The following is a 57,671-nucleotide window of genomic DNA, read 5'->3' on the forward strand; positions in this document are numbered from 1 at the left end:
TGGCCTTCCAATTTAAAATAAAGGGTTACATTGGGATTTTGGTTTAACACCCTTGATTCCACCAATGGGGTATTACCAATTAAATCCAGAATATTATGAGACATGTGGTTGGGTTTTTATTTTGATCTCAGGGGTATGAAAAACTTTTGAGTTTGCAGGCACAGAACTGGTTATCCATGCATTTCCACCAATAATGGAGTTTTCACCAACAACAGTTTCTCCTCCCAAGATAGTGGCATTTGCATATATGGTTACATTTGACTCAATAGTGGGATGTCGCTTAGTTTTTTGAAGATTTTTTGCAACATACAGCCCTCCTAAAGTAACCCCTTGGTATATTTTCACATGATCTTTTATAATGGCTGTTTCACCAATAACCACACCCGTTCCATGGTCTATATGGAAAGATTCACCTATGGTAGCGCCTGGATTTATATCCACTCCTGTTTGTCTATGGGCATATTCCGTCATTAAACGTGGCACCAAAGGAAATCCATCTATATAAAGTTCATGTGCCAACCTATAAATGGCAATGGCATAAAAACCGGGATAGGCCATATACACTTCTTCAACTGATAAGGAAGCTGGGTCACAATTAACTGTGGCTTCTGCATCCAAATTTAATTTCTCCAAAATGTTCGGTAGTTTAGAAACATATTTTTTCCATAGTTCCGAACACGGTTTTTCAACTTCCCAACAGGCCAAGTTGGTTAATTCATCAAAAAGAATTTCCAGCTTTTTCAAATTTTCCTCAACTGGGGTGTCAATATCAAATAGGGTGTAAAAAAGGGTGTTGGCAAATACCTCTGTTTTTTCTTTAAGACAATACCTTAGGTTAGGCTGCTTCTTGTGAAGAATTATTTTGTCAATTATAGATTTTATATCCATCCTAGAATTCGTTGTAGTTCAAAATTAACCAATATTTCAAAAGCAGGTCTGTCAAAATGGTTAACTTTAGCTTAAAATATCTATTGCTAAGTCGAATGAACAATCCTGTAATTACCAAGAGCACCCTCAATTTTTTAAATGAATTAAGTAAAAACAATACCAGAGAGTGGTTTACTGAGCATAAAACCGAGTTTAAAGCTCATGAAGCCGATATAAAAGGATTCTATAAAGTTTTAATGGACAAACTAAACGTCCATGATGAGATTGAGAAAATTAAAATGTTTCGAATCTATAGAGATGTTCGTTTTTCAAAGGATAAAACTCCGTACAAAACACATTTTGGAGGTTCATTCTCTAGGTCTGGCGCTAGATTAAGGGGAGGTTACTACTTGCAGGTTGCCAACAATGAAACTTTTATTGCCACGGGCTTTTGGGAACCCAACAAAGACGATTTGTTCCGAATACGAAAGGAATTTGAAATGGACAGCACGGAGATTCGAAAAGTAATTAATGACAAGACCCTCAAAAATGTATGGGGAGAAATAAAAGGGGAGGGGTTAAAAACGGCCCCTAAAGGTTTTGATAAAGAAGACCCAAATATTGATTTAATTAGAATGAAACAATTTATTTTTGTTCGCAATTTCACAAATAAGGAAGTTCTTTCCAACAACTTTATTGATGTTGTGGACGATTCCTTTAAGTCCATTAGACCCTATTTTGACTTAATGAGTGATATCCTTACCACTAATTTGAATGGGGAGTCACTACTAGACTAAAACAGGTTTATCAAAAAATTGAACTTGGTCCTTTAAGCGTTCTATAACCATATTCATCATTCTCTTGTTAAGTGCTGACGAATCCTTTATATATAGATTGTATTCTTCCACTGTAAATTGACCAATGACCATTCCTTTTAAGGAGTTTCTAAACTTAATGTCCTTTTGAATTGCATTTTCTATATAGACCAACTTCTTTTCAAGGGAAAGTTCCAAAAAATAATTTTTGTGCTTCTTAATATAGTTTTTAAAAACAGCCAATAAAAGATTGTTCTGAAGTTTAATAATGGGCCTAAGGGTTTCATTTTGAAATCGCTCATTATCACTCATGTTTTCTGTTAAACTGCTACTGGAAATCTGTGGGCGAATCTTTAGTAGATCCATAGATCTAGTGTTCATCTGTGTAGTTTTCCTAAAGATAATCATAAGAAGGCCTAGGAATTTCTGTGCGAAAATTAGTTTTTAACGAGGTTATAAACAAAAAGCCACTGAGGTTTTCAGTGGCTTTTAAAAATTATGCAATAATCTTATTTACTTTCTAAAAACTCCTGATAGGTTTTAACAGCAATACCTTCTGAAGATTTAAATTTCTTTTTTAATTTTGAAAACTCTGTTTTTGCCTCTTCAAATCTTTCCATAACAATAGCTAAATTATCTAACTCTGTTGGAGATGGTTTGTCATAGCTTAAAACTAATTTACTATATAAATTCCCTATTTTTTCACGTAGCTGGGGTTCCGCGCTTCCCACATAATTATCACCTGTAGTAATAACCAAGGTCTCTTTTAAGTTATTTAATTTAGTTTCCATTTTAGAGTTTTTGTCAGCTTCGGCCTTCGCAATCATTTCATCTAACTCATAAACCAAATATGCCAATTCCTGGGTCATATCATACAATAACATAATGGTTTCATTTTTTAATTTTCTGTCGGCTTCGTTTAAGGGAGAGTCTTTATCATATATCAATTCAAATGTGTGCTCATAGGTTTCCTTCCCTTTTGTTAACACCGCTTTATATGTCCCTGCCGGAACTTGCGGGGTTGTGAATCCAGAAAAACTAAATGTTTTTCCTTTGGCCATTTTTGGTTGTTTTCTGCTATAGTTCCAGTTCACAATATTGATTCCCTTAGATTTCCCAGGGCCCATCTCACTAATTACATTGCCCAACATATCCTGGATTTCCAAACTCATTTTACCAAACGTATGTCTTTTCTTAAGAAAATATTTGAGTTGGAAATTTTTGCTCTTACTAGCGCCAATAAATTGCGTCTCATTTCCAAAACCACCGGTAAATCCACTTTCTTCATTAATAACAGTAGGTGCATTTACAAAAAAATGGACATCCTTGTTTAATACTTCATCATTTAATTCCCTAAGTGGAGAAATATCATCAATGATAATGACTCCTCTACCATGGGTTCCCATAACCAAATCATTGGTCGTTTTTTGCAAATCAATGAAATGTACTGCAACGGAAGGCATGTTATTTGTAAACTTGTACCAGTTCTTTCCGCCATTGGTGGTTATGTACAACCCAAACTCAGTTCCTAAAAACAATAAATCTGGGTTAACATAATCTTCTTGAATGTTCCGTGTTATGCCAACAACGTCCTCCGTTATAATATTTGTCCAAGTTTTACCAAAATCCGTAGTTTTATAAGCATAGGGATTCATATTGTTCATTGTGTGCCCATCAAATACAACATAGGCGGATCCCTTATTGAATGTGCTTGCTTCAATATGATATGTCCATATGTTTTTAGGTAAACCAACAATATTTTCAACGGTGTTGGTCCAAGTTTTACCACCATCCCGTGTTACCTGTACGTTACCATCATCTGTACCTACCCAGATGATATTTTCATCCAAAGGAGATTCGGCAATTGTAAAGATGGTAGTATGGTTTTCTGCCCCGGAATTATCCATGGATAAGCCTCCCGAGTTTTCTTGTTCCTGTTTTGCTGGATCATTGGTTGTTAAATCTGGGGAAATAATTTCCCAAGTATCGCCCATATCTTCCGATTTGTGCAAGAATTGGCTTCCCATATAAAACCTATCGGGTTGAAAATTACTTAGTGCCATGGGAGCATTCCAATTAAAACGAAGCTTTTCAGTATTCTTGGTGACCAATGGCTGTATAGTCTTTGTGAGATTTTTGTCCACATCATACCTCCATACATTTTCGGCACCTTGCATTTCTGAATAAACAATGTTCTTAGTTGGGTGTTTAAGCACCCTAAAACCATCTCCACCTCCCACTGAATTCCAATCTCTTGCTTCTACACCACCATCGGAAGAGGAAGGCCCATACCAAGAACCGTTATCCTGCAAGCCTCCATATATATTGTAGGGTGTTGCATCATCAACGCTGATATGATAGAACTGTGAAAGAGGTAAATTCTCCACAATTTCCATTGTAGTACCTCCATTCCATGAGCGGTAGACACCTCCATCCGTGCCAACATACATCACATCCGAATCTTTTATTCCAAAGGCAATATCATGGATATCACTGTGCATATTGCCAAGACTTTTAAAGGTTTTTCCTCCATCCCTTGATATAGAGCCAAATAGTCCACCTTTTACTATAACATTTTCATCTTTCGGGTCCACAACAATTCTAGAAAAGTAAAAGGGTCTAACTGTAATACCAAAATCATTGTTAAGCTGTTCCCAACTGTTCCCAGCATCATCACTTCTATAAAGACCTTTCTTTTCATCCTTTTCAGCTTCAATTACTGTATAGAGAATGTTAGAATTGGAGGGGGCTAAGGCTATTCCCAATCTACCAAGCTTACCATCAGGAAAACCTTTGTGAATTTTATTCCAAGTGGCACCGCCATCAGTAGATTTATACAATGCGCTATTGCTTCCGCCAGATTCAAAAGACCATCCCGTTCTTCTAAACTCCCACATGGAGGCATATAAAATATTTGGATCATTGGGGTCCATTGTTAAATCGGCACAACCTGTTTTTTGATCTATGTACAATAGTTTTTCCCAAGTTTCACCGGCATCATTGGATTTATATACACCGCGTACATCACTATCTCCCCATAAAGCCCCAAGAACACCTACATATATTTCATTGGAGTTTTTTGGATTTACAAGTACACTGGTAATACGTTCAGATTTTTCAAAACCTATTTTTTTCCAGTTGGACCCTCCATCAACAGACTTATATAAACCATCACCCACAGAAACACTATTTCGTGTCCATGTCTCACCTGTTCCAACATAGATTACATTATCTGGATTATTGGGGTCCAAAGTGACTACTCCAATCGATTGGCAGTAGTCATCAAAAATTGAATTGAAGGTTGTGCCAGCATCATTGGATTTCCAAACACCTCCACCGGCAGTACCGGCATAAATGACTCTACTGTTTGTAGGGTGTACTTCCATGTCATTTATTCTACCACTCATTAAGGCGGGTCCAATGTGTCTTGCAGTTATATCACCAAATAATTCTTTGCCATTTACTTTGGGGTTGGATTGGGAAAATCCAATATTGGGAAGTAAAAATCCCATTATTATTACTACTAGTATGTTTTTCATTTTAGATGGGTTTAAAAAAAAGACCCTCATTATAAGGGCCTTTTAAATATGGTTTTTATTTTTCTCCTTCCATTTCATCTGGAAAGACAAACAATTTTTCGTCCACCTCTGGATTTAATACTATACTCTCAATAGTTATAGGTGCAGAACCAGGCTGTCCTTTTACACCTTGTGTAATTGAAAATGGAAAATACAAACCATCTACTTCCTGGTAATCACTCATTGTGATTTCTTGAATCATTCCCTTTGCCGGGCCAGACTTAACTTCTGACTGGACTGCTATGGGAACAAAGTTTTCTGTATCAAAGAAATAAAAACTAACATCTTCCTCTACATTACCATCCACGGTAACGGGTTCTTTAACCAATTTTATTTTAAAGGTATCGGCACCATCAATGGTTTCATTTCCAATTAATTCAACAGTATATCCCTTTTCTTTATAATCAATAAATGCATCAGGAAAATCATTAGAGTTTAATTTAAAATTGGCGGTGGACTCGGCATCGCTTTTTTCTGCTTTCATGGTCATCATATTATGGCTCCATAAGGTTTCTCCATCAAAAACACCCTGCTTTATTTCTTTGCCTTGAAAAGTAAAGGAAGTCATTTGTTTCCCATCGCTCATTTGTATAATTTCCAAGGGTATTTCCAACCCTTGTTGATTTATTTTTGCTACCATTTTTAAACCCTTAACGGCTTTTAGGGTTTCTAGCCCCCCTATATTTTCAAAATAACTACTTAATATTTCATCGGCCGTTTGCGCTTGTGACGGCAACGTCATTAGTAGCATTAATAAAGCAATACCTAATTTTAGTGTTTTCATGATTTTTATTTTAATTTATAGTTTTATTCCTTTTAGTTAGTATCAAATGTGTTTTTATTGTTACAAATTTGTCCAATAATTATTTAAAAAAAGACTCTAAATGAAGTTCGGAAAAGTTGACCATCCAGAATTAATAGATTTTACGATGCCAAAGGACCATCCTTATACCCAGGTTCTTCTACAAAGACAAGATAAGGAAATTCCACTATCTGTTTATGTAGGATGTGCCAAATGGAACAGACAAGATTTAAAGAATTTTTACCCAAGAGGAACCAAGGATGAACTTGTCTATTATTCTTCCCAGTTTAATAGTATTGAGCTTAACGCAACATTTTATAGAATTTTTCCAGAAGAACAATATGATAAATGGTATGACAAAACCCCTGAAAATTTTAAGTTTTTTCCAAAAATTTCTCAAGATATAAGTCATTTACGAAGGTTAAATGAAAAAGTGTACCCCATAGTGGACAGGTACTTGGATGTAACATCACACTTAAAAGAGAAGTTGGGAACCATCTTTTTGCAGATGCATGGTAATTTTGGGCCTAAAAATTGGGATAGAGTAGTGCAATTTGTAGAGTATTGGCCCAAACAGTTTCCATTGGCCATTGAGTTTAGACATACAGATTGGTTCACCGATGAAAAAGTAGCCCAAGAACTTTATCACCTTTTGGAAGAAAACAATATTGCGAATATATTGGTAGATACAGCCGGCAGGCGTGATCTTATGCATATGCGCCTTACCAATAATGAGGCCTTTGTTAGATATGTAGGGGCCAACCATGAAAGTGACTATACTAGATTGGACGATTGGGTAGCAAGATTATACGAATGGAAGACTGAAGGCCTTAGAAACATTCATTTCTTTGTGCATCAAAATATGGAGTTGGAATCTCCACTATTATCGGGGTATTTTATTGGAAAATTGAACGAAAAACTAGGTTGTAATTTACAAATTCCAAAAACGTTACATGATTCCGATAATAAGTTATTTTAATTCTTTTTGATAGTCTAACTTTGCTCTCTCTAAATCGTATATAATGAGATTTCATACTAGAAAATTAGTAAAACCAGGAGATTTAAATGCCAATGGAACATTGTTTGGTGGTGCAGTCTTGGCATGGATAGATGAAGAGGCAGCTCTTTACAGCATTATACAACTGGAAAATAAGAAGGTGGTTACCAAATACATGTCGGAAATCAACTTTATGAGCAGTGCCCATAGAGGGGATATTATTGAAATTGGTGTGGCAGTGGTTAAATTTGGGAAATCTTCACTGACTTTAAAATGTGAAGTTAGGAATAAAATGACCCTTGAGACCATTGTTACAGTGGACAACATAATTATGGTAAATCTTGGCGATGATGGAAAGCCTAAAAATCACGGAAAGACCAAAATAGAATATGTAAAAGACAGAATAGCCAAGGAAGAGAAGAATTCTTAATTTTCGGCAATTGCCTGGACTTCATCCAAAACTCGCAATAAATTACCACCCCACAATTTGGAAATCTCTTCTTCCGAATATCCTCTTTTTACAAGTTCCAGCGTAACATTAAAAGTTTCTGAGGCATCGGACCAACCTGCTATTCCGCCACCGCCATCAAAATCGGAACTAATACCTACATGGTCTATTCCCATAAGCTTCACCATATAATCAATATGGTTCACAAAATCACCGACATCCACAGCTGGTGGAGCACTTTCATCGCCCTTAACTAATTCTTCTGCCACGGCAACAACTTCACGGTAGTTTTTAAAAAATGATGCTCTTTGCTCATTCGTTAAACTGCCAAATTGGGAACGTTCGTACCAATCCATCTGTAAAGAATCGGCAACATTCTTATAAACACCCTTCATATATTCTGACCTCTTATCGTTTTTTTCCGTATTTAGATAGGACCCAAAGGCTACAGTTTGAACAACTCCACCATTCTCTTTCATCATCAAAAGTTGTTCATCATCTAAATTTCTACTATGGTCACATAATGCCCGTGCAGAAGAATGTGATGCAATAATGGGAGCCTTGGATAGGGCAATCATCTGTTTCATAGCTTCTTTGGATGGGTGAGACACATCAATCATTATTCCTAATCTATTCATCTCTTTTACAGCATCTTTACCAATATCACTTAAACCATTAAATGACCATATACTGTCTCGCTCCCCCGTATTGGAATCAGAAAATTGACTGTGTCCATTATGCGCCAATGAAACATATCTGGCACCTAACTTGTGATACTTTTCAAAATTTGAAAAATCCTCTCCCATGGGATATGCATTCTCAACACCGATCATTGCCACTTTTTTGCCTGCCTTCTGTATTCTACGCACATCATTGGAGGTTAATGCCAGCTCAATTTCATCGGGTGCAATTTCTTCACAGAGTTTATGAATTGCATCAAATTTAGCCATTGCATTTTCGGAGGCTTTTGCATATCCTGCATCTGTAAGAGTGTCCTGTCCGGTATAGACAATTAGCCAAGCAACATCCAACCCGCCAGCCTTCATTTTTGGAAGGTTAACTTGTGTATTCAGGTTTTGGGTGTAATTAATACTGTCCGTAAAATTGTTAACATTGATGTCATCATGCGTGTCTATCGTAATCACTTTTTCATGGATTTCTTTTGCTTTATCCTCAATTGAAATCTCCTCTTTTTTTTCACCTTCTGCACACGAGAGCACCGATAAAGCACAAATTAATCCGATAAACTGTTTCATTTTCTAATTTTTACACCTACAAATTAAGCATTTTGACAACAACTACATGCACGTAGATAACATTTAATTGCGTACGCTATACCTATTATGGACTTTTATTAAAATCCTAAGTTATGGCTTAGGGAATTAATATTTTTTGTTGGATAAAAATCATAATTATCCAATGTGACAAATTAACAGAATAAGTAAAATGCCTACTAAATCCAGAAATCTTTTTTCTCAACTATCGGACATTGAAGAGCAATTGAATAATTTTTCATTTGAAGAATTGACTTCTGAGGAAGCTTCAGAATTAAAAATGACTTTTCAGTCTTTCAAAAACAATCTGGAAAATAAATTCTTTGGTGGAAAATCCAATAAAGCCGAAAGCCAAGCCACTAAAAAAAGTGAAAGCTCGGACGAGGCCAATTTAATAGCCAAGGTAAGCCATGAAATAAGAACTCCATTGAACGGAATCATTGGTTTTACAGATCTCTTAAAAGAGAGTTCGTTGACCAAAAAACAAACGGATCATGTAGATGCCATACAATCGGCATCACAAACATTGATGCAAATCATAAACGAGCTTTTGGAGTATTCCAAACTTTCTGCTGGTTTAAACGAGTTGACTTCCATTGAATTTAATTTTCATAAGCTTGTCAACGATGTATCCTATTTGTGCAAAACATTAATTGTGGACAAAAGCATTGATTTTGAGGTGAGAATGGACAGTGCCATACCTAAAATATTGGTCGGTGATCCCTCCAAGTTATCTCAAATACTGTTGAATCTTATTGGAAATTCCATAAAGTTTGTTGAAAGAGGTTCTATTAAATTGACCATAATACAAGTTGGCTTGAGCAGTAATGATGTTCAATTAGAATTTGATGTTACGGATACCGGTATCGGCATATCCAAAGATGGTCTTGAGAATATTTTTGAATCTTTTAAGCAAGCAGAAACCGATACCTATTCAAAATACGGAGGTACAGGATTAGGCCTAAGCATTGTAAAACAGATAGTTGAAAAACTAAATGGAGAAATAGACGTTGTAAGCACTTTGGGTGTTGGTAGCACCTTCAGGTTTACACTTCCTTACCAAAAGAGCAATAATAATACAGCTATTGTAGAAGAAGTTACTCCCTACAAAGGCCAGGAGGAGCTTCTGGAAGGCATGAGAGTTCTTGTATTCGAGGACAATCATCTAAACCAAAGACTTATCAAACACCGATTGGAAAATTGGAAGTGTGAAGTGTTTTTAACAGATAAGGCTATTTACGGTCTCAATGTTCTAAAGAACCACAAGATAGATGTTGTTCTAATGGATCTTAGAATGCCTGTTATGGATGGCTTTGAAATCACCAAACAAATTAGGTCCAGTAAGGATGATAGAATTAAAAACGTTCCCATTATTGCTTTAACGGCAGATTTTTCTATCCATGATCAAAAGAAATGTGATGCGCATGGAATCAATGATTTTATTCTAAAACCCTATAGTCCGGACGAACTCATACACAAACTTCTTGCAAATAAAGAAATTGAAAATTTTCAAAGTCCTTCAAATATAGTTACAACAAATACCCAAGTTGAAGAAGGGGATTCTATTGTAGACCTTGACATTGTATATGAGGACTGTATGGGAGAAATGGATTTGTTAGAGGAGTTGGTGGGACTGTTTAAGGAAAACGCATTGGAGTTTATAGGAAAGGTAAAAATAGGAATCAAAAACGAAGACTTTGTTGCTATTAAGTTTGCTGCCCATAAAATTAAGACAGGCTTAAAGATGATGAAAACTAGGGCATTAAGTGATTTTGTGGAGAATATCCATAAAAATAGCGAAACAATTAAAAACATGGTAGAAATAGAAAACCTGTTCAATTGTTTCATAAAAGAATATTCTCTAGTGGAACTGGCCATTGATGTAGAGGTAGAAAAATTAAAAAGAAAATAACAATAAATAGTACAGATGCAGGAGAAGAAAAGGTTGCTATTAGCTGATGATGATGAATTGTTGGCATCTTTAATAAGTTTTAGGCTGGAAAAAGGTGGCTATGAAGTTTGTCTAAAGCGGGATGGTAAAGAGGTTAAGGAGTATTTAAGCCAAAATATTCCTGATATTATTGTGACAGATATTATGATGCCCTATTTCTCGGGCATAGAGCTCATAGATTTTGTTCGAAATCAATTAAAATCCAACATCCCGATAATTGTAATCTCATCCGCAGGAAACGAAGAGAATGTGTTAAGCGCTTTTGAGTTAGGTGCGAATGATTTTATTTCTAAACCAGTTAGTCCATCCGAACTTTTGGTACGGGTAGCACGGGAATTAAACAAAACATAATTATTTATTAGAGTACAAGTCTACAATATTATCCCCTTTATTGATCCCCCAAAAATCCATACGGATCTTTTGTGGGATTTAACGTGGTTATTTCTAGGGCTGGGAACAATATATTTTGCCTCTATATTTTATTTTAGGAATAAGATAGCATCCAAAGAAAAGCAAGTAACAAAAAAGAAAAGGGAGCTGTCACCAATAATAAGCGAGTTTCTTTTTTATGAAGAGAATGCGACCAAAGAGGAGAAAAGCAACTATATAAAACTTAAGATTGAAATAAGGGAATTACTAAAAAATGATTTTAATAGACAGGTACTGTCAGAGGTGCTTCTTGATTTGCAAAAAGATGTATCCGGGAATACCGAAAAGCGGGTTTTTGAATTGTATCAAGACTTAGGTCTTCACTTAGATGCCTATAAAAAGCTTAGAAGCTGGAAATGGCAAGTCGTTTCTAAAGGGATTTTAGAGTTGACCCAAATGGAAGTCTTTGATTCTTATAGCTTCATAAAAAAGTTTATCAATGACAAAAGAAGTGTTATTAGGAAACAAGCAGAAATAGCAACCGTTACTCTTAAAAATGATGGTTTAAGCTATTTTTTGGATACTACAAAATATAAAATTTCGGAATGGCAACAATTAAAGTTATTGGAAGTGGTAAGAAACCATAAAGACTTTGACCCTCCAAAATTTAGTGCATGGCTTACTTCTTCTAATAGGCATGTTGTTCTTTTTTCATTACGATTAATAAAATACTATAATCAGAACCAATCATATAGTTCAATAATAGAACTGGTTAGGCATAGAAACCATCAAATAAAAGAAGAGGCAATAAGCTGTATCAAGAAGTTTCAAATTATTGAGGCTAAAGACACCCTAAAAAGTGTTTTTTGGAAATGCAATGTGCATGTTAAAATATTGATTTTGGATACAATAGCTTCTTTGGGAAACAAAGAAGACATTGGCTTTTTAAAACTGGCCGTGAACAGGGAAACCAATTTTGTCACTAAAAACAAGGCCCTGAGCGCAATAAACGCTATTGTTCCAGAAACAATAATGCCTACTGAAGGGATTGCCCAAGTAGACATGGATTCCATTCAGACGTTGAAAGAAGCGGAAGACAATTTCACAGCTTTTGATAAAGCCTTAGAAATGGAGGATATAGATCCAAATCCTATTGATTCCGACACTATAACTCTTGAGGACGAAATAGAAACCAATAAAATTGAAAAAAACCTGGACAACCAAGACTCTACACAAGAATTGGAAGGAGAAGCCATAGCTACGGAAAATACCCTTGAAGAAAATCTGGAAGCTATGGAAATAGAAAGCACTTTGGATATAGAAATTTCTGAAGAGTTTGAAGAACAGGCGGAAGATGTTCAAGAAATCGAAGAGGTTGAACAGATAGAAGAGGAGGTAGAAGTCGACCTTGGAATAGAAGAAAAATTAAATGATACCTACTTGCCTCCAGAGGTTGTAATTACAGAAGAGGAAGAAAAAGAGCTTTTAGAAAATGAACTTGGAATAAATTTTTTACCCTTTGTTATTAATGAAGAAGAAATAGAAGCTGAAGAATTTATGGCAACCTCCACAACAAACATTTTTAATAATAACTTTTTTGAACAGGATAGCTATAACAAAATATTATTATTGGATACGCTGGAAGACCTTGGGGGTAAAAAGGAAATACCTTTTCTAAAGGAAATTATCGAAAAAGATACTAGCGAAACAATCAGGGAGCGCGCTTTGGAAATATTGAACGAATTTTCAGAGACAGAATACCACATAAACAAGAAGGATGCAATACTGTATGTAAATAATGCCCCAATAAATGGAGACAGTGTTTTTAAACAATTGTTCAATACATCAGATAGGGCAACAAAACTTGTTTTGCTAGATGAAATAATGGGAATAGGGGACAAAAAAGAATTAGCCTTTTTAAACTCGCTAGAAAATCAAAATGACCCTACAATTAGTGAAAAAGTAAAACTCGTAAAGAGAGAATTGGAAAAAAGAACTCATTATCAGAAAACAGCTAGCAGTGATAGTAACGAGGAAAATGAAATTTTGGAATCGGATGTTATTTTCCCATTGAATGATCAGAGCTTCCAATTACAACAGTCCATAACATATAATTCATCCAAAAGCTCAAAAGAAAGCACTCAACGCAAAAATAACAAAGGGCAAATACCTTTGGAGTTTTGCTTTTTATTGGATGAACTGGAAATAGAATTACCTAAACCAATGGGCATTTTTAACATTGATTTTGAACTGACCGAAGAGTTTTATAAGAATCAGGCTAAAAATGTCTCATATAATAAAAACAAGAAAAAAGAGTAGTGGGAGGCGGAGTATTTGATATTGTTCTAAATTATATAAACATTGTATTTTTTGTGTTTACAGTGGTGCTATTTGCACTGTTTACTTTTATGGGGTACCTATCCACAAGAAATTCCATTCACTACAGAAATAAAAATAGTTTTGGTGATTTGTCAAAAATTATGGCCTCGCCCATAGCCCCAAGTATTACCATAATTGCACCTGCTTATAATGAAGAGGCTACCATAGTGGAAAATATACGTTCCCTATTGTCCTTGCAGTATGTCAACTATGAGGTAATGGTTGTAAACGATGGCAGTAAGGATGATACATTGCAAAAAATGATTGAGTCCTATGATTTAGTGCAGGTAGATCATGATATAGATCCAAATATAAAATCCAAACCAATACGGGGAGTATACAAATCCAAACGTCTTTCCTTTTCAAAATTAATAGTAATAGATAAAGAGAATGGTGGAAAATCCGATGCCTTGAATACGGGTATACAGCTTTCTGATAGTAAATATGTAGGTTGTATAGATGTGGACTGCCTATTAATGCCAGATGCCCTTTTACATGTAGTTAAGTCGTTCTATGAACGAACACAGAAAAAGGTAATTGCTGTAGGTGGTGTTATACGGGTAGCAAATTCATGCAAAATAGCTGGTGGTATGTTAGAGGAAATTCGCTTGCCAAAAAGCTGGCTAGCCAAATTTCAATTATTGGAATATACACGCTCCTTTATTTTGGGTAGAATGGCCTGGGGAAGAATAGATAGTTTATTGATTATATCGGGAGCCTTCGGTTTTTTTGATAGGGAAATTGCTGTGGCAGTTGGGGGCTATGATACAGACACAGTAGGGGAGGACATGGAAATAGTCTTTAAAATGAGGCGGTACATGCACGACCAAAAAACTCCTTATACCATAGAATACATACCCAATTCTTTATGCTGGACCGAAGTGCCAGAGGATATAAGCATACTTATTAACCAAAGGGATAGATGGGCTCGTGGTAACTTAGAAACCTTATTTAAACATAAGGATATGTTCTTTAATTCCAAGTATGGCCGTTTGGGTCTACTTAGTTATCCGTATTGGTTTTTTTATGAGTGGTTGTCCCCCATACTAGAATTCTTTGGACTTCTTACGGTTATCTTTTTTTGTTATTTGGGCATACTCAACTGGGAATTCTTTATAGCGATTACAGGGACAATTTACGTGTTCTCAATTATGTTTTCCTTGTATGCCATTCTTTGGGATGTATATAGCTATAATGAATATAATAAGACAAAGGACATATTAATATTAATGTTATGCTCCCTAATTGAGCCTATAATTTTTCATCCTATTGTGGTATGGTCCGCTGTCCGTGGAAATTTAAAAAAACTGTTTGGGGTTGATTCTGGTTGGGGATTACAGGTGCGTAAAGGTTTTGCGAAGGCAACTTAAATAAAAGTAATGAATACAAGTCAGTTAGACAGATATACATTAAAGCAGTACACCAGATTGATGATCTCTTTCTTTGGATGCCTCTTTGTTCTATCTATTGTACAGTACACCACTTTATATTTTAAAGGGGTGGTAGACGGTATTTTTAACACAAGTTTTTTGATTGCTGTTTTCCATCAAATAGGATTTACTGCCGTTACAGGGATCATTCTAGTTATTCCATTTAATTTCTGGGAAAACCTAAGGCCTAGATATGGCTTTAATCTGGTTTTTGTTCTATTGAGTTTTCTATTGATAACAGAAGCCATGCTTATAAGTTATTACTGTACCACCTTGGTTCCTTTGGGTTCCGATTTATTGGGGTACAGCTATTCAGATATTAAAATGACCATTGCCAACTCTGGTGGTACGGCCATGTATTTTTATCTATTTATTGGCATAGTGATCATAGTCGCACTTTTTATTGGTTTGTACCGTATTACTTCAAAATTCTATCATAGAATTAGTAAGATGTACCCATTTACAATTGTATTGTTCAGTCTTTTTGTTGCTACTCTATTTACAGAAGGTAAGCCCATTAACCAGAATAAAACGCAATATTTGGCGGTAAACCTTTATACCACATCCACAGAGGACCATTCATACACTGCGGATGTGGAGTACCCATTGATAAAAAGACCCAGTTCAGAAAACGCTTTGGGTGACTATTTTGAGTTAAAAGACCAAAAACCCAATATTGTTTTCATTATGGTAGAGGGTCTTGGAAGGGATTTTGTGGGAGAAGGCGCAGAATATGAAGGATTTACACCCTTTCTGGATTCACTTACCACCAAATCTTTGTACTGGGAAAACTGTCTTAGCAACACAGGAAGAACTTTTGGAGTACTCCCTTCATTATTGGGCTCGCTACCTTTTGGTAAAAGTGGTTTTATGGAACTAGAGGAATACCCCAATAAACTAACCCTATATACCATTCTCAAGAACAATGGGTACCACACTTCTTTTTACCAAGGAACCAATAGTTCTTTTGACAATGTTGAGAAATTCCTACGTAGTGAGAATATTGATTTTGTATTGGATAAATCCGGTTTTGGAAAGAACTACGAGCTTGCCGCTGAAACCTCAGCTGGTTTTACATGGGGTTATCCAGACAAAGAACTCTTTAAGAAAACCATGAGCATTCCTCGAGAAAAAGAGCAACCCAGGTTGGAAGTTTATATGACCATTAGTACTCATGAGCCCTTTACACCTCCCAATCAGGAACACTATGAGGGCATTGTTGAAAAAATTATTGGCAAAAGAAATTATGACTCAAAAAAACAAAAGGTAATAGAGAAAAATGATAATGTTTTTGCCTCGTTACTTTATACAGATGATGCTTTAAAATGGCTTTTTGAGGCCTATAAAAAACAGCCCAACTATGACAATACAATTTTTATTGTCACGGGAGACCATAGGCTTATTCCCATTCCCCAAAGAAATACAATAAGTAGATTTCATGTTCCGCTTATCATCTATAGTCCCATGCTAAAAAACACTCGTAAAATGAGTGCCATTTCATCGCATTTTGATGTAACACCCACCATACTTTCCCTTTTAAACAGTTCGTACGAACTTAAAATGCCCAAAAGGGTTGCATGGATGGGCAATACACTGGATATGAACAAAGAATTTAGGTCTACAAAGGATATTCCCCTTATGCGCAATAAGAATGAACTAAAGGATTACGTTAGTGAAGCTAAATTTATTAGTGGAGGTAGCATTTTTGAGATTGATGAGAATATGGATTTAAGTTCAACCTTTAGCGGTGGTTCCAAGCTTGAGAGTAAGCTGGATAATTTTATGGCAATGAATGCTTATGTAACCACAAACAACAAAATAATTCCGGATAGTTTAGCAATTTTTACACTTCAAAAAGAAAAATTTACAGAGGCAGAAATTGTATGGATCAATAGTGTTTATAATGGTAAGAATTCGGACAAGGCCTATTTAACGGCTAGGGAGCTGGCCTTTGAAAAAGAATATGACCGTTCACTCCTTTTATGTCGATATATTCTTTCTGAAGTTCCTGGAAACATAGATGCAAGAATTTTAACAGGCAGAATAAATGGCTGGCGTGGAAACTATGAAGCGTCCATAAAAATATTGAAAGAATGTATTAAAACGGTTCCGGAATATATAGATTCCTACGCCGCACTTTTTGATGTTTATTACTGGTCTGGTGGATATAAGGAAGGGCTGGAGTTAATAGAGCTGGTTCAACAGAATAGCTCTAGTGCCAATGAAATTCAGGACAAAATAACCAGGGCAAAAACCCTAGCAAAGAAAAACCATATTGTGTTAAACAGTGTAGGCCCTAATTAAAAAATGAACTAAGTGCTTTTGAAATTTTAATCCAATGATCTTTAAACAAAAATATTTAACCTTGCTTTTTTTCATGATTTGTCTTTGGGGGATTTCTCAGGACATTGCATATAATGACAAAGAAAATTTGTTCAAAAATGCATATGATATGGCCTATGAAGGAAATCATAATTCTGCGAAAATTGCACTGCTAGAAGTTCTTTCAAAAGACGAAGAAAACTTAAATGCACGCTCTTTAATGGCCAGTATCTATAGTTGGGAAGGTGAATTTGAGAAAGCTAGGGACGAATTCAACAAAATAACATCTAAAGTTAGGGATAACAGAAATGTTTGGATATCGGCTATTAAAAATGAATTATATGCAAACAATAATGCAACGGCATTGGGTTTAATAAACAAAGCATTGTATTATCTTAAGAACGATACAGAAGTTGAACGCTTAAAAGAATTGGTACTGGAGCGAATTGAAAATCAAAAGTATCCAGAATTGGGATGGTTTAACCAAAACAGTGAAATAAAAAGAAGTTCTGGTGCTAACAAACCTAAAGAGGAAAAAAAAGAAGGAGATGAGGTGGCCAAGGTGATTAAGCCAAAAACTCCATTGGACAAGGAAGAGCTAAAGAATAAAGTTGGAATAAGAAACTCATTTATTATCTATGACCAACGATATGACCCTATGATATATTCCAGCATTTCTTTAAAACACCAAACAAAATACGGCAGTATTATTCCTAGAATAAACTATAGCAATCGTTTGGGGAGACACGGAATACAGTATGACGTTTCTTTATATCCCAAGTTGGCAAAGAAAATATATGCCTTTCTTAATTATGGCTATTCTAAAGCTTCTATTTATCCCTCCCACAAGTTGGCGGGTGACGTATATTTTAGCTTACCAGGTGCAATAGAGCTTTCTGGTGGTGGCCGCTACATAATTTTTGACACTAGAAATGTGTCTGTCCTTACAAATTCTTTAGGACATTATCGGGGTAATTATTACTTTTCGCTTAGATCATATATAACCCCAAGACCCAATAATTTAACAAAAGTATCTGGTAATCTTCTAGTTAGAAAGTATTTAAAAGATGGTGAAAATTATCTAGGTGCCTCGTTTGGAATGGGCTATTCTCCCGAGTTAAGGCAACTAACAGCTGGTGATGAATTGCTGGCAGAAACTCTTTTGTATATAGAATCGCAACGTTTAGCTTTGGAATATCAATTTACAGGTAAAGATTCCCCTAATATTTATAAAACCAATATAGGGGTAAGGCGCCAAGAACTTTCATACGATACAGGTAACTACTTCTGGGCCGTATCCGCGGGACTCACCTATTCAGTGAAATTCTAGAACTTACTTGGACTGTTTCTCTTTAACAGGATCAAACACCCATTTATCAGCATACATCCCGTAAACAAGCCCAATTTCATTTTCTTGGACATATTCCTCATCCCTACCCTCATCAAAATTTACATGGTACACATATACTTTAATACCATGCTCCTTTAATTGTAATAATAATTTGGTCTCTCTTTTAATAGCTCTTCTGGATAGGGCAACATACTTAACATTGTTTACTTCTAAAAAATTTAGTTTGTCTCCATCCATACCAAGAAAAGGCTTGTGGGAAATCATTGCATGAATACCGTTTCTGGTTGCCTCTTCAACGGCCATAACACTAAAGAGTTCCATGATCAATCTGTTTTTATCTACAAAGGAATTTGCAAAAGCTACGGGATCATTTACTTTGTCGGTAACAAGGGTAGCGTCTGGATGGGTTTTAAACCACTTATTAATTCCTTCCATATCCAGAGTTGTATAGTCCCCATAAATTTTATGCTTTAAAAATTCCGCATGGGTGGGGGGTAAAGTTCCTCCATAGTCCGTAAAACGTGACCACATATTCCAATCATGCGCCGCCACTAGTTTTCCATCAGAGGTTTCAATGATATCCAGTTCAAAAAGACGAAAGCCTTTGGCATAATTTTGATCAAGGGCGTCCTTGGTGTTTGTGGACTTTACACCATTTACCTCACCACCGGCATGGGCAATATATCTATTGTTATTGGGCTCAAATTCATACTTTATTCTTGGGAAATAAACCTGACTATCCAATATGTTGGAAGGCACCATCTGGGATTGTGTAATGGAAACATCATCTATACTTTCTGTAATAACCCCATCAAGATTATGCATAACATAAGCCTGTCTACTTGCAATGGTGCTTAATTTAACAAATCCCATTTGGGCTAGCTTTTCCGATTGACCTACTAAGCTTTTGTTGGCAGAATCATGTGCAAGAATTGCGAAAACTGACTTGTTCTTTTGCATGGACACTAAAGCCTCTATAAGCTTTTGTGAATCTTCTTCACTGCCATAGGTGTCAAAAGTTCTAAACTCAAATTTTCCGTTGGACTGAAAATGTATAATTGTTAGCCCCCTGTCAATTGGCTCCTTCTGCCCGTTAACTATAAAATTACTTTTCTTTTTTGCATTAAAGCTAAAGCTGTTAAGAACTACGGTAGGGGTCTCCATGTTTTTTATAAGAAGAACGTTTTCATTTGTTTTTGCAAAAGCGGTAGTGGTAAAACCTACAAACACAACAAGAACTAAGCATAGTATAAGAGTAGCATGTATTGTAAACAACTTGTTTCTTTTCATTTGATAAATTTATCTGGGTAAAATAGGAGGATTTATTAGGGGTGTATTTGTCTTATATTCAACGGACTTATACCGCTATTATTGTAGAAAAACCAAGAATAACATCAATCCTAGATTGCTTTCTAAAGATAAAATTCAGGGAAGGTAGTACAGTATATTTATTTATATAGTATGGGGAGCAAAATGTTGGGAAATTCCATACCAAATTTCGGAGATAAGAATAGTGTTCGGCGTAGGGAACTATTTCATTATCATTTCCAGAAGTACGAATACAGACCCGTTTAAGTTTTAAAGATGTTCTCCACTACCATTCATATATTTTACAACAAAAAAAAGCAGGTACACCACATTTTGTTGTTTCAACTGGAAAAAATAAATAGGTTTAGACTATAATTATTAGAGTCCCAAATAATAACCTAAATAAACTTAACTATGTTATATGATACTTACGGAGAGGAATACCTAAACTTTCTCCAAGAATTAAATGAAATTTTAAGTTTAAATGAATTAGTTGAACTGGATTACTTATAACCCAAATATATAGTAACCTTAAATATTCCTACTTATGGCACAGCAAAATAATGACAACACAGCTTACATTTCTTTCATTGAGGATTTAAATGAAATCCTATTTGATTATAATATCAATAAGCTTACATACTTTTAGTATGTTAAATAAAAAAACCAAAAAAAGAGCCTCTTAGTAAGAGGCTCTTTTTTTATATATCCATTTGTTAACCCAAATAGGTCTTTAAGATCTTACTTCTAGAATTGTGCCTTAGTTTACGAATGGCCTTTTCCCTGATCTGTCTCACTCGTTCCCTTGTTAGGTCAAAAGTCTGTCCAATTTCTGCAAGTGTCATAGATGCTTCGTCACCAATACCATAATAGAGTTTAATAACATCGGCCTCTCGAGGGGACAATGTTTCCAGGGCCCTATTAATTTCTGTATTCAAGGACTGTAGCAATAATAACTTGTCCGGTTTTGGGGATTCCCCAGAACGCAGTACATCATACAAGTTGGAATCTTCACCTTCCCTTAAAGGAGCATCCATGGAAACATGGCGTCCAGAGTTTTTTAAAGACTGCTTCACTTCAGAAATGGTCATGTCCAGTTCTTTGGCAATTTCCTCAGGGGAAGGAGGTCTTTCATGGGCCTGTTCCAGATAAGAAAATGTCTTTTTTATTTTGTTTATAGAACCAATCTTGTTCAATGGCAATCTAACAATTCTGGACTGTTCGGCCAATGCTTGTAAAATGGACTGTCTTATCCACCATACGGCGTAGGAAATAAATTTAAACCCTCTGGTCTCATCAAAGCGCTTTGCAGCTTTTACTAGCCCAACATTTCCCTCATTGATTAAATCTGGCAATTTAAGCCCTTGGTTTTGGTATTGCTTGGCCACCGAAACTACAAACCTTAAATTGGCATTTGTAAGTTTTTCGAGGGCCGCCTGATCACCTGCTCTTATCTTCTGCGCCAACTCCACCTCTTCATTTGCCGTTATCAGGTCAATCTTACTGATATCCTGCAAGTATTTGTCCAAAGATTTTGATTCTCTATTTGTTACTTGCTTGATAATCTTTAGTTGCCTCATATTATATTTTGGTTAAATGTTTTAAACTTACATGATACACTTTTAATATGGATTTTCCAAGAGCAAACTGTTATTCTTATCCTAATCTTATCAATACGAAGCCTACCCCATACTATAAGGGAATAAGCCTTATTTTTGGGATATCCTTAGTACGAACCAATTCACATACTTTATAAAAAGTGAGCAAAAGAGCCCTAAAAAAATACTTGTCCGAGATAAAAAAAGAAGAAATTGAAGAACAATTAATGGATTTGTATGCCCGTTTCCCTGTGGTAAAAGAATACTACGACTTTGTATTTAATCCAAAAGAGGACAAATTGGTACAAGAGGCCAAAACCAAAATCTCCAACGAATATTTTCCCATAAAAAGAAGAAAGCCAAAAGCAAGACGGTCCGTGGCACAGAAATACATTAAACATTTCCTAAAACTGGGTGTGGAGCCTTCTCTGGTTGCAGATGTTATGCTGTTCAATATAGAAGTTGCGCAGACTTTTGAAGAAAACAAAAATGTGCCCGATGCCTTTTACAAAAGCATGCTCAATTCCTTTGCAGAGGGGGTGCAGTATATTTCTGTTAATGCACTACTTCCAGAATTTAAGGAGAGGATCTTAAAAATATACACGATCACCCAAGAAAAAGAATGGCTCCATGGGGAAGAATTTTCAAGAGTTTTAGATATTTTGGACTAAAACTCCCCTTTAAATTTTCACTTGGTATTTTGATGTGGATATTTATAAATTATTGGCATTTCTTGTTCAATATTTCTTTTAAGGACAAAAAACTTTTAATTTAGCAAGGTTTATTTTTTCACAACAACCTTTCAACCGTCTACTTTGGAGCTGCAAAAACAACACAAAGAAAAAACCCTTTACGATTATCAATTAGAGGACCTGAACACTATTTTTAAGTGTTTGGACGAATCCGATGATAACATAAACCTCTTGTACCAATTGCCAACAGGAGGGGGGAAGACCGTTATTTTCTCCGAGATTGCCCGTAGGTTTATCAATGAAAGCAAAAAAAAGGTGGTGGTCCTTACGCACAGGATAGAATTGAGCATGCAGACTTCCAAAATGCTCAAAGGGTTTGGCGTAAAGAACAAAATAATCAACAGCGAGGTTAAAGAACTTAAGGACCAAAATGAGTTCATGTGCTTTGTGGCCATGGTAGAAACGCTCAACAACAGGCTCCAAGAAGAAAAGATAGAGATCAATGATATTGGACTGGTCATTATAGATGAGGCCCACTACAATTCCTTTAGAAAACTGTTTAAGTATTTCGAAAAATCCATCATCCTGGGAGTTACGGCCACGCCCTTGAGCTCCAATATAAAACTCCCAATGAAGGACAACTACAAAAAGTTGATCGTTGGGGAATCCATTAGTTCGTTGATCAAACAGAATTTTTTGGCCAAGGCCAAGACCCACAATTACGATGTAAGCCTACGTGGTTTAAAACTGGGCATTAATGGGGATTATACAGTAAAATCCTCAGAAGAGCTGTACGGCAACAACATTATGCTCAGTAAATTGGTTTCTGCCTATGAAGAGCTTGCCAAGGGAACCAAGACCTTAATTTTTAACAACGGTATCAACACATCTAGGTACGTGTATGAAAGCTTTAAAAAGGCAGGATACCAGATCAGGCACCTGGATAACAAAAACAACGCATCAGAAAGGCGGGAAATATTGCAATGGTTTAAAGAGACCCCGGACGCCATCCTAACATCCGTAAGTATTCTCACCACTGGTTTTGATGAACCTACCGTGGAAACCATTATTTTGAACAGGGCCACCCGGTCCCTGACCTTGTATTTCCAGATGATCGGTAGAGGGTCCAGGATTTTGCCCAATAAGAATGAGTTTAGCGTAATAGACCTAGGGAACAACCTGGCACGTTTTGGGCAGTGGGATGCGCCTATAGATTGGCAGGAGATCTTTCATTTCCCGGATTTTTATCTGGAGAACATAAAGAACGATGAGGACATAGAAAGGGAATTTGTGTACGAAATGCCCAAAGAGCTAAAAGCCTTGTTCGGTAAGTCCAAGAATATAGAGTTTGATATTAAGGAAGAGTACAAAAAGATTTTTGCGCAGGGCAAAAAATCCAAACTGGTGTTGGAGCGAAGTATAGAGCAGCATGCCCAGATATGTGTGGAGAACAGTGAGGATGTGTTTGATGCCCGTATCCTTGCCAAAAAACTAAAAGAGGAAATTATGTACCGCGTACGACAGTATTCCTATTGCATTATGAACAATACCAAAAACTACAAGGAGTGGCTAGAGGAGGACTATGAGCGGAAACTGCGGTTGAGCATTTCCCAAAAGTTCGCTGCCCGAATGTAGTTCCAAAAATACCATGCACAAAAAATTGCTCATTATTGGTTTTGTTTGGCCAGAACCCAATGCCACTGCGGCTGGGGGTAGAATGTTGCAACTGATTCATTTTTTTCTGGAAAAAAGGTACGCCATTACCTTTGCCAGTACCGCCACAGATAATATAAACACCATAGATTTTAATGCGCTTGGGATTAAAAAGGAGGGCATTCAACTTAACCATGTCAGTTTTGATGCCTTTATAAAAGAACTAAACCCATCCCATGTACTGTTTGACCGTTTTTTGACCGAAGAACAATTTGGCTGGCGTGTGGCAAAACATGCACCCAATGCCATCCGTATTTTGGATACCGAAGATCTACACTCGTTACGGGCAGCAAGGGAAGACTGCCATAAAGCCACCGTTCCGTTTACTTTGGATCATTGGATACGGCATGTTGTTACCAAAAGGGAGATTGCAAGTATTTATAGGAGTGATGTATCGCTTATTATTTCATCCTACGAAATGGATATTCTAAAGAATGTGCTAAGAGTGCCAACGACTATTTTGCACCATTTACCCTTCCAATTGGATAAAATTGAAACAACCAAAAATGGGTTGTCCTTTGAGGAGAGAACCCATTTTATATGTATTGGAACAGGGAAGCACAGCCCAAATGTTGATGCTTTTTTATGGCTGAAAAAAGACATATGGCCACGCATACATAAAGAACTGCCCAAGGCCAAGCTACATATTTATGGTTCCTATCTCCCGCAACAAATAACTGACTTACATAACCCAGCAGAAGGGTTTTATGTACTGGGCAGGACAGCCGATGTAGAAGAGGTTATGGGACAGGCCAGAATTAACTTGGCACCCTTACGCTTTGGGGCGGGGATCAAAGGAAAATTGGCAGATGCCCTGGTTGCTGGGACTCCAAGTGTTACCACGGACATAGGAGCAGAGGGCATGCACCAAAACCTCCCTTGGAACGGGGCCATAGAAAACACAGTAGAGGGTTTTGCACAAGCAGCGGTGCACTTGTACCAAAACCAAGAAAAATGGCAAGAGGCCCAAGAAAATGGCGTGGCAATTATTAACCAGTTGTATGATAAAACGGTTCTTAATGAAGGCCTAAGTACCAAATTAAAGGAACTGGAACAGAACCTAGAAGCTCATAGGACCAAAAATTTCACGGGAGCTATGCTATTGCACCATAGTATGGCAAGTACAGAATATATGTCTCGGTGGATAGCAGAAAAGAATAAGGGGTAAAGAGGGTTTCGTTATCGGTTTGTATATAGCGCGTTTCAATGCGGTATATACCTTGTTGTAAAACGTTTTATCCTATTTGTCTTATCCAGTCACGTAAGTGCATTTCCAGCCTCTGTCCCTCTTCAGCTGATAAAATGTTAGTGTGAGCTATTACATTTCTTGTCCTTTCAGAATCTTTGATACGACTTGAAACCCAAGCTTGATCAGGAAAGTAGTCTTTAAAAACGTCCCAATGTGCTAGAATCAATTTTGAAAGATCACTAAAGTCCATATAAAAAAGAGGATGCTCATTTCTTCCTGTATGCCATTGATTTTTTTCTTCATTTTTCTTTCTATCAACAAGCTTCTTCTTCATATCTGCATTAGCTCTTTTTTCAAACCATTCGGTCGTCTTATCTTCATCTATGAAAGTGCTGATGATAAATTCGCGAACTAGGTTCTCAAACACATAAAGAATTCTGAAATTCCTCTGCATTAATATTGAACTGGTTCTTACAGACTCAGAGGCTATTGCAAATAAATCGTGATCTTTTCGCTCCTGTGAATCATAGGTAGGAAGCCTTAAAAGACCATTCGCTTGCAAATCTTTAATGCAGTAAGTGGAAAACATTCCTTTAAGTAAAAAAGAGTCAAGTCTATTTTTCATCACATTAGTTCTTCTTTGAGTGCCTTAAAAATTGCTCTGTGTGTTTCTATATTTTGGGTATCTGGCAGATGGATTTCAATTCTGTACACAAGTCCCATATTATTAACTGGTTGAGGAGGTTGAATTATCGGAGGAACCTGTGGTAGATTAACTTCAGTCTTACCAGTTTCTTCATTTGTTTCGATCTCCTTTTTAGGAGGAGTAACATTTGAAAAGTCTGCAGTACTTGCCAAAGTTTTAAACGTTGTTGCAATTTTCAAAGCAACTGAATCACTTTTGCCAGTCTTGGTTTTAAACCAACCTTTCAAATCATCCACTGTTCGAGTATGTGCCGATTTATTGCTCGCATATAAGTCATCAAATGCTATTCTTAGTCTTTGAGCCATTACCTGCTTACTCTTACTCTCATTAACATATTCACGATAGGCAGTCTGAGGTTCACCTCCGGAGCCGAGGAATCCTAAATATTTAAGTACTTTTAAAATAGACTTGTCATTTGAACTCTTAAACCCTAAGTCTGTAAGAAATTCATAGGTAAATCGTTCAGGAACCGCAGCCTTCTGAATTTTCGTCAAAATTTCCTTCAGATTCTTTACTGAAGGCATATAAGGAACATTTACATCCATCTTTTTTGTTTTAATGTTTTTCAACCAATTAGATATAAATCCGTTTTAATGATTCTATATCGACCAAAAATGACCCGTCTACGGTAGGTAGGTACATTTAGCTCCTGTACCAAAGTTAGGATATCTATTCTATAAATTGTGAGGGAATTCCGTAAAGGTACGCAGAAGTTATTAACGTACAGTTAATTACATCTTGTTTGTTGGGCAAAATCCTGTTTTTTCTCTTAACTCCACTGCTTTTTATACTATGTGCTTACTTAAGGAACACAATCAGTGCACTGGTAGCGGGCACAGATACAGAACAGATTGCATTGGATAGAGCACATTCTTCTGTTTTCTGTGGTGTCCATGGTGCATTGGGTGTTATTTCACTGCCCGCCAACAGGATTTCCTTTCTTGCGTCCAGTGCTGGTGCCGTAAGACGCCACAACGTGCCAGAGGTAACATGTGCCGGTACCTTAAAAGCAAGGTCAACTGCATCGTCAATTTCTTTGTTAAAGATTATCACCTTCCATTGGTTGTTTTCTACCCCTGCAAAGGCGGTGACATCCAAACCTTCACAGTCAACCACGACTCTTTTCATTTCACAACCCACAAATTGCTGCACCATAAACATGGCATGGAATAACGGTCTTGCCACAAAGCCAAAATCCGTTTCTCCGGCAATGGGCGTATAAAAACTGCCTTTTGAGTCACTCCCCGCAGCGGTGGCAACATTCTCCCCAGGCAAATGGTTGTTCAAGGCTGCTTTGAGTATGTTTCTACTGCCACCATGCAGGTTAACGCCCACACAACCTTCGGTTGCCAAAATGGCCAAGTACTCACCTCCCCATAGAGCGGAGGCCATAGTATCGCTTGTACCGGGTTTACCACCTCTATAACAGGAATTGCCCTCGGTCATTCTATAGCCAAAATTATGTTCTGAGGCCATATCCACAATCACTTTTGTGGAGGCTCCCACTTTTTTATTGGTCAAAAACAAACGCTGCGTAGTCACCGTTGGGTCATCGGGTGGTCCCATGGGATAATAATGTCCGCTTACCGCAATCAACCTTTCTTTTAACCTGGCCGATGCGGTGGGTATAAAACGTTCTATCCAATCGGAACTTGCCCCTACATCGGGTCCACCAAATACAGCAGAAGGTACTTTTTTAACTATTTCCTCTGCACAATTCACCCATTCCTCAAGATACTCATCAAAGCCCCATGTTTCTGGTCGTGTACGGTTATTGGGTTCGGGATAAAAATCCGGTTCATTGCCAATCTGAAAATAAAGCAGGTGGTCCTTTACATGCCCATAAATAAAAGCGGCCTCATGGGCCAACTGTTCTTTGGTACTATTGCCAAAATTAAACCCATAGATAAGCGACCAACCCGTAGCTTGCAAAAAACCAGCTAAAGAAACAATGGAAGATGCTGGCAACATAAACAGTTCGCGCGGCATCCAATGGGCATCATCCTCGGTGTCCACACTTCGCATGGTAGGTGCGGTGGTGTTTTCATCGACTTTAAGCCAACAAGATTCACTACTGTTGCCGCCAAGTCTAAGCACTCCATTGGGACTAAGCTGTTTGAACAACGCAACTAATTCTGTATTTTGGGGCGAAAAGAAATCAGGATCCATCAATTGGGCCAGTTCATAACTGAACCCCATAAAGTTATCTGGCATAATGGGTCCTTTGCCATCAAAATCTATTTCCATAGCTCCCCGTGTGGAGTTCCCTTTTGATGCTGATCTGCCACAAGCTGTAAGCAATAAGGTAGCACCTGCCATGGTGGTAATAAAAGTTCGCCTATCTAGTAATGACTTTGTGTCTTTTGAATGTGTAATGGGGTCGCGCTCTTCTTTATTTGCCATTTTTAAACACTTTGGTTTGTTGAAGCTTAAAATCTAATTGCTTCTTTTACGTGGTTATCCAACCCAAGGTAACATATATTTTTTCAATGTGATTTATGGCTTGTTTAGAATTAAAAAAAAAATAAGGTGTTTGTTTATTTAATGATTTTTACAATTTCCTGCATAAGTTTGTTAAAATCGATAAGTTCATCTGGATTTAAACCATACAAAGCAAAAGAAGCATTATAGTCTGGGTAATGGTACATCAAAGAACCCCAATATCCGTCATGCCCATATATCTTGACTCCGGGCCCTGTTATTAATTCAATTCCCATTTTATAACTAGCCTCAAAACCATCTTCTAAATCATCTTTTGTATATTCCAAATTGGGTATATCGGACAGCATCATACTTAAAGTTTCTTGATCATCAAAAATTTTTCTTGAGAATAATGCTTGAGAAAATTTAGCCAAGTCTTCTGCTGTAGATACAAGTCCAGCTGCTCCAAATAGCCCCCAGGTTGGGCTTTCGTCATATGTACTTACCCAATTTCTAGATTCTTTATATTGGTAAAAACGTTCTTCTGCATTTTTTGGGTCTTGTTCCAATGAATAAAACCAAGTACTGTTAAGTCCAATTTCATTAAATTTTAATAAGTGTCTAACTGAACTATAAAATGGCACTCCTTCTATATCCTCCATAATTTCGGTGAGCAAAGAATGGTTTAAATCACTATACCTAAAATCACCAATATTTCCCTTGGTTTTCATTGTGAGAGCATCTTCAATTTGTTCGTCCCTGGTCCAGTTATATTGTAGATTTTCAGATTCAAGTTTAAGCCATTTTTTTGTAACCATACTTGGCATTCCCCCGCGGTGGGATAATAGATGTGCAATTGTGATACTGTCCAGATTATATCCTCCATCACTCAAAAGAGCTTTTGTTTTTTCACGCAATAAAGGTTCAATGGGTTGGTATAAACCAAGTTTATCCTTTTCGATAAGTCTTAATATAGATGCAGAAACAAATGTTTTAGTTATGCTTGCTATTTGTCCTGGTTGCTCTTTCCTTAAAGGTTCTTTTGTTTTGCGATTTGAATGACCAACAGCACTTCCCCATGAAATGTTTTGATTGGGAGCTTCTACATGCAAGATGAAACCAATTCCATTGGGATGTTTATTATAAATTGAGTCTAAAAGTATCTGTAGTTTTTCTTCTTTAGAAATAGATTTTTCTTTACAGGAAAAGGTTCCTGTGAACAGGATAAAAATTAACGTGAATTTAATGAGCTTCATAGCGTGTTCAAAATGACTAACAATGAATTAGATATAAATTTTATATGGACAAAAATGACTTATCTGCAAAGGCACATTCAGTTATTGTAAAAAAATTAGCTTTTCCGAATAAAAATAAAGGGGGTATGCCTAAAGATACACCAAAGTTCTTAACCCTCAATACTATAGATTTTGATAAGCTGGGCATTGCCCAGTTTTTGTCTAAATTCCGTTACTTTGTCATTCAAAATAAACTAGCATGAAATCACCCAACTGGCAGACTGCCATGGAATTTGAGGATATTACCTATAAAAAGTGCAACGGCGTGGCACGTATTGCCTTTAATAGGCCCAATGTGCGCAATGCCTTTAGACCAAAGACCACCAGCGAACTCTATAAAGCTTTTTATGATGCACAAGAGGATACGTCCATAGGCGTGGTATTACTTTCAGCGGAAGGGCCGTCCACAAAAGACGGAGTGTATTCCTTTTGCAGTGGGGGTGACCAAAAGGCTAGGGGACACAAAGGCTATGTAGGTGAAGATGGTATGCACAGGCTCAATATTTTGGAGGTACAACGATTGATCCGTTTTATGCCCAAAGTGGTTATTGCCGTGGTGCCAGGTTGGGCCGTAGGTGGTGGCCATAGCCTCCATGTGGTGTGCGACATGACCCTTGCCAGTAAGGAACATGCCATTTTTAAACAAACAGATGCAGATGTCACCAGTTTTGATGGCGGGTATGGTTCTGCCTACTTGGCAAAAATGGTGGGACAAAAGAAAGCCCGTGAAATTTTCTTTTTGGGCAGGAACTATTCTGCACAAGAGGCCTATGAAATGGGTATGGTAAACGCCGTGGTTCCCCATGAGGAATTGGAGGATACCGCCTACCAATGGGCACAAGAAGTATTGGAAAAATCCCCAACATCCATAAAAATGCTAAAGTTTGCCATGAACCTTACCGATGATGGTATGGTAGGGCAGCAGGTATTTGCAGGGGAAGCTACACGTTTGGCCTATATGACAGAAGAGGCCAAAGAAGGTAGGAACGCTTTCTTGGAAAAGCGTAAGCCCAACTTTGGAAAAGATAATTGGATTCCGTAAAAAGCAAATAGGGTTAAAAGTTCTGTACCGTTCCTGAGAAAGCAGGAGTCAATACCGCATTAGTGGATTCCGCATCCTATGTGGAATGCAGCGGCATTCCCATATGATATACAACAGCACTTCTTGGAAGAAATTTGGGGATACCCCAAACTAAAAAGAGTCTTATCAATTAAGACAAGACTCTTTTACGAGAACACTATATGAAAATGAAAAAATTAACTTCTTTTTTATTACACTGTAAATATATATTCAGCATAGGCTAAAAGAAAACTATTGTTGTGAACCTGCCCATAAATGTTGTGTGGTGATCTTTTTGTGATATTTGACCAGTATCTTTGTGTAATATCTAAAGAAATTGGATTATGAAATACGTGTACTTACTATCTGTTTTACTTGTTTTTTTGGTTTCTTGCTCTAGCACCGATATAAAAGAAGAGGAGGAAATGGCAATTATAGAGGAAGAAGAAATGGAAATGGTCATGGAAGAAGAGGAAGAAGAGATGATGGAGGAGGATATGATGGAAGAGGAAGAGGAATCCTCTATGGCCCTAATGGGGGAATTTATGGATGGCGCTCATCCTACCAGTGGATCGGTAACCATAAATGAGGATATGACCCTATTGACCTTGACCAATTTTAAATCGGACGATGGTCCTTCCTTGGAATTGTACATTGCTTCCAATACCAATGCCGATGAATATGTTTCCTTAGGTGGACTACAGGGATTGGAAGGGGATTTTACTTATGAACTGCCCAACACTATAGATTTTGGGACCCACAATGTTATTATGGTATGGTGTGTGCCCTTTTCCGTGAATTTTGGGTATGCTGTTTTAGAGTAATCCTGTCATTTCGAACGCAGTGAGAAATCTCTCCGCAGTCATTTCGAGCGAATGCGAGAAATCTCAACCTTGTTCTTTTGGATTTCTCGTCGCACTTTCAGGCTCTGTCGAAATGACTATTGAACCACTGCTTGTCATTTCGAGCGAATGCGAGAAATCTCAACCTTGTTCTTTTAGATTTCTCAGTCGTTTCCTCCTTCGAAATGACCTTGGGTTTCTTTGCAGTCATTTCGAGCGAATGCGAGAAATCTACCTATATAACTTCTTGATTCAAAAATTCCCAATCAGGATTAAAGGAATTAATCAGATTATCCTTTTTCTCCCTACGCCATTTTTTAAGTTCCTTTTCCCTGAGAATAGCAGTTTTTATACTTTCAAATCCTTCATAGTATATCAAATGGTAGCAATTATATTTGCCAGCAAAGGATATCTTTTGGTTTTTACTATCAAAATAATGCTGTGAAAGCCGCCTTTGAATATTGTTGGTCACTCCAATGTAAAGAGTTGTTTTGTTTTCATTTGTGACTATATAAACAAAGAAAGAATGCAGCATTTTTAAATATAAGGATTTTAGATTTCTCACGCTCGCTACACTCGGTTCGAAATGACTAAGTACATTTTTTTGTCATTTCGACTGTAAGGAGAAATCCCAACTTTGTTCTTTTAGATTTCTCAGTCGTTTCCTCCTTCGAAATGACCTTGGGTTTCTTTGTGTCATTTCGAACACAGTGAGAAATCTCAACCTTGTTCTCTTGGATTTCTCGTCGCACTTTCAGGCTCTGTCGAAATGACTATTGAACCACTGCTGGTCATTTCGAGCGAATGCGAGAAATCTCCATAACGTAATTCCAACCAAAGGGAGAAATCTCTTTCCAAAACCTCAATCCCACTGAAAAGCAAAATACATGCTTTGCTCATCTCCTAAATTTCTAATGGCATGGGGAATATTTGAAGACGCATAATATACATCCCCTGCTTTGGCCTGGTACTTTTTGTTTCCTATTTCCATTTCTGTTTCCCCCTTGATCATAAGAATGATTTCCGCTGCTCCATGGGTATGGGGTTCGTGGCTTTTAATACCGCCATTTAAATTGGTCACATGCATTTCATAATAAGGACACATAGTCGTTTTTCTGTGGAAATAATTTCTAATTCCGCCTTTGTCATGCTCTTTGAATTCGATCTCCTCAAAATTATAAATAGCGGAGCCCTCTTCTTTTCCCCTTGCCAAATCCATATCATCCGAGGAATAGGTCATTTGATAATAGCTGGCCTTGTCCGATAAAATCTCTATTTCCCCTGTATCTCCAGGCAATACAAGCATTACACTATTAGGGCCAACTGTTTTTGAAATTCCATTTACATTTACTTTTAAATCCCCTTCCTTAACAATGAGTATCTGTTCCTTTTTGGTATTGTAAAGTGTTTTCTTTTCTGCTTTTGATAGATAGTTAATATTGAATACCATATCATTAAAATGATTGGTTTCTCCCTTAATTAAAACAGAGCTTAACTCATCTTCTTCCAAAGAATATACTTTGGCCTCTACTTTTTTAGGGACCCTATCGCTCCAAAGCCATTCCAAAGACTCTGGTAGAATAGAACCTGCATGCTTGCCATTATGCCCTCCATTTCCAGCTATGAATATATGTTCGTAATCCTTATAGGTAAGGGCAGATTCCATCTGTAGGTTGGCCAACCACCAATTACCATACTCATTATCCAAATCATTGGAACCATCCTCCATGAATATTTTAATATCCTTTTTGTCGTTTTTACGAATCATGGGGGGATAGTTATGCCCTCCTCTAATATCTGTATAGCTTCCAAAATGACTTAGTACCTTTTGAAAGGAGTCCGTATGGAACCATGCTACGGAAAAGGCACAAATGGCACCGGATGACAAGCCACCAATAGCCCTCATTTTTGGGTCATCAGAAATAGTATAATCCTTCTTTAACTCAGGAATCATTTCTTTTAAGAGAAAATCACCATACAGTCCCGTAACATCGTCATATTCAAAGCTTCTATTGGTCACGCGCCATGGGCTTTCTGCTGCGGGTGCAGATTTATCATGCCCAGGGTTTATGAACAATCCAATCGTCACGGGCATTTTTCCTTGGGCAATTAAATTATCAAAAACTACGGGAACATTAAAATCCCCATCTGGATCTACATAGGAATGGCCATCTTGAAAGACCATCAAGGCAGCTGGTTTAGAGGCATCGTACTGTGCAGGCACATACACATAGTAATCTCTTATGGTATTGGCAAAAACTGTACTTTCCCACGAATATTTTGTGACCACTCCTTTTGGGATGCCTTCATAACTCCATGAATTGGGCCCATGTTCATAATCATCTTGGGCTTTAAGTATTGTAATGCCCAAACAAAATAATACTACTGAGAATTGTCTTAAGTGTTTCATTTTATAGTTTCTTGATATGTGTCCCAAAGCGAATCCGCTTCCTCACGGGTTATTTTTTTGCTGTTTACTACGAGTCTGTATTTTAAAATATAGGTTTGTTTAGGTTGTAGCAACCAATCCGTAGTTTTGGTCGGTGCAAAATTTATAAATATAAATCCGTCATGATTTGCTTCTGGCCAGACCCGTAAAGGTTCTGGAAAGTTATAGTTGTTAGGGTGGGAGAGGAGGAGTACCCCACCATAATCATCTCCCAGTTCTCCTTGAACCAAACACCATTTTCCCGTTGTACCATCAATCTCATCTCTTGTATTTATTTCTGATGAAATAACTTCGCTATTTGTTGCATTCCACTCTTCTGTTGCCCTTAGGCTAAAACCAGCATAGCGGTGCTTCAGTATTTTAAAGGGACTGTCCGCGGCACAACTATATTCTAAGGTAAAATCAATAGTGTATTGGTTTTCAGAAAGAGGATTGATTGTTAACGTTTGTACCTCGTTCAAAGCAACCTTGTCCTTTCCATTTTTAAGGACCACATGTTCGTGCAGGACACTATAACTATTTTTTGATTCCTCTGTAAAACCCGCAAAACGGACTGTCCCTTGTTTTCCTCCAATATTCCAAAAATCAATGGTATCGTTCTCAAAGAGTACTTGCGTCCAAGGGTTCCAAATACCATAATGGTGGTAATGGTCTTTGGGCTGAATCTGGGTCAAGGTATGTCCGTTCAAGGTTTTTAAGGGATGTATAAAACCACTCCTGGCATAGGCAGGGTCAACACCTTTTGGTGCCTTATAGGTTGTAAATTGATAGGACAACACAGGCTTTTTTTTAATCTTCATCACCAAGGCCCCATTCTCTTTAATGGAACTTACCGGGTTGGACTTACATCCAACCAAAACAAGCAAAAAGAGAGAAAATATCAGAAATAAAGGCTTCACTAGGAATGGGTTTTGGTTATTTAAATATAAAAGATTATTTCGAAAGAAATCTATTATAAATCTCCTGGATTCCTCTTCGAAAAAAAGCGCTGTCAGAATTACACAAGGTACTTAATGATATAAATATCAGGCTTTTTATTTCATAAAATTCTAAAAGAACGTTAAAATGCAATCGATTGTTAAAACCAACATACCTTTTTCATAACTTGTTGAATATTAGAAATAATCAACCAAAACCTCATGGAAAATAGAAGAACCTTTATTAAAAAGTCTGGATTATTGGTAGCCGCAAGTTCTTTGCCCCTTACCGCGTTTTCAATACCCATACAGAAGAAAAAACTGGGTGTTGCATTAGTGGGCCTGGGATACTACAGTAGAGATTTATTATCCCCTGCTTTGCAATTGACAGAAAATTGTGAACTAAAGGGAATAGTAACGGGCAGTCCAGAAAAAATACCTGTTTGGAAAGAAAAGTATGGTTTAAAAGATAAGAACATCTACAATTATGAGAACATGCACGAGATGGCAAATAATGACGAAATAGATGTAGTCTACATTGTACTCCCAAACACATTACATAAAAAATATACATTAATAGCTGCCAATGCAGGCAAGCATGTTTGGTGCGAAAAACCAATGGCTACTACTGTAGAAGATTGCCAAATAATGATTGATGCCTGCAAGAAAAATAAGGTGCAATTAACTATTGGTTATCGATTGCAGCACGAGCCTGTTACACAAAAAATAACCAAATGGGCAACAGAGAAACCTTACGGAACCATTAAACATGTATTTTCAGAAACAGGATTCCATAATGGCGCAAATGACCCTATGCACTGGAAAATACGCAAGGAATATGGAGGCGGTGCCATGTTCGATATGGGTGTGTATGCCCTAAACGCTTCACGTTATGTTACAGGACTGGAACCCATAGCCGTTAGTGCCATACAAAGCAATACACGTTCCCATATTTTTGATGCGGATGAAACTACCGTATTTAATCTTGAATTCCCTAATGAAATAACAGCTGCTTGTAAAGCCACTTTTGCAGCAAATATTGGAATGTTGCATACTATTTGTGAAAATGGGTCATATGAGCTAAAACCTTTTCAAAGTTATTCAGGAGTTAAAGGAACTACGAGTGATGGAAAAATACTAAACCCATCCGAAGGAAACCAGCAAGCTAGACAAATGGATGATGATGCTTTGGCTATTCTTAGTGGAGACCCAAACAATGTCCTTGTTCCCGGAGAAGAAGGTTTATTGGACATAAAAGTGGTGGAGGCCATACAGAAATCCGCTTCAAAGAATGGAGAACGGGTAACCATTTAATTAAAAATTATTTTTAATATTGTTTAGTTGCCCTTAATGCTTTAAATAGGTACCCAAGAATTAATGCACACAACTAATTTCTACCTTACCAAAGAGGAGCCAAACAAAAGCTGCCTATTGGCAATGCGGGATCTTGTGCTTGGCTATGACCGGGAGATAACTGAAACAACCAAATATGGAATGCCCTGCTTTGTATATAAAACCAAGGTGTTTTGTTATTTATGGGTGGACAAAAAGAGTCGTGAACCCTATTTTCTTATGGTGGAAGGAAAGCATCTTAACCACCCAAAGTTGGAAACAGGTACACGTGCTAGAATGAAAGTTTTCCCTGTGGACCCAAACAAGGACTTACCAGTGGCAGATATTCATGAAATCATGAATGAGGCACTGGATTTCATCAAGAACAAGAGCAATTAAACAAATTTTAAAAATATTGTTTGGTATATTTTTGTAGTTTTATACATATTACGCAATCGATTTCCAAAACAAATAAAACCACCATCATGAAAGCATTTAAAACACTTGTAGTACTAACCATAGCACTAATTACCTATACTTCTTGTAAGGAGAAAACGGTAGCGGTTGTAGAGGAAGAAATACCTTCTTTAAAAGCATCCTACGAAAATGATTTTCTAATTGGATCAGCACTTAACGGAAGACAAATAAATGAAGAAGATAGTGTTCAAAATGCCTTGATTGCTAGAGAATTTAATAGCTATACAGCTGAAAATATCATGAAATCCATGCACATTCACCCTGCAAAGGACACTTTTAATTTTGAAATGCCCGACAAACTATTTGCCTTAGCTGAAAAAAATGGAGCTAAAGTTCATGGCCATACCTTAATATGGCACAGTCAACTTTCTTCCTTCTTCTATGGAATTAAAGATAGTACTGAAATGGTTTCGGCAATGACCGACCATATTAACACCATCGCTGGCAGATATGCTGGAAAATTGGATAGTTGGGATGTGGTCAATGAAGCTGTTGAAGGAGATGGTTCACTAAGAAAATCTGTTTTCTTGAATGTATTGGGTGAAGATTATTTGCCATTGTCGTTTAAGCTGGCCGCCGCGGCAGACCCACAAGCGGATTTATACTATAATGATTATAGTATGACGGGGGAAGCAAAAAGAAAAGGGGTCATTGAAATGGTTAAAAAAATACAAGAAAGTGGTGCCAAGATAGACGGAATAGGTATGCAAGGACATTGGCATTTAGATTCTCCTTCTTTAGAGGAAATTGAAACCAGTATTTTAGAATATGCTGCCTTGGGAGTTAAAGTGGCCATTACGGAATTGGATATTGATGTACTTCCCAATCCAAGAAATGTAGAAGGTGCGGATATAAGTCAAAGAGCAGAGATAGATGCCCAGAACAACCCATATGTTAATGGCTTGCCAGATTCTATTAATGTGGCATTGGCAAAACGCTATGAGGATCTATTCAAATTGTTTTTAAAACACTCAGACAAAATAAGTAGGGTTACCCTTTGGGGTGTAAACGATGGGGACTCATGGAAAAATAACTTTCCAGCTAGGGGACGTACAAACTATTGCTTACTTTTTGATAGAAACAATCAGCCTAAAAAAGCGTATGAAAGTGTAATGGCCCTAAAAGAAAACAAAGAATAGCAGTACTATAAAGCTTTTAAGGTTGCAACAATCCCCGTAAAGCTCATATAGCTCATAATTACGGCAAACACAAAAATGGCTGCCAAGATTAAATTAGTAAGTCCATTAAATTTATATTCTTTCATGAGCTTCTTTTTGTTGCCCATAAATAGAATACATAGAACTGTAACGGGCAACACCAAGGCTCCAAAAGCCTGGGAGGTTATCATTACCGCAATAGGTTTGGCATTAAAAATGGGCACTATTAATCCCAAAAGAGAAATACACAATACAATGATCCTATAACTGGTTCTTTTCATATTGGATTTGCGCTGATGGTAATCATCCAACATCCACGGTAACAACACCACATTTGGAAATTGTGAAGAAACGCCGGCAGCAATAAGGCCTATGGCAAAAATGGCAACGGCAAAAGAGCCGGCCATTGGTTCCAAAAGAGTAATCATTTCAGAAACATTTTCCAAAGTGGTGCCCTGAAGATACAGGGTGCCTGCGGCAGCTGCCATAATAGAGGCGCTCACCACAAACATCATTACCCCGGCAAACATAGCGTCCCTTTTTTGAGTTTTTAAATCTTCCATTGTCCAGCCAGCTTCTTTTACCAAAGTAGTACGTAGAATGAACAGTCCAGAAAAAACAGTGGTCCCAACCATGGATGCAATGACCAAAAAGGCATTTCCCCCTGGACCTGTTTCGGGAACCTTAGGAATAAACCCTTTTAAAATATCACCTAAAGGCGGCATTAAAATAAAAAAATTGATTAAAAAGCAGATAGCCATAATCCCTACAATGAAGGCTAGTACATTTTGGAACACACTGGTTTTTCCTATCCAAAAAATTAAGTATACTATGGTGATAAAAAGAAGAGCAAACCAAATAGGGGAAATGCCACCATCCACATAGTTCTTGGACCACTCAAAACACACATCAGAAATAATGCCCATTACCCCAATAACACTACCACAGACATGTGCAGTAAGGGTAACTATAAAAAAGATGCTTATTCCAGGATGAATGTATTTCTTAAAGGCCTCTAAAGCAGTATATCCACTTACCAAAGTAAACTTACCAAAAAGGTTAATTAGGAAATAAGTAATTGCACAGGAAAGGAAAATAGTCCATAAAAGGGACATGCCATAATCGGAACCCGCCTTTGCCATAGCGGTAACACTACCTGTCCCCACAGTAAATCCAAAAAGAAAAATTCCCGGCAAGAGGGATTTAAAGAGTTTTTTTAAAGTATTCATTTGATTGGCAGTTAGTTATCGTGTTTGGTTTGTAGCAGGAAAGTACTAATAAAAATTAAATTAGAGTTCCGTTTTCATTCTTTAGCCTTTTATCTTTACTTTATAGGATAATTTTTTAATATGAAAGTACTGGTCTGTCTTAACATTCCCAATACAGGAATCGATTTAATGAAAAGCGAAGGGATAGAGGTTACCAAATGGACACATGACCTGCCTATGACCGCCGAAGAACTGAACATGGAAGCCAAGAAATATGATGCTTTACTATCCACCAGCAACTATTCAATTGACGCAGCATTTTTAAATAACAACAAGCACTTAAAAATTATTTCGCAATATGCAGCGGGGTATGACAATATTGATGTCCCAGCAGCCACAAAAATGGGGATCCCCATTGCAAATGCACCCAATGCTATGACCGATGCCACTGCTGATACAGCTTTTGGATTAATGATAGCTACTTCCCGTAAAATGTTCTACATGCACAAAACCATAGCAGATGGGAAATGGGGACATTTTAGACCTCAAGCAAATTTAGGTTTCGAGCTTAAGAACAAAACTGTAGGTATTTTTGGATTGGGGACCATAGGGATGGAGTTTGCCAAGAGGTGCAAAGGGGCTTATAGTATGAATGTAATCTACTGCAATCGTTCAAAAAATGAACTAGCCGAAAAGGAATTGGGCGCACGTAAAGTAAGTTTTGAAGAGCTTTTGCAAAACAGTGATGTTATATCTCTTCATTGTGCCCTAACAGAAGAAACCAAAGGAAAGTTCAATGCCAACGCTTTTAAGAAAATGAAAACAAGTTCAATCTTTATTAACACCTCTAGAGGAGGTGTCCATAATGAAGCTGATTTAATTGAAGCATTAGAAAACAATGAAATATGGGGTGCTGGATTGGATGTAACCAATCCAGAGCCAATGAAAACAGACAACCCTTTGTTAAACATGGCAAATGTTGCTGTTTTACCCCACATAGGTTCTGCTACTGTAGAAGCAAGAAATAGAATGTCATTATTTGCCGCGCAAAACCTAGTTGCGTATTATAAAGGCGAAAAGATACCATACCAAATCAATTAAAAATATGTCAAAGAAGTACTATCCCGTATACTTATTAATTACTTTAATACTTTCATGTGCTCCCAAAAAAGAAAAAACAGGGGAAAATCTATACAAAACGTACTGTGCCAGCTGTCACATTGCACCAAACATTGAAGATTTGCCCAAGGGTATATGGGAAAAGGCCATACTGCCAGAAATGGGAGCGAGATTGGGGATTAGGGAAAATGGATATAGCCCTTATGCCGGTTTGCCTTTTGGGGAACAAAGTGTCATCATTGCCACCGGATTATATCCGTCACAACCCATAATGCCGCTAGAGGACTGGGCCATGCTAAAGGAATATGTCCTTGCCTTAGCGCCTGATAGTTTGCCAAATGACCTTGAGAGGCACTCGGAGGAGTTGACTCGTTTCAAACCAAAACCAATAACTTTGGATAGTGTTCCTGGTTCTTATTTTACTTTTATGAACTACTCCGAAGATTCTAAAAAACTGGAGCTTGGTACAGTTAGTGGACAAATGCTTACCTATGATTTCATGGAAAAGCAAACAAAGGTTCTAGGCCAAGTGGGTTCGCCCATTACATCCTTTTCTAGAAAAGAAAACCAGTATTTTGTTACTTCTATAGGCATTTTAACTCCCTCTGATATGGTATCGGGGAGAATATTTAACATAAAAAATGGCCAAATGAATCCTGTTCATGATGTATTTCATAGACCTGTGAATACTTTGGTTCTGGATTTAAACAAAGACGGTACAGATGAAATTGTAGTCTGCGAATATGGTAATTTAAAGGGGGAACTTGCATTGTTGACAAGTAATGGAACCGGACAATACCAAAAGAAAACAATATTAAATCAGCCGGGGGCAATAAAGGTTGTACCCATGGATATGGATAAAGATGGGAGAGAAGATCTAGTGGTGTTAACGGGCCAAGGGGACGAAGGAATTACAATTTTATATCAACAGGACGACCTAAACTTTAAAATTGAAAAAGCAATTAGGTACAGTCCGGTATATGGAAGCAGCTGGTTTGAAATGATTGATTACGAAGGTGATGGAGACATGGATATTGTAGTGGTAAATGGGGACAATGCAGATGATTCATACGTGCATAAACCATATCATGGAATGAGAATCCACATAAACAATGGAGAAAATGAGTTTAAGGAATCTTATTTTTATCCACTAAATGGAGCAACCAGGGTTGTTGCACGGGATTTTGACCAAGATGGGGATTTTGATTTTGGATTAATTGCCTCGTTTCCCGATTATGAAAACAACCCAGAATTCTCCTTTGTCTATTTGGAAAATGAGGTAGGGGAGTCCTTCTCCTTTAAAACCTATACGTTTAAGGATTCCAATTTAGGGAAATGGTTTCTAATGGATGTGGCGGATATAGATGAAGACGGAGATGAGGACATAATTTTAAGTTCCTTTACCTATCCATTTGGCCCTGTAATAAAGGAAATGGTAGATTTTTGGAATGAAAAAAATGTGGATCTAATGGTATTGGAAAATGAATTAAATAATTAAAAGTGATGAAAAAGGCTACCCTTTTATTATTTACAATAGTTTTTGTTTCCTGTGGTATTACCAAGGAAATAGTGGATAAACCCATTGTTTTTGATGAAGAACGAAAAATTTTGAGTTTAGAATATTTATCAGAACGATATGGATTGGAACAAGATACCCCAGAAATAGATCCTAAGATGATTGTGTTGCACTGGACGGCTATCCCAACCTTAAAAGATTCGTTCGATGCATTTAATCCTTCCAAACTTCCCAACACACGTCCAGACATAAAGAGTGCCGGAGCACTAAATGTATCTTCTCACTTTTTAGTGGATCAAGATGGAACCATATATCGCCAAATGCCAGAAACCCTTATGGCGAGGCACGTAATTGGCCTTAATCATACTGCAATAGGAATAGAGAATGTGGGTGGAACAGAAAATACACCCCTAACAAAAAAACAATTGGAAGCCAATATTTGGTTGGTAGACTATCTCTCCAACAAATATGATATTGAGTATCTTATAGGGCACTATGAGTACACTAATTTTGTAGGGCACGAACTTTGGTTAGAAAAGGATAAAGGGTATAGAACCACAAAAACAGATCCAGGAAAAGATTTCTTGGAAAAAGTAAAACAGGCCAACAAAAAACATAATTTTAAACAGACACCAATAAAACCATAATGAAGAATACTTTTTTATCAATCTTAAGTTTACTACTAACACTTACCCTTTATGGTCAGGAAAAGGATATTACTACTGATCTTTATGATACGTATGGGCAATACAGGGAAGTTTCTATTGGAAAGCGGAGAATAAAACATGTGGATATTCAACCTTTGATTCTAAAATATGCTGCAAATCCTAAGTTTAAGGTTCAAAAAGTAGGGGAGTCCATTGAAGGAAGGAGCCTATCACTTATCAGTATGGGTTCTGGAAAAACAAATGTCTTCCTATGGTCACAAATGCATGGGGATGAGCCAACGGCAACACAGGCGATTTTTGATATTCTAAACTTTTTGGACAGTCCAGATTTTAAGGATGAGAAAAAACAGATTCTAGAAAATCTTACCCTCCATTTCTTACCCATGTTAAATCCTGATGGAGCAGAGGTATTTCAAAGAAGGAACCATTTGGGAATAGATATCAATCGGGATGCATTGCGTTTACAATCACCAGAAGGGCAAACTTTAAAGAAAATAAGAGATAGTTTAAATGCGGATTTCGGGTTTAATCTTCATGACCAAAGTACGTATTACAATGCGGAATTAACCAGTAAACCTGCAACTATTTCCTATTTGGCAACAGCCTACAACTATGAAAAGGACATTAATGATGTTCGCATAAAGGCCATGCAGGTCATTGTTTTTATGAACGACATCATTCAAAAGTATGCACCGGGACAGGTTGGTAGATATAGTGATGATTTTGAGCCAAGGGCATTTGGAGACAATATTGCCAAATGGGGCACAAGCCTTATTTTAATTGAGTCTGGAGGATATGCCAACGATGTGGAAAAACAAGAAATTAGAAAATTGAACTATGTTTCCATACTTTCTGCCCTATACACTATTGCCAACAAAAGTTACCAAAACATACCTCATGGGGATTATGAAAAGATTCCCCAAAACGATAGAAAATTGTTTGATTTAAAAATAGAAGGAGCCACTTATGAACTTAAAGGGAATGAGTATGTTATAGACTTGGGCATACAACGGTTGGAAGTAGACAATGAAAACCATTCCGATTTTTATTACAGCAGTAGAATCATGGACCAAGGAGATTTATCCACGTATTATGGATATGAAAACTTGGATGCCAAAGATTATAAGATTAAGGTTGGGAAAGTATATCCAGAAGTTATATCCTCTATGAACGACCTATCAAAATTGGACATTTCTTCCCTTTTAAAATTAGGGTATGCCTATTTAAAGGTTAAAAACATTCCAATGAAAATGGTTGCTTCCAACCTTCAAATGCATCTTGTAAATCCGGATTTTGAACAACCAGAACTTTATTTAGAGGTAGGCATCAACCCTACATTCTTCTTGGAAAAAAATGGCATCTTAACGCATGCCGTACTCAACGGGTTTCTAATTGATTTAAAATCAGATAAAAATAATTTTAAAAATGCTCTGATAATCAGATAACCAGATTAATACCCAAAATTAAAAGTTAACTGGGAACCGTTTAGGATTACATATACCAACATAATCATTAACACGGCAACTATGGTTGAAAATAATAGCAATACGATACTTTTATATACCTTGGAAAGACTTCCTATTGCGCTGTTTTGAATAATTTCGTTTAATACATCCATGACTTTTTCTTTTTGAGTTAAACATTCAGTTTTTAGCTTTTAGGATGTAAGTTGAAAGCAACTTGGTTTTATGGTTTGTTGTATATAAAACAATTACCGGGCCAAAAACCCTACTTTGAGTTTTGACAATAAAAAAAAGGGCTACTTAAATAAGTAGCCCTTTTATATTTTTTAAACGATAACCTATTCACATCCTCCGGTAAAACCAGTAGCATTAAATTTGGTTTGTACAGCACCTTGCATACTGCCTTTGGTTACCTGAATGGCCAAATTGTTCTCTCCACTACCATCACGTTTAGGGCTGCAGTACTCAAACAAGTAAAAACTATTTGCCTGCTGCGAAACTCGGAAAGAAATATCGTTAAAGGTTGTTTCCAATTCTTCTTTATTGCCGGCAAAAACGCTAAAGGTCTTTCCAATTTCAGTTAAAACCTGTGTATCTATTTCAGCACCAAGACCAATGCTAAAGAACGATATGTTGGGATTGGCATCATTTACCTTTTTAAGAGCTGCACTCTGTGTATAGCGAGACGCTTGGTCTGTACCATCCGTAAAAATCACAACGGAAGCGGCCCCGATGATATCATTGTTTGTATTTGTTTTGATTAGTTCCTCGGCAATATTGGTCGACTTTATTACAGCGCCATATAAATCGGTCGATGGGTCATTACTTATGTCGGTAGTGATGCCCTCGATTGCTGAAACCAACTCCTCTTTTGAGGAACTCAATTCATTTAATAAATGAAGTTCATCCTCCCCATCAAACCAATATATGGCCATTTTAAAAGATTCCTCGGTAACATCTGGCATTACATTATCTATAAAACTTACAGATGCAGTTTTTAATTCATCCAAACTACCGCTTAGTACACTATTACTTAAATCGAGTACCAATAAGGTGTTCTGATTAAAAATTTGTGATCTTGGGGATATACGTGCCAAAGATTCTGAAGAAGAAATGGTGTTAAAACAATCATCATTTCTTCCTTGCTCGTATATGGTAAACTGATTGGCCGTTAATCCAGAAACTGGATTCCCCTCTACATCGGAAACCTTAAAAAAGATAGATACTTTCCCCGGTAGGGTAGTGAACTGCTCTTGTATGGACAACACCAAATCGCTTTCGCCTAAATTAAGACAGTCGTCCACTGGCTTTCCTTTTCCCAGACCTCCAAGGTTTAAATCGAGACTTACATCGTCATCTGCATTTCCACAGGAAAATACCAACGCAAGAATACTAACAAAAAATAGGGGTTTTAAAAATCTCATCATCATCATAATATGTGTTTCAGTTCTTCACGAAAAACGTTCAAACACTAGTATTAGTATGCGGAGTATAAAAAACTATGTTAAACTATGTTAATCCCAAATTCAATTTTTGTAGCTTCAAAAACTGTAAATAATTGACCCATACCCATATATTATGAAAAAATCAATTTTATTTCTCTGTTCATTTTCTTTTCTAGGGAATATACTTTGTGCACAAAATCTAAATATTGCAGAACGATTGGGATATTCCAAAGATGCAAAACTATTGATTATCCATGGGGATGACCTAGGGGTTGCCAATTCCCAGAATAGGGCAAGCATAAAGGCTTTGGAGAACAGCCCTGTAAATTCGGCCAGTATTATGGTACCCTGTCCTTGGTTCCCAGAAATTGCGGCCTATGCCCGCAAGAACCAAAATGTAGATTTTGGTTTGCACCTTACCCTAAACAGTGAATGGGATTTTTATAAATGGGGACCGGTCTCTTCCAAAGATTCTGTTCCTGGTTTGGTCAACAAAGACGGGTATTTTTTCTCTTCGGTGGATAGTCTTCAAATGCAGGGAACCGCCCAAGAAGTTGAAATAGAGTTGCGTAACCAAGTAAAAAAGGCGTATAAAGCGGGTATTAATGTGACGCACTTGGACGGACATATGGGTGCGGCCATGAGCAGACCTGATTATTTGGAGGCGTATATGAGAATTGGGAAGGAATATGGTTTGCCAGTATTAATGGATAAAAGAGTCTATGATATTCCAAATGACGCTATACAAAAACTTTTAGGACCAAATACGGTACTGGCAGATAAGATTTTATCCGCATCACCAGCAACCTTCGATGCAGGTATGGAAGAGTTTTACACCAATGTGCTTACTACTCTGGAACCTGGTTTAAATTTTCTAATTCTTCATTTGGCCTATGATGATGATGAAATGAAAGCTGTCACCGTAAATCATCCCTATTGGGGAGCAAAATGGAGACAAGCAGATTTTGACTTCTTTACAAGTGAGAAATGTGGCGCCCTTATAAAAAAACAAGGCATTGTATTGGTCACCTGGAAGGAGTTAAGGGATAAAATAGTCCGGGCAGATAAATAGTTATTTTTTTAAGCATACGGGTTGCTAATTTTTTCCACCCCATATTTTATATAGAGGAAGCTTGGAAACATTGACTTTCCAGTACTTCGTACTAATTTACCAGCTAATATCCATAAGATGATTAAAATCATTGTACTTCCTATGGGGTATAAATACTTTTATAACTTAATTGGAACCAAAGTGTACATGTAGCCGAAAGTTTTACTTTTTGTTTGATTGGATTGCTTTCCCTCCAAATAGCTTAAAAAACTCGATATATGAATGGTGCAATTTTTTATGCAAGTAAGTATGGAAGTACGGCGGAATATGCAAATTGGGTAAGTGAAGCAACAGGTCTACCTGTATTTAATACTAAAGACCATAACGCGGATCCTGCAAAATATGATTTTTTAATAATAGGCAGTCCAGTTATATATTACAAACTTTTAATTCAAAAGTGGGTAAAAAGAAATTTATCAGTTCTTGAGGGCAAACCAATCGTTTTTTTCAGTGTATCAGGTGCTCCGGCAGGCCCAAAGCTAAGTGATTGGATTACAAATAGTCTACCAAAAAGCTTTATTTCAAAAATGTATCATGTTGCTTTACGAGGAAGGCAGATACCAAAAGAACTTACTTTGTTTGATAGACTAATGTTAATCATTGCGGGTATGAAAAATCCTGACCCTGTAGCCAAAAAAGAAGAGATGGAAGGGTTTGATTATATGGATAAATCCAGTATCGCTCCAATTATAAAACTAGTTGAGCAATTTAAATTAAACAAAGTTTCAACCTAATTTTAATATGCCAATTTTATTAAGTGCTTACCTATAGCCCATTGTAACTGCAGCAACAATAGCTATTGCGCCAATTAGCAGAATCAAGAGCGTTGGTTTTATGGCAAATTTGAACCATTTGTTATACGAAATACCGTTTATGGCCAAAACAGCCATCAATGCCCCATTTGTGGGTACAATCATATCTGCCATTACCGCACCGTACTGATAGGCCAAAACACAAGTTTGTCTGGACATGCCTATTAAATCCGAAAGAGGAACTAATATGGGCATGGTCATTACGGCTTGACCTGAATAGCTCGGAAGGGGAAAATGCAATATAACATGGGAAATCATCATAAGAACACCAGAAAAGGCCGGTGAAAAGGATTTTAAAGGACCAAAAAGTCCATAAACGATAGAGTCTATTACCATACCTTCTTTTAAAATCAATGAAATACTGTTTGCCAGACCAATGATCATGGCTGCAAAAATCATTTCTTTAAATCCAGAAACATAAGTCTCACCCGTTTTGTTAACTCCTAGTTTCCCAATTAGGCCAGAAATTATGCCTAGAGCAAAAAAGGAGGCTGACAATTCATTAAATCCCCATTCCAGTTCCAACATTCCATAGGTAACTACACCAAAGGTTATGCATAACAAAAAAAGAATTATTTGATTTCTACCGCTTACTGATTGATTATCGGAAGTCATTTCTTCCTTTTTAACCCTATTCCTATTACCGTAGTTAATAAGATATAATACCCATAATACAAAAGCTACCAATAAAACTATAAGTCGGAACTCACTTCCTGAAAGTAAGGGTAGTCCGGCTTCCTTCTGTGCAATAATAACAGCGAAAGGATTAGAGGGGCTAAAGGCACTTCCCACAACCGTAGAGCCATAACTCATGTAGACAGTTGTAAATGTGTTATAGCCCAAACTGCGCCCAAATAGCAAAAGAATGGGAGTCATGGCAATTACTTCTTCCTGTAATCCAATGGTAGCCCCAGCAGCGGTAAAAAGTGCTGAAACTATAATTAACGCGAGTGTTTCCTTACCTTTTAAAAGCTCAACAAGCTTACCAAGACCCTGGGACAAGGCCCCGGTCTTTTCTATAATATAAAAGCAACCACCAAGTAAAAGAATCAATACAATGATATCAGCTCTACCAATAATGCCCCTTGGGATTGCCAAAATTAAATCGAAAGCCGAGAGATGCTCTATATTAATACGTTGATATGAATTATTGACAACTTCTATTAATCCTGATTCTTCATTTGCAACCCTTTTATAGGTTCCTTGGGGAATTATATAGGTAAGAATCCACGACAAGAGAATAACTGCAATGATAATGACAAATGCATTGGGAAATTTTTTCATATGTTTAGTTGGTTGGTTATAGTGAATTTAGTTTTTTCTTTTTTAACTCCAATGGATTAGTTTGTAAGTTATTAGCCCAGTTTTCAAAAGAAAACGTTAAAAAAAACCATACCCTGTTAAATTAAAATATTCGGCTTGTTTTTTTGGTAACTTGATGCTGCAAAACGTACTAAATCAATTATCAACCTAAAAATAAAACTATGCCAACGTATCAATTAAAAGTAAATGGGGAGTCTAAAAGTGTGGATGTTAGCGAAGACACTCCACTGCTCTGGGTACTCCGTGATCATTTGGACCTTGTTGGAACCAAATATGGATGTGGTATTGCCCAATGCGGAGCTTGTACAGTCCATCTAGATGGCAATGCTGTAAGAAGCTGTGCCATGACGGCCTCCCAAGCAGAAGGAAAATCCATAACAACCATAGAAGGTCTTTCCGAAGATGGTTCCCATCCCGTACAGGAAGCCTGGAAGGAAATAGATGTTCCGCAATGTGGTTACTGTCAATCGGGACAGATTATGACCGCGTCGGCCTTTTTAGAAAAAAATCCAACACCTTCCGAGAATGAAATTAAAAGTGCCATGCACGGAAATATCTGTAGATGTGCATCCTACAACCGTATTTATAAAGCGGTAGAGACTGCCTCTAAAAATATGGGGTCGTAATTCATTTCTGAACGAATATCTCAATTACAACTTTTCCTCAAACCGTTTTCCTTCACTAAGGAAGACCTAAAAAAAATAAAATGTCAACAACAAAACCAATAGAATTCAGTAGAAGAGGTTTTATAAAAACTTCGTCCTTGGCCAGTGGTGGTCTATTAATTGGGTTTAACCTGTTTAATGCGTGTAAGCCCAATGTGGCGCCCCCCATAGATTTATCCTTATTGGATTATAACGATTTTAATGCCTTTATAAAAATTGCAGATAATGGTGCGGTAACCATTTTTTCACCAAATCCAGAAGTAGGACAGGGCATAAAAACAGCCATTCCCATGATTATTGCCGAAGAATTGGATGTAGCATGGAAAAACGTCTTTGTGGAACAAGCCCCTTTGGATACCAAAAACTTTACAAGGCAAGTAGCTGGTGGAAGTCAGTCCCTTCGTTTTGGATGGGACGCCCTTAGGCAAACTGGAGCCACTGCAAGACAGATGCTCGTGAATGCAGCAGCAACCAAATGGGGAGTGGATCCATCGGAATGCACAACCAATGAGGGTGTTATTTCCAATGCAAACGGGGAGACCCTGGGATATGGGGATGTTGTGAAAGAAGCTGCGATGGTTGAAATACCTGAAAAAGTAAAGCTTAAAAAACCAAAAGACTATAAAATTATAGGAACGGATGCCCATAATGTGGATATTGACAAAATCGTTACTGGAAAACCTTTGTATGGAATGGATTTTAAACGAGAAGGCATGCTACATGCCTGTGTTTTAAGACCCCCTGCATTTGGTCAAAAATTGGATTCTTTCGATGATACTGCAGCTCGAGCAATTAGTGGTGTTGTAGATGTGGTTCAGTTTGATGATAAAATTGCCGTATTGGCCAAGGATACATGGACGGCATTCAAGGGTAAAAATGCATTAAAGGCAAAATGGAAGGAAGATAAAAAACTGGAAAGCTCAGAAGATCACAATGATATATTGGATGGACTTTTAGATGGTAAGGAGTTTAATACCATGCGGGCAGATGGAGATATTAAAAAGGCCTTTGCCGATGCAGATAAAGTTTTGGAACGGACCTATGAATCTCCCTTTTTACCTCACAATTGCATGGAACCCATGAATTTCTTTGCAGATGTTAGTGCGGATAAAGTGGAATTGATCGGTCCTATACAAACACCAGAGCGTACTGCAAAAAGTATTGCCGATATCCTTGAAAGAGATGAGGCTGATGTTAGCCTGGAAATGACCCGAATTGGGGGTGGTTTTGGTAGACGTTTAATAGGGGATTATGCCATAGAAGCCGCACAAGTATCCAATATCACAAAAAAGCCTATTAAATTGGTGTACACAAGGGAAGATGATATGGAAGGTGGTATATATCGCATGGCCATAAAATACCGTTTTAAGGCAGCGGTAAAAAATGGTGAGATAACAGGTTACCATTTAAAAGAAGCTTCCTTTAACAGTAATATGTATGGATTAATTCCCCATTTCTTTCCAGCGGGAGCCGTTGAAAATTACCAAGTGGATGTTGCCAATTATAAAAGTGATATTTCCACTGGACCATGGAGGGCTCCATATACCAATTTTTTGGCATCTGCGGAACAAAGTTTCTTTAGTGAGCTGGCCGAATTAATGGAGGTAGATCAGGTTCAATTGCATTTGGATATGCTTCAAAAAGTAAAAGGCACCACCGATGACAGAATTCAGTATTCCCCAGAGCGATTGGAAAATGTAATAAAAGTTGCAGTGGAGAAATCAGGTTGGGGCAAGAAAGAAGAAGGGGTGTACCAAGGTTTTGCGGGCTACTATTGCCATAACAGCCATGTGGCAGAAGTTGCGGATGTTGTAATAGAAAATGAGACTCCAGTGGTTAAAAAAATCACTTGCGTGGTGGACTGTGGAATCGTAGTGAACCCAATGGGTGCATTAAACCAATTGGAAGGTGGAGCTATTGACGGGGTAGGCCATGCAATGTATGGTGATTTAGCCTTTAAGGATGGAAAACCTTTGTCCAATAACTTTGATACCTTCCGGTTGATCAGGATGAAAGAGGCCCCCCTTGTGGAATGCCATTTTATTGAAAACGAATATTCCCCAACAGGATTGGGTGAACCTGCATTGCCGCCAGCGGCAGGAGCGGTAGCTAATGCTATGAAAGCGGCAACAGGAAAAAGAATCTATGGACAACCCTTCACCAAAAATCCAGAATTATTAACTTTACCTAAAAAAGAAATATTAGGTTAAATATGACAATACTACTTTTTGGTGTTACGAAGGATATTGTTGGGAGTTCATCCCTATCAATTCCCGTATCAAACAATACTATTCCTAAAACCGTTGGCGGTTTAAAACAATATTTGGGGCAATCGTACCCAGATTTGCTAGAATTGTCTTCGTTGGCGGTAGCTGTGAACAATAATTACGCTGGGGATGAGACAAAAATTGATACCTTTGATGAAATAGCTTTGATTCCTCCAGTTAGTGGAGGGTAATTAAAAAGAAATCTGTGCTTATAGACAACCACAATAGAACCATTAATTACTTACGTTTGGCCGTAACAGATCGTTGCAACCTTAGATGTAATTACTGTATGCCCTCTGAAGGGATTAATTTTGCAAAGAATAACAAATTGTTCTCTATAGAAGAACTATGTAAACTTAGTGAATTAGTTGTAAGGCAGGGGATTGATAAAATTAGAATCACAGGGGGAGAGCCCTTTGTTCGCAAGGATTTAATGGTGTTATTAAAACACCTATCCCATCTTGATGGTCTAAATGATATTTCCATTACCACCAATGCCACTTTAATAGGTCCGTATATTGATGAACTCAAGGAATTGGGCATTAAGAATGTCAATGTAAGTTTGGATTCCATCAATAGGGAAACTTTTGAGCGTATTACCCGCAGGGATGAGTATGACACCGTTCATAACAATCTAATTCGATTAATTTCTGAAGGTTTTAATGTTCGTATTAATTTTATTGTACTACAAAATCAAAACACACAAGACATTTTACCCATTTTAGAACTAATGAAACATTACAATGTTTCTGTGAGGTTCTTAGAAGAAATGCCCTTTAATGGAGGAAGTAAAACATTCAATACCATTGAATGGGATTATAAAAGAATTCTGGAGCATGTACTTTCTAAATATCCAGAAACAGAAAAGTTAGTTTCTCCAGCTACATCTACCTCAATAAATTATAAAATCAAAGGACATGTGGGTACTTTTGGTTTAATACCGTCCTTTAGTCGTACATTTTGTGGCACTTGCAATAGATTACGTATTTCTGCCACGGGTGATGTAATCACTTGTTTGTATGGAAAACCCAAAACAAATCTTAGGGATATTATGCGTAGTGAAAATGCAGAAGAAAATATCCAAAATGAATTATTGAAAGCTATTGGGAGCCGTGCCAAAACGGGCTTTGATGCACAGAAGGAACACAAGTCGGTCTTTGAGAGTTCCATGACCTCCATTGGTGGTTAATTAATAATTTATCATGTAGAGAGAGGTCTAGACATCTATTGCAACTATGAAAGATATTTCTAAATTATACGGATTGGTATTGTCAGGTGGAAAAAGTACCCGTATGGGGGAAGACAAGGGCGCAATTAAGTATCATGGTATTCCCCAACGAGAATATCTCTACAATTTGCTAAGTGAAGTTTGCGATAAAACTTTTATAAGCATTCGCTCTGACCAAAAGGTTGAACTATCGAGACCCTTACCTTTTATTGAAGATTTAAATGAGTACAAAGGACCATATAATGGAATTTTAAGTGCCCATAAAGCATATCCAGAGGTAGCCTGGTTGGTTATTGCGTGTGATATACCTTTACTTGATATAAAATCATTAAAACAATTGATATCAAATAGGTTAGAAAATAAAAATGCAACAGCCTTCGCTACTAAAAAAAGTAGCCTTCCAGAACCCTTGGCTGCAATTTGGGAACCCAAAGGTTTAATTGAATCCATTGAGCATCTTAAAAACGGAACAAGCACTTGTCCAAGAAAATTTTTAATAAATTCTGAGATTGCCATAGTCTATCCAGACAGTGACGAAGTACTTATCAATGCCAATTCCAAAGAAGAATATGAACAGGTAGTACAAAAACTCGCAGCAGTTTGAATACAAAACGATACATACGACAAACCAATCTAAAAGAGTTTGGAGCAGAAGGGCAACAAAAGCTTGCCAATGCCAGTATACTTGTAATAGGTGTTGGAGGTTTAGGTATTCCCGTCTTGCAATACCTAAACGCAATGGGGGTGGGAACCATAGGGCTGGTTGAGCAGGACACGGTGGAACTAACCAATTTACAGCGACAAGTTTTATATGCTGAAAATGATATTGGGAGGCAGAAATTAGAGGTGGCCTTGGAAAAATTACAAGCACAAAATTCAGGGACCCAGTTCAAGACTTTTGATACATTTTTAACCCGAGACAATGCTTTGGAGATAATAGCAGGGTTTGATGTGGTAGTGGATGCTTCGGATAATTTCCCCACCCGCTACTTGGTAAACGATGCCTGTGTTATTCTTAAAAAGCCATTTGTTTATGGGGCACTTCATGGTTTTGAGGGTCAAGTAAGTGTATTTAATTTTCAAGGTGGCCCCACATACCGATGTTTGTTTCCTAATATGCCCACAGTTAAAGAAATACCAAATTGCAACGATAACGGAGTGCTGGGGGTTATCCCTGGAATCATTGGTAACCTACAGGCTTTGGAGGTTGTTAAATTAGTTACATCAATAGGTGAAGTTTTAAGCGGCATATTACTCATATACAATGGTTTAAATCAATCAATTCAAAAAATTAATTTTAATTTAAATACAGAAAACCTAAGCATTCTAAAACTTCAGGACACCTATGGAAATGACAATTGCGAAAACATCTTGAACCTAAGTGCTGACCAATTGCAAACTCTTATTTCCTCCAATACCGAACTTCAACTCATTGACGTAAGGACACCCAAGGAGTACGCAACATATTCTTTGCCGGGAAGCAAAAACATTCCATTGAATGAACTGGAAGATCGTTATAAGGAAATAGACGGTATCCTGCCTGTCTATGTTGTTTGCCAATCTGGGAAACGTAGTCAGACAGCGGTGACATTGCTTCAAAAAAAAATGAATGGAGAGTTTTTCAATGTATCAGGGGGAATTAACTCGTATTTGGAATTGTTCCCATGGCTATGATTTCATTTGAAAATGCCTACAAAAAAGTGTTGGACCATAGTCAGAATTATGGCAATGAAGCGGTATCGCTAAATAATGCTACCGGTCGGGTTTTAGCAGAGAATATTGTCGCGGATAGGGATTTCCCCCCTTATGATCGCTCCACGAAAGATGGAATCGCCATTAATTTTAAAGCTTTTGAAAAAGGGCAGGTGGAATATTCCATTCAAGGGACTTTAGCCGCTGGGGCTCCGCAATCAAAATTAAATGATAGCTATGACTGTCTTGAGATTATGACAGGTGCTGTGCTTCCTGAAAATACCGACACGGTGATTATGTACGAGCATATTGCCATAAAGGATGGCAAAGCTACAGTGATCAAACCGCCCATTTTAGGGCAGAATATCCACTACCAAGGAGGGGATGAAAAGAAAGGAGCCGTTGTGCTCCATAAAAACAGAAAGATTACAGCTGCAGAGGTTGGCGTATTGGCTTCGGTAGGAAAATCAGAGGTTTTAGTCAAAAAACTACCTAAAATAACCTTGATTTCTACTGGGAATGAATTAGTAGATGTGCACGAAACACCATTGCCCCACCAAATTAGAAAATCCAATATGCATACATTAACTTCCGCACTTAAAGAAGAAGGGATTTTACCTAGCTCATTGCACTTATTGGATGAAAAACACAAGATTGAGCAATCATTGGAAATAGCATTAAAAGAAAATGATGTCCTTCTTCTAAGTGGAGGAGTTTCCAAGGGAAAGTATGATTTTATTCCGGATGCATTGCAAGCTTTGGGGGTGCAAAAAGTTTTTCACAGAGTATTGCAAAGGCCGGGAAAGCCCTTTTGGTTTGGTGTGCACAAGGAATTGGGAACCGTTGTTTTTTCCTTCCCTGGCAATCCAGCTTCTACATTTGCCAACTATACTATCTATTTTAAAGATTGGTTTAACAAAACATTAGGACTCCCCATTCCAAAAATTGATGTAATTTTAAAAGAGGATATTAACATTGGTGGTGACTTAACTCGTTTTATACGTGCCGAAGCAGGTATTAAAAACGGTAAATTATATGCGAAAATAATACATGGAAACGGTTCTGGGGACTTGACCAGTTTGGTAAAATCCAACGGATTTATAAAATTAGCCCCTAAAACAACCCCATATAAAGCTGGTGACCTTGTCCCATTTATCGCTGCACGCAGCATACTTTAAATATGACGCACGAACTAAAGAAAATTGTACAAACATATATCAAAGCTCAGGATAGTGGCTTAAAAGCCGTACTGGCCACGGTAGTGGCCTTAGAAGGTTCATCTTATCGCAGACCTGGTGTCCGCATGCTTATCATGGAAAATGGAACTTTCGTAGGTGCTGTAAGCGGAGGCTGTGTTGAAAAAGAAGTGTTTAGACAATCGGAATCAGTTTTTAAAACAGGTATTCCAAAAATAATGACCTATGATGGTCGATATCGATTGGGCTGCGAAGGCATTCTGTATATTTTAATAGAGCCTTTTGCTCCAAAAAATGATTTTTTAGAGGTATTCGACAAAATTATACAGGAAAGAAAAAGTTTTAAAATAGCCTCCTTTTTTAACCAAAAGGATAGTATGGATGCTGGATATGGCTCCGTGTTTAAATTCGAAAAAGAGCATTTTAATTTGCAACCCAATCAAACAAATAAAGGCTTCGAAGCCTTTGAACAAAAAATGGAGCCTTGTGATAAGTTAATTATTATTGGAGCTGAGCACGATGCCGTACAGCTCTGTTCCTATGCAGCCTTAACAGGTTGGGAAGTTACCGTTGTAGTGACCCCTATGGAAGAAAAGGATATAGCTTATTTTACCGGTGCAAAGGAACTTATCGCTGCCTCTCCAGAAGAGTACCGCCCTATCATAGATGAGCAAACTTCTGTGGTCTTGATGACCCATAGCTATGTGAAGGATTTAAAATATTTGATATCCCTTAAAGAAACAAAGCCGTTCTATTTAGGCATCCTTGGTCCATCAAGGCGCAGGGAGAAACTTTTAAATGAATTTTTAGAGTATTGTCCCGATATAAGCGATGTGTTTTTTGACAACATCCACGGCCCAGCTGGTTTGGACATTGGTGCGGAAACCCCGCAAGAAATAGCTATTTCCATAATGTCCGAGATTCTATCTGTTTTAAGGGAAAAGAAACCAATGAAATTGAAGAACAAGCAAGGAACCATACACAGCTAATGCATTCAACCAATAAAAACATAGCTATTTTGATTTTAGCAGCTGGTTCGGCTTCCCGAATGGGAAAACTAAAGCAGTTACTTCCATGGAAAGACACCACTTTATTAGGACATACTATAGAAACTGCTTGCTCCTGCTCGCAAGATGTGTATGTGGTGGTAGGCGCACAGAGTAATTTGATTAAACAGAAGATTAAATCCACAGTTACGTATATAGACAATACTAACTGGGAAATGGGTCTGGGAAATTCCATTGCATGTGGAATACAATACTTGTTAGATGGCACCAAAAAGTATGGAACCTGTTTAATAATGCTTGCCGACCAGCCTTTTATTGATGTGGATTACCTAAACGAACTAATTCGCAAGCACAATGAATTCAATGTTGAAATTACGGCAACAAAATATAAGAACAGGGCTGGGGTGCCGGCAATTTTTAATGCCAGTTATTTTGAAGAACTATCTAGCATTAAAGGGGATATAGGGGCCAAAAACATATTAAAAAAATATGAAAACTCCATTCTTTGCATCGATTCCAATGGCAAAACACAGGATATAGATACAAAGGAAGTGTATCAAAAAATATTAAAGTAATACTATAAATTAAACAACTTAATATGAAACCAATCAATACGTTAAATTTTATATATGTATTAGTTCTTTTTGTTTTTAATCATTCTTATTCCCAAGAAATGGGGTTTGAAGAATACAACCCCACATCTACCTTGGTTGTGCCCACAAATGAAAGAATGCAGGCAAAATTTCCTTTTATAGATGTCCATAGCCATCAACGTAATATGGATACCCGGGATTTATCGGAGTTGATACAGCTTATGGACGGACTCAATGAAGGCATCATGGTCAACTTAAGCGGCGGCAATGGGGACAGAATTACCAATGCGGTAAAACATATAAATGAAAGTTACCCAAATAGATTTGTAGTGTTTGCAAATGTTGATTTTGACGGTGTAGGTAACCCTGGTTGGACAGAAAAAGCAGTAGCGCAACTAGAAGCCGATGTAAAAAATGGAGCTAAAGGCCTTAAAATATACAAAAGCCTTGGTCTTTATAATAAAGATGTTGATGGCAACAGGTTGGCCATTGATGATATCCGTTTAGATCCTATTTGGGCCAAATGTGGTGAACTGGGCATTCCTGTCCTAATCCATGCTGCGGACCCCAAACCCTTTTGGGACGAGTTTGATGCCGATAACGAACGTTGGCTAGAACT

General features: G+C 37.4%; 53 protein-coding genes (2 of these 53 only partly in view). 34 read left to right on the plus strand and 19 right to left on the minus strand.

Annotated features, from left to right (window positions below):
* Both cysM and epsC read right to left on the minus strand, forming a co-directional pair.
* Positions 1 to 104 carry the 5' end (the start) of a cysteine synthase CysM gene (cysM, locus tag GGR42_RS01380; RefSeq protein ID WP_167960105.1) on the minus strand. Its footprint begins 781 nt before the window's first position, so 104 of the gene's 885 nt are visible here — the first part of the coding sequence; it begins with the start codon at positions 102 to 104; the stop codon falls past the left edge of the window.
* A complete protein-coding gene (gene epsC, locus GGR42_RS01385) occupies positions 94 to 888 on the minus strand; it encodes a serine O-acetyltransferase EpsC (protein ID WP_167960107.1) in 795 nt (264 codons plus the stop codon). Before epsC ends, cysM begins: the two co-directional genes overlap by 11 nt.
* 95 nt (positions 889 to 983) lie before the next feature.
* On the opposite strand from epsC, the gene GGR42_RS01390 reads away from it, so the two are divergent.
* Positions 984 to 1,664, plus strand: a complete 681-nt coding sequence (locus GGR42_RS01390) for a DUF2461 domain-containing protein (protein WP_167960109.1) — start codon at positions 984 to 986, stop codon at positions 1,662 to 1,664.
* Here GGR42_RS01390 and GGR42_RS01395 read toward each other — a convergent pair.
* From GGR42_RS01395 to GGR42_RS01405, 3 genes are all read right to left on the minus strand, one after another.
* Positions 1,656 to 2,063: a glyoxalase gene (locus GGR42_RS01395; protein WP_167960111.1), complete on the minus strand. Its 408-nt coding sequence runs from the start codon at positions 2,061 to 2,063 to the stop codon at positions 1,656 to 1,658. The two genes, GGR42_RS01390 and GGR42_RS01395, sit on opposite strands and share 9 nt — an antisense overlap.
* Before the next feature lie 128 nt (positions 2,064 to 2,191).
* Complete coding sequence (locus GGR42_RS01400) at positions 2,192 to 5,221, minus strand: WD40/YVTN/BNR-like repeat-containing protein (protein WP_167960113.1); 3,030 nt, start codon at positions 5,219 to 5,221, stop codon at positions 2,192 to 2,194.
* 55 nt (positions 5,222 to 5,276) lie between these two features.
* Positions 5,277 to 6,044 (minus strand): outer membrane lipoprotein-sorting protein, encoded by a 768-nt coding sequence (locus GGR42_RS01405; RefSeq protein ID WP_167960115.1) that lies wholly within the window; start codon positions 6,042 to 6,044, stop codon positions 5,277 to 5,279.
* A 100-nt stretch (positions 6,045 to 6,144) separates the two neighbouring features.
* Here GGR42_RS01405 and GGR42_RS01410 point away from each other — a divergent pair, with 100 nt between their 5' ends.
* Positions 6,145 to 7,041 (plus strand): DUF72 domain-containing protein, encoded by an 897-nt coding sequence (locus tag GGR42_RS01410; protein WP_167960117.1) that lies wholly within the window; start codon positions 6,145 to 6,147, stop codon positions 7,039 to 7,041.
* Positions 7,042 to 7,084: 43 nt separating this feature from the next.
* Positions 7,085 to 7,489, plus strand: a complete 405-nt coding sequence (locus GGR42_RS01415; protein ID WP_167960119.1) for an acyl-CoA thioesterase — start codon at positions 7,085 to 7,087, stop codon at positions 7,487 to 7,489.
* Here the strand turns inward: GGR42_RS01415 and GGR42_RS01420 are convergent.
* Positions 7,486 to 8,763, minus strand: a complete 1,278-nt coding sequence (locus tag GGR42_RS01420) for a dipeptidase (RefSeq protein WP_167960121.1) — start codon at positions 8,761 to 8,763, stop codon at positions 7,486 to 7,488. The two genes, GGR42_RS01415 and GGR42_RS01420, sit on opposite strands and share 4 nt — an antisense overlap.
* A gap of 190 nt (positions 8,764 to 8,953) precedes the next feature.
* Here GGR42_RS01420 and GGR42_RS01425 point away from each other — a divergent pair, with 190 nt between their 5' ends.
* From GGR42_RS01425 to GGR42_RS01450, 6 genes are all read left to right on the plus strand, one after another.
* A complete protein-coding gene (locus GGR42_RS01425) occupies positions 8,954 to 10,693 on the plus strand; it encodes an ATP-binding protein (RefSeq protein WP_167960123.1) in 1,740 nt (579 codons plus the stop codon).
* A gap of 15 nt (positions 10,694 to 10,708) precedes the next feature.
* Positions 10,709 to 11,083 (plus strand): response regulator, encoded by a 375-nt coding sequence (locus GGR42_RS01430; protein ID WP_167960125.1) that lies wholly within the window; start codon positions 10,709 to 10,711, stop codon positions 11,081 to 11,083.
* A 69-nt stretch (positions 11,084 to 11,152) separates the two neighbouring features.
* Positions 11,153 to 13,420: a hypothetical protein gene (locus GGR42_RS01435; RefSeq protein WP_167960127.1), complete on the plus strand. Its 2,268-nt coding sequence runs from the start codon at positions 11,153 to 11,155 to the stop codon at positions 13,418 to 13,420.
* Positions 13,420 to 14,850, plus strand: a complete 1,431-nt coding sequence (locus GGR42_RS01440; protein ID WP_167960129.1) for a glycosyltransferase family 2 protein — start codon at positions 13,420 to 13,422, stop codon at positions 14,848 to 14,850. Before GGR42_RS01435 ends, GGR42_RS01440 begins: the two co-directional genes overlap by 1 nt.
* A gap of 9 nt (positions 14,851 to 14,859) precedes the next feature.
* Positions 14,860 to 17,214 (plus strand): LTA synthase family protein, encoded by a 2,355-nt coding sequence (locus GGR42_RS01445; protein WP_167960131.1) that lies wholly within the window; start codon positions 14,860 to 14,862, stop codon positions 17,212 to 17,214.
* 73 nt (positions 17,215 to 17,287) lie between these two features.
* Entirely contained in the window at positions 17,288 to 18,562 is a 1,275-nt protein-coding gene (locus GGR42_RS01450) for a YaiO family outer membrane beta-barrel protein (RefSeq protein WP_167960133.1), read from the plus strand.
* A 3-nt stretch (positions 18,563 to 18,565) separates the two neighbouring features.
* Here GGR42_RS01450 and GGR42_RS01455 read toward each other — a convergent pair whose 3' ends face one another.
* Both GGR42_RS01455 and GGR42_RS01460 read right to left on the minus strand, forming a co-directional pair.
* The gene (locus GGR42_RS01455) at positions 18,566 to 19,873 is read right to left on the minus strand and encodes an interleukin-like EMT inducer domain-containing protein (protein ID WP_167960135.1); all 1,308 of its coding nucleotides are present in this window, start codon (positions 19,871 to 19,873) and stop codon (positions 18,566 to 18,568) included.
* Between the two features lie 734 nt (positions 19,874 to 20,607).
* The gene (locus GGR42_RS01460; protein WP_167960137.1) at positions 20,608 to 21,471 is read right to left on the minus strand and encodes a sigma-70 family RNA polymerase sigma factor; all 864 of its coding nucleotides are present in this window, start codon (positions 21,469 to 21,471) and stop codon (positions 20,608 to 20,610) included.
* Positions 21,472 to 21,650: 179 nt separating this feature from the next.
* Between GGR42_RS01460 and GGR42_RS01465 the strand changes: the two genes are divergently transcribed.
* The 3 genes from GGR42_RS01465 (at position 21,651) to GGR42_RS01475 (ending at position 25,062) form a co-directional block, all read left to right on the plus strand.
* On the plus strand, positions 21,651 to 22,160 hold the full coding sequence (locus tag GGR42_RS01465; protein ID WP_167960139.1) for a DUF6155 family protein: 510 nt from the start codon (positions 21,651 to 21,653) through the stop codon (positions 22,158 to 22,160).
* A gap of 144 nt (positions 22,161 to 22,304) precedes the next feature.
* Positions 22,305 to 23,816 (plus strand): DEAD/DEAH box helicase, encoded by a 1,512-nt coding sequence (locus GGR42_RS01470; protein ID WP_167960141.1) that lies wholly within the window; start codon positions 22,305 to 22,307, stop codon positions 23,814 to 23,816.
* A gap of 13 nt (positions 23,817 to 23,829) precedes the next feature.
* A complete protein-coding gene (locus GGR42_RS01475) occupies positions 23,830 to 25,062 on the plus strand; it encodes a glycosyltransferase (RefSeq protein WP_167960143.1) in 1,233 nt (410 codons plus the stop codon).
* Positions 25,063 to 25,129: 67 nt separating this feature from the next.
* Here the strand turns inward: GGR42_RS01475 and GGR42_RS01480 are convergent, their stop codons facing one another.
* The 4 genes from GGR42_RS01480 to GGR42_RS01495 form a co-directional block, all read right to left on the minus strand.
* Positions 25,130 to 25,708 carry a Swt1 family HEPN domain-containing protein gene (locus tag GGR42_RS01480; protein ID WP_167960145.1) on the minus strand — a complete coding sequence of 193 codons (579 nt, stop codon included), beginning with the start codon at positions 25,706 to 25,708 and terminating at the stop codon, positions 25,130 to 25,132.
* Positions 25,708 to 26,334: a DUF5343 domain-containing protein gene (locus tag GGR42_RS01485; RefSeq protein WP_167960146.1), complete on the minus strand. Its 627-nt coding sequence runs from the start codon at positions 26,332 to 26,334 to the stop codon at positions 25,708 to 25,710. Before GGR42_RS01485 ends, GGR42_RS01480 begins: the two co-directional genes overlap by 1 nt.
* 253 nt (positions 26,335 to 26,587) lie before the next feature.
* Entirely contained in the window at positions 26,588 to 28,192 is a 1,605-nt protein-coding gene (locus GGR42_RS01490; RefSeq protein WP_167960148.1) for a glycosyl hydrolase family 79 C-terminal domain-containing protein, read from the minus strand.
* Positions 28,193 to 28,326: 134 nt separating this feature from the next.
* Positions 28,327 to 29,466, minus strand: a complete 1,140-nt coding sequence (locus tag GGR42_RS01495; protein ID WP_167960150.1) for a serine hydrolase domain-containing protein — start codon at positions 29,464 to 29,466, stop codon at positions 28,327 to 28,329.
* A 44-nt stretch (positions 29,467 to 29,510) separates the two neighbouring features.
* Between GGR42_RS01495 and GGR42_RS01500 the strand changes: the two genes are divergently transcribed.
* From GGR42_RS01500 to GGR42_RS01510, 3 genes are all read left to right on the plus strand, one after another.
* A complete protein-coding gene (locus GGR42_RS01500; protein ID WP_167960151.1) occupies positions 29,511 to 29,708 on the plus strand; it encodes a hypothetical protein in 198 nt (65 codons plus the stop codon).
* Positions 29,705 to 30,547 (plus strand): 1,4-dihydroxy-2-naphthoyl-CoA synthase, encoded by an 843-nt coding sequence (locus GGR42_RS01505; RefSeq protein ID WP_167960153.1) that lies wholly within the window; start codon positions 29,705 to 29,707, stop codon positions 30,545 to 30,547. The genes GGR42_RS01500 and GGR42_RS01505 overlap by 4 nt, the downstream gene beginning before the upstream one ends.
* Before the next feature lie 362 nt (positions 30,548 to 30,909).
* Positions 30,910 to 31,389, plus strand: a complete 480-nt coding sequence (locus tag GGR42_RS01510) for a DM13 domain-containing protein (RefSeq protein ID WP_167960155.1) — start codon at positions 30,910 to 30,912, stop codon at positions 31,387 to 31,389.
* A gap of 253 nt (positions 31,390 to 31,642) precedes the next feature.
* Here the strand turns inward: GGR42_RS01510 and GGR42_RS01515 are convergent, their stop codons facing one another.
* From GGR42_RS01515 to GGR42_RS01525, 3 genes are all read right to left on the minus strand, one after another.
* Positions 31,643 to 31,942 carry a GIY-YIG nuclease family protein gene (locus GGR42_RS01515; RefSeq protein WP_167960157.1) on the minus strand — a complete coding sequence of 100 codons (300 nt, stop codon included), beginning with the start codon at positions 31,940 to 31,942 and terminating at the stop codon, positions 31,643 to 31,645.
* Between the two features lie 327 nt (positions 31,943 to 32,269).
* Complete coding sequence (locus tag GGR42_RS01520; RefSeq protein ID WP_167960159.1) at positions 32,270 to 33,817, minus strand: cupin domain-containing protein; 1,548 nt, start codon at positions 33,815 to 33,817, stop codon at positions 32,270 to 32,272.
* Positions 33,814 to 34,755, minus strand: coding sequence for a DUF6807 domain-containing protein (locus GGR42_RS01525; protein WP_167960161.1), 942 nt, complete (start codon positions 34,753 to 34,755; stop codon positions 33,814 to 33,816). Before GGR42_RS01525 ends, GGR42_RS01520 begins: the two co-directional genes overlap by 4 nt.
* A gap of 240 nt (positions 34,756 to 34,995) precedes the next feature.
* Here GGR42_RS01525 and GGR42_RS01530 point away from each other — a divergent pair, with 240 nt between their 5' ends.
* From GGR42_RS01530 to GGR42_RS01540, 3 genes are all read left to right on the plus strand, one after another.
* A complete protein-coding gene (locus tag GGR42_RS01530; protein WP_167960163.1) occupies positions 34,996 to 36,087 on the plus strand; it encodes a Gfo/Idh/MocA family protein in 1,092 nt (363 codons plus the stop codon).
* 63 nt (positions 36,088 to 36,150) lie between these two features.
* On the plus strand, positions 36,151 to 36,504 hold the full coding sequence (locus GGR42_RS01535; protein WP_167960165.1) for a DUF1801 domain-containing protein: 354 nt from the start codon (positions 36,151 to 36,153) through the stop codon (positions 36,502 to 36,504).
* Between the two features lie 86 nt (positions 36,505 to 36,590).
* On the plus strand, positions 36,591 to 37,721 hold the full coding sequence (locus GGR42_RS01540; protein WP_167960167.1) for an endo-1,4-beta-xylanase: 1,131 nt from the start codon (positions 36,591 to 36,593) through the stop codon (positions 37,719 to 37,721).
* A gap of 5 nt (positions 37,722 to 37,726) precedes the next feature.
* Here the strand turns inward: GGR42_RS01540 and GGR42_RS01545 are convergent, their stop codons facing one another.
* Positions 37,727 to 38,968, minus strand: a complete 1,242-nt coding sequence (locus tag GGR42_RS01545) for an Nramp family divalent metal transporter (RefSeq protein WP_167960169.1) — start codon at positions 38,966 to 38,968, stop codon at positions 37,727 to 37,729.
* A 120-nt stretch (positions 38,969 to 39,088) separates the two neighbouring features.
* Here GGR42_RS01545 and GGR42_RS01550 point away from each other — a divergent pair, with 120 nt between their 5' ends.
* From GGR42_RS01550 to GGR42_RS01565, 4 genes are read left to right on the plus strand one after another with little or no spacing between them, the layout of a single operon-like run.
* Positions 39,089 to 40,048, plus strand: a complete 960-nt coding sequence (locus tag GGR42_RS01550) for a 2-hydroxyacid dehydrogenase (protein ID WP_167960171.1) — start codon at positions 39,089 to 39,091, stop codon at positions 40,046 to 40,048.
* A 4-nt stretch (positions 40,049 to 40,052) separates the two neighbouring features.
* The gene (locus tag GGR42_RS01555) at positions 40,053 to 41,564 is read left to right on the plus strand and encodes an FG-GAP repeat domain-containing protein (protein ID WP_167960173.1); all 1,512 of its coding nucleotides are present in this window, start codon (positions 40,053 to 40,055) and stop codon (positions 41,562 to 41,564) included.
* A gap of 5 nt (positions 41,565 to 41,569) precedes the next feature.
* Positions 41,570 to 42,229: a peptidoglycan recognition protein family protein gene (locus GGR42_RS01560; RefSeq protein WP_167960175.1), complete on the plus strand. Its 660-nt coding sequence runs from the start codon at positions 41,570 to 41,572 to the stop codon at positions 42,227 to 42,229.
* Entirely contained in the window at positions 42,229 to 43,695 is a 1,467-nt protein-coding gene (locus GGR42_RS01565; protein WP_167960177.1) for a M14 family zinc carboxypeptidase, read from the plus strand. Before GGR42_RS01560 ends, GGR42_RS01565 begins: the two co-directional genes overlap by 1 nt.
* A 5-nt stretch (positions 43,696 to 43,700) precedes the next feature.
* Here the strand turns inward: GGR42_RS01565 and GGR42_RS01570 are convergent, their stop codons facing one another.
* Positions 43,701 to 43,868 carry a hypothetical protein gene (locus tag GGR42_RS01570; RefSeq protein WP_167960179.1) on the minus strand — a complete coding sequence of 56 codons (168 nt, stop codon included), beginning with the start codon at positions 43,866 to 43,868 and terminating at the stop codon, positions 43,701 to 43,703.
* 183 nt (positions 43,869 to 44,051) lie between these two features.
* Positions 44,052 to 45,146, minus strand: coding sequence for a vWA domain-containing protein (locus GGR42_RS01575; protein ID WP_394352744.1), 1,095 nt, complete (start codon positions 45,144 to 45,146; stop codon positions 44,052 to 44,054).
* 145 nt (positions 45,147 to 45,291) lie between these two features.
* On the opposite strand from GGR42_RS01575, the gene GGR42_RS01580 reads away from it, so the two are divergent.
* Together GGR42_RS01580 and GGR42_RS01585 are read left to right on the plus strand one after the other, a co-directional pair.
* The gene (locus GGR42_RS01580) at positions 45,292 to 46,230 is read left to right on the plus strand and encodes a polysaccharide deacetylase family protein (RefSeq protein WP_167960181.1); all 939 of its coding nucleotides are present in this window, start codon (positions 45,292 to 45,294) and stop codon (positions 46,228 to 46,230) included.
* Between the two features lie 257 nt (positions 46,231 to 46,487).
* Positions 46,488 to 47,003: a flavodoxin domain-containing protein gene (locus GGR42_RS01585; RefSeq protein WP_167960183.1), complete on the plus strand. Its 516-nt coding sequence runs from the start codon at positions 46,488 to 46,490 to the stop codon at positions 47,001 to 47,003.
* Positions 47,004 to 47,030: 27 nt separating this feature from the next.
* Here GGR42_RS01585 and GGR42_RS01590 read toward each other — a convergent pair whose 3' ends face one another.
* Entirely contained in the window at positions 47,031 to 48,365 is a 1,335-nt protein-coding gene (locus GGR42_RS01590; protein WP_167960185.1) for a YfcC family protein, read from the minus strand.
* A gap of 200 nt (positions 48,366 to 48,565) precedes the next feature.
* Here GGR42_RS01590 and GGR42_RS01595 point away from each other — a divergent pair, with 200 nt between their 5' ends.
* The 10 genes from GGR42_RS01595 to GGR42_RS01640 all read left to right on the plus strand — a co-directional run.
* Positions 48,566 to 49,030: a (2Fe-2S)-binding protein gene (locus GGR42_RS01595; RefSeq protein ID WP_167960187.1), complete on the plus strand. Its 465-nt coding sequence runs from the start codon at positions 48,566 to 48,568 to the stop codon at positions 49,028 to 49,030.
* 80 nt (positions 49,031 to 49,110) lie between these two features.
* Positions 49,111 to 51,279, plus strand: a complete 2,169-nt coding sequence (locus GGR42_RS01600; protein WP_167960189.1) for a xanthine dehydrogenase family protein molybdopterin-binding subunit — start codon at positions 49,111 to 49,113, stop codon at positions 51,277 to 51,279.
* A gap of 2 nt (positions 51,280 to 51,281) precedes the next feature.
* A complete protein-coding gene (locus GGR42_RS01605) occupies positions 51,282 to 51,527 on the plus strand; it encodes a MoaD/ThiS family protein (RefSeq protein WP_167960191.1) in 246 nt (81 codons plus the stop codon).
* Positions 51,528 to 51,541: 14 nt separating this feature from the next.
* Positions 51,542 to 52,525, plus strand: a complete 984-nt coding sequence (gene moaA / locus GGR42_RS01610) for a GTP 3',8-cyclase MoaA (RefSeq protein ID WP_167960193.1) — start codon at positions 51,542 to 51,544, stop codon at positions 52,523 to 52,525.
* Between the two features lie 46 nt (positions 52,526 to 52,571).
* Positions 52,572 to 53,168 carry an NTP transferase domain-containing protein gene (locus GGR42_RS01615; protein WP_167960195.1) on the plus strand — a complete coding sequence of 199 codons (597 nt, stop codon included), beginning with the start codon at positions 52,572 to 52,574 and terminating at the stop codon, positions 53,166 to 53,168.
* Positions 53,165 to 54,238: a HesA/MoeB/ThiF family protein gene (locus tag GGR42_RS01620; RefSeq protein ID WP_167960197.1), complete on the plus strand. Its 1,074-nt coding sequence runs from the start codon at positions 53,165 to 53,167 to the stop codon at positions 54,236 to 54,238. Before GGR42_RS01615 ends, GGR42_RS01620 begins: the two co-directional genes overlap by 4 nt.
* On the plus strand, positions 54,229 to 55,434 hold the full coding sequence (locus tag GGR42_RS01625; RefSeq protein ID WP_317169667.1) for a molybdopterin molybdotransferase MoeA: 1,206 nt from the start codon (positions 54,229 to 54,231) through the stop codon (positions 55,432 to 55,434). The genes GGR42_RS01620 and GGR42_RS01625 overlap by 10 nt, the downstream gene beginning before the upstream one ends.
* A 2-nt stretch (positions 55,435 to 55,436) precedes the next feature.
* Positions 55,437 to 56,441, plus strand: coding sequence for an XdhC family protein (locus GGR42_RS01630; RefSeq protein ID WP_167960199.1), 1,005 nt, complete (start codon positions 55,437 to 55,439; stop codon positions 56,439 to 56,441).
* The gene (locus GGR42_RS01635; protein WP_167960201.1) at positions 56,441 to 57,034 is read left to right on the plus strand and encodes a nucleotidyltransferase family protein; all 594 of its coding nucleotides are present in this window, start codon (positions 56,441 to 56,443) and stop codon (positions 57,032 to 57,034) included. The genes GGR42_RS01630 and GGR42_RS01635 overlap by 1 nt, the downstream gene beginning before the upstream one ends.
* A gap of 23 nt (positions 57,035 to 57,057) precedes the next feature.
* Positions 57,058 to 57,671: the 5' portion of an amidohydrolase family protein gene (locus GGR42_RS01640; RefSeq protein ID WP_167960203.1), read on the plus strand. It continues 484 nt past the right edge of the window; the window shows 614 of its 1,098 coding nt (coding positions 1-614); the start codon lies at positions 57,058 to 57,060; its stop codon lies beyond the right edge, outside the window.

It is taken from the genome of Saonia flava (assembly GCF_011927795.1).
Taxonomy (GTDB): domain Bacteria; phylum Bacteroidota; class Bacteroidia; order Flavobacteriales; family Flavobacteriaceae; genus Saonia; species Saonia flava.

Coding starts and splice junctions, on each gene's coding strand:
- GGR42_RS01445 (WP_167960131.1), top strand. CDS start 14,860: ATGAATACAAGTCAGTTAGACAGATATACATTAAAGCAGTACACCAGA.
- GGR42_RS01600 (WP_167960189.1), top strand. CDS start 49,111: ATGTCAACAACAAAACCAATAGAATTCAGTAGAAGAGGTTTTATAAAA.
- GGR42_RS01395 (WP_167960111.1), bottom strand. CDS start 2,063: ATGAACACTAGATCTATGGATCTACTAAAGATTCGCCCACAGATTTCC.
- GGR42_RS01595 (WP_167960187.1), top strand. CDS start 48,566: ATGCCAACGTATCAATTAAAAGTAAATGGGGAGTCTAAAAGTGTGGAT.
- GGR42_RS01415 (WP_167960119.1), top strand. CDS start 7,085: ATGAGATTTCATACTAGAAAATTAGTAAAACCAGGAGATTTAAATGCC.
- GGR42_RS01615 (WP_167960195.1), top strand. CDS start 52,572: ATGAAAGATATTTCTAAATTATACGGATTGGTATTGTCAGGTGGAAAA.
- GGR42_RS01630 (WP_167960199.1), top strand. CDS start 55,437: ATGACGCACGAACTAAAGAAAATTGTACAAACATATATCAAAGCTCAG.
- GGR42_RS01635 (WP_167960201.1), top strand. CDS start 56,441: ATGCATTCAACCAATAAAAACATAGCTATTTTGATTTTAGCAGCTGGT.
- GGR42_RS01455 (WP_167960135.1), bottom strand. CDS start 19,873: ATGAAAAGAAACAAGTTGTTTACAATACATGCTACTCTTATACTATGC.
- GGR42_RS01390 (WP_167960109.1), top strand. CDS start 984: ATGAACAATCCTGTAATTACCAAGAGCACCCTCAATTTTTTAAATGAA.
- GGR42_RS01550 (WP_167960171.1), top strand. CDS start 39,089: ATGAAAGTACTGGTCTGTCTTAACATTCCCAATACAGGAATCGATTTA.
- GGR42_RS01555 (WP_167960173.1), top strand. CDS start 40,053: ATGTCAAAGAAGTACTATCCCGTATACTTATTAATTACTTTAATACTT.
- GGR42_RS01535 (WP_167960165.1), top strand. CDS start 36,151: ATGCACACAACTAATTTCTACCTTACCAAAGAGGAGCCAAACAAAAGC.
- GGR42_RS01590 (WP_167960185.1), bottom strand. CDS start 48,365: ATGAAAAAATTTCCCAATGCATTTGTCATTATCATTGCAGTTATTCTC.
- GGR42_RS01430 (WP_167960125.1), top strand. CDS start 10,709: ATGCAGGAGAAGAAAAGGTTGCTATTAGCTGATGATGATGAATTGTTG.
- GGR42_RS01585 (WP_167960183.1), top strand. CDS start 46,488: ATGAATGGTGCAATTTTTTATGCAAGTAAGTATGGAAGTACGGCGGAA.
- GGR42_RS01495 (WP_167960150.1), bottom strand. CDS start 29,466: ATGAAGCTCATTAAATTCACGTTAATTTTTATCCTGTTCACAGGAACC.
- GGR42_RS01560 (WP_167960175.1), top strand. CDS start 41,570: ATGAAAAAGGCTACCCTTTTATTATTTACAATAGTTTTTGTTTCCTGT.
- GGR42_RS01605 (WP_167960191.1), top strand. CDS start 51,282: ATGACAATACTACTTTTTGGTGTTACGAAGGATATTGTTGGGAGTTCA.
- GGR42_RS01475 (WP_167960143.1), top strand. CDS start 23,830: ATGCACAAAAAATTGCTCATTATTGGTTTTGTTTGGCCAGAACCCAAT.
- GGR42_RS01490 (WP_167960148.1), bottom strand. CDS start 28,192: ATGGCAAATAAAGAAGAGCGCGACCCCATTACACATTCAAAAGACACA.
- GGR42_RS01510 (WP_167960155.1), top strand. CDS start 30,910: ATGAAATACGTGTACTTACTATCTGTTTTACTTGTTTTTTTGGTTTCT.
- GGR42_RS01540 (WP_167960167.1), top strand. CDS start 36,591: ATGAAAGCATTTAAAACACTTGTAGTACTAACCATAGCACTAATTACC.
- GGR42_RS01625 (WP_317169667.1), top strand. CDS start 54,229: ATGGCTATGATTTCATTTGAAAATGCCTACAAAAAAGTGTTGGACCAT.
- GGR42_RS01530 (WP_167960163.1), top strand. CDS start 34,996: ATGGAAAATAGAAGAACCTTTATTAAAAAGTCTGGATTATTGGTAGCC.
- GGR42_RS01520 (WP_167960159.1), bottom strand. CDS start 33,817: ATGAAACACTTAAGACAATTCTCAGTAGTATTATTTTGTTTGGGCATT.
- GGR42_RS01575 (WP_394352744.1), bottom strand. CDS start 45,146: ATGATGATGATGAGATTTTTAAAACCCCTATTTTTTGTTAGTATTCTT.
- GGR42_RS01460 (WP_167960137.1), bottom strand. CDS start 21,471: ATGAGGCAACTAAAGATTATCAAGCAAGTAACAAATAGAGAATCAAAA.
- GGR42_RS01515 (WP_167960157.1), bottom strand. CDS start 31,942: ATGCTGCATTCTTTCTTTGTTTATATAGTCACAAATGAAAACAAAACA.
- GGR42_RS01420 (WP_167960121.1), bottom strand. CDS start 8,763: ATGAAACAGTTTATCGGATTAATTTGTGCTTTATCGGTGCTCTCGTGT.
- GGR42_RS01545 (WP_167960169.1), bottom strand. CDS start 38,968: ATGAATACTTTAAAAAAACTCTTTAAATCCCTCTTGCCGGGAATTTTT.
- GGR42_RS01400 (WP_167960113.1), bottom strand. CDS start 5,221: ATGAAAAACATACTAGTAGTAATAATAATGGGATTTTTACTTCCCAAT.
- GGR42_RS01570 (WP_167960179.1), bottom strand. CDS start 43,868: ATGGATGTATTAAACGAAATTATTCAAAACAGCGCAATAGGAAGTCTT.
- GGR42_RS01425 (WP_167960123.1), top strand. CDS start 8,954: ATGCCTACTAAATCCAGAAATCTTTTTTCTCAACTATCGGACATTGAA.
- GGR42_RS01565 (WP_167960177.1), top strand. CDS start 42,229: ATGAAGAATACTTTTTTATCAATCTTAAGTTTACTACTAACACTTACC.
- GGR42_RS01505 (WP_167960153.1), top strand. CDS start 29,705: ATGAAATCACCCAACTGGCAGACTGCCATGGAATTTGAGGATATTACC.
- GGR42_RS01580 (WP_167960181.1), top strand. CDS start 45,292: ATGAAAAAATCAATTTTATTTCTCTGTTCATTTTCTTTTCTAGGGAAT.
- GGR42_RS01480 (WP_167960145.1), bottom strand. CDS start 25,708: ATGAAAAATAGACTTGACTCTTTTTTACTTAAAGGAATGTTTTCCACT.
- GGR42_RS01405 (WP_167960115.1), bottom strand. CDS start 6,044: ATGAAAACACTAAAATTAGGTATTGCTTTATTAATGCTACTAATGACG.
- GGR42_RS01485 (WP_167960146.1), bottom strand. CDS start 26,334: ATGGATGTAAATGTTCCTTATATGCCTTCAGTAAAGAATCTGAAGGAA.
- GGR42_RS01450 (WP_167960133.1), top strand. CDS start 17,288: ATGATTTGTCTTTGGGGGATTTCTCAGGACATTGCATATAATGACAAA.
- GGR42_RS01500 (WP_167960151.1), top strand. CDS start 29,511: ATGGACAAAAATGACTTATCTGCAAAGGCACATTCAGTTATTGTAAAA.
- GGR42_RS01410 (WP_167960117.1), top strand. CDS start 6,145: ATGAAGTTCGGAAAAGTTGACCATCCAGAATTAATAGATTTTACGATG.
- epsC (WP_167960107.1), bottom strand. CDS start 888: ATGGATATAAAATCTATAATTGACAAAATAATTCTTCACAAGAAGCAG.